Source organism: Nocardia sp. NPDC057440 (assembly GCF_042802915.1).
In the GTDB taxonomy this organism is placed as follows: Bacteria; Actinomycetota; Actinomycetes; order Mycobacteriales; family Mycobacteriaceae; genus Nocardia.
On the sequence record NZ_JBHVDF010000025.1, the window covers coordinates 18,223 to 75,893 of the forward strand.

The 57,671-nt window shown below is 64.8% G+C and carries 35 protein-coding genes and 3 pseudogenes (1 of these 38 running past the window's edge); 17 read left to right on the plus strand and 21 right to left on the minus strand.

Features of this window, described 5'->3' with window-relative positions; translation table 11 throughout:
• Positions 1-138: 138 nt before the first annotated feature.
• From ACFU4Z_RS33665 to ACFU4Z_RS33675, 3 genes are all read right to left on the minus strand, one after another.
• Entirely contained in the window at positions 139-1,509 is a 1,371-nt protein-coding gene (locus ACFU4Z_RS33665) for an ice-binding family protein (protein ID WP_379071560.1), read from the minus strand.
• A 2,374-nt stretch (positions 1,510-3,883) separates the two neighbouring features.
• A complete protein-coding gene (locus ACFU4Z_RS33670; protein WP_379071564.1) occupies positions 3,884-5,503 on the minus strand; it encodes a NaeI family type II restriction endonuclease in 1,620 nt (539 codons plus the stop codon).
• Positions 5,504-6,525: 1,022 nt separating this feature from the next.
• The gene (locus ACFU4Z_RS33675; protein ID WP_379071659.1) at positions 6,526-7,503 is read right to left on the minus strand and encodes a tyrosine-type recombinase/integrase; all 978 of its coding nucleotides are present in this window, start codon (positions 7,501-7,503) and stop codon (positions 6,526-6,528) included.
• A 95-nt stretch (positions 7,504-7,598) separates the two neighbouring features.
• On the opposite strand from ACFU4Z_RS33675, the gene ACFU4Z_RS33680 reads away from it, so the two are divergent.
• On the plus strand, positions 7,599-8,024 hold the full coding sequence (locus tag ACFU4Z_RS33680; protein ID WP_379071568.1) for a DNA-directed RNA polymerase subunit alpha C-terminal domain-containing protein: 426 nt from the start codon (positions 7,599-7,601) through the stop codon (positions 8,022-8,024).
• Between the two features lie 99 nt (positions 8,025-8,123).
• Entirely contained in the window at positions 8,124-8,417 is a 294-nt protein-coding gene (locus ACFU4Z_RS33685) for a hypothetical protein (protein WP_379071571.1), read from the plus strand.
• A gap of 16 nt (positions 8,418-8,433) precedes the next feature.
• Here the strand turns inward: ACFU4Z_RS33685 and ACFU4Z_RS33690 are convergent, their stop codons facing one another.
• Positions 8,434-8,916, minus strand: coding sequence for a hypothetical protein (locus ACFU4Z_RS33690; protein ID WP_379071667.1), 483 nt, complete (start codon positions 8,914-8,916; stop codon positions 8,434-8,436).
• A gap of 139 nt (positions 8,917-9,055) precedes the next feature.
• Positions 9,056-9,319, minus strand: coding sequence for a hypothetical protein (locus ACFU4Z_RS33695; protein WP_379071574.1), 264 nt, complete (start codon positions 9,317-9,319; stop codon positions 9,056-9,058).
• On the opposite strand from ACFU4Z_RS33695, the gene ACFU4Z_RS33700 reads away from it, so the two are divergent.
• The 5 genes and pseudogenes from ACFU4Z_RS33700 to ACFU4Z_RS33720 all read left to right on the plus strand — a co-directional run.
• Entirely contained in the window at positions 9,318-10,073 is a 756-nt protein-coding gene (locus ACFU4Z_RS33700; protein WP_379071576.1) for a hypothetical protein, read from the plus strand. The two genes, ACFU4Z_RS33695 and ACFU4Z_RS33700, sit on opposite strands and share 2 nt — an antisense overlap.
• 19 nt (positions 10,074-10,092) lie before the next feature.
• The gene (locus tag ACFU4Z_RS33705) at positions 10,093-11,031 is read left to right on the plus strand and encodes a LysR family transcriptional regulator (RefSeq protein ID WP_379071579.1); all 939 of its coding nucleotides are present in this window, start codon (positions 10,093-10,095) and stop codon (positions 11,029-11,031) included.
• Positions 11,032-11,063: 32 nt separating this feature from the next.
• Complete coding sequence (locus ACFU4Z_RS33710) at positions 11,064-11,366, plus strand: DUF6506 family protein (protein ID WP_067838848.1); 303 nt, start codon at positions 11,064-11,066, stop codon at positions 11,364-11,366.
• Positions 11,367-12,039: 673 nt separating this feature from the next.
• Positions 12,040-13,071, plus strand: a complete 1,032-nt coding sequence (locus ACFU4Z_RS33715; RefSeq protein ID WP_379071582.1) for an immunity 49 family protein — start codon at positions 12,040-12,042, stop codon at positions 13,069-13,071.
• A gap of 189 nt (positions 13,072-13,260) precedes the next feature.
• Positions 13,261-13,544 (plus strand): annotated as a pseudogene (locus tag ACFU4Z_RS33720) (helix-turn-helix domain-containing protein); the annotation flags it as partial.
• A 930-nt stretch (positions 13,545-14,474) separates the two neighbouring features.
• Here the strand turns inward: ACFU4Z_RS33720 and ACFU4Z_RS33725 are convergent.
• From ACFU4Z_RS33725 to ACFU4Z_RS33750, 6 genes and pseudogenes are all read right to left on the minus strand, one after another.
• A pseudogene (locus ACFU4Z_RS33725) lies at positions 14,475-14,876 on the minus strand (TniQ family protein); the annotation flags it as partial.
• 50 nt (positions 14,877-14,926) lie between these two features.
• A complete protein-coding gene (locus ACFU4Z_RS33730; protein ID WP_379071585.1) occupies positions 14,927-15,844 on the minus strand; it encodes a TniB family NTP-binding protein in 918 nt (305 codons plus the stop codon).
• Positions 15,838-16,356 carry a Mu transposase C-terminal domain-containing protein gene (locus ACFU4Z_RS33735; protein WP_379071589.1) on the minus strand — a complete coding sequence of 173 codons (519 nt, stop codon included), beginning with the start codon at positions 16,354-16,356 and terminating at the stop codon, positions 15,838-15,840. Before ACFU4Z_RS33735 ends, ACFU4Z_RS33730 begins: the two co-directional genes overlap by 7 nt.
• Positions 16,353-17,432, minus strand: coding sequence for a transposase family protein (locus ACFU4Z_RS33740; RefSeq protein WP_379071592.1), 1,080 nt, complete (start codon positions 17,430-17,432; stop codon positions 16,353-16,355). Before ACFU4Z_RS33740 ends, ACFU4Z_RS33735 begins: the two co-directional genes overlap by 4 nt.
• 451 nt (positions 17,433-17,883) lie before the next feature.
• The gene (locus ACFU4Z_RS33745) at positions 17,884-18,345 is read right to left on the minus strand and encodes an SLATT domain-containing protein (RefSeq protein WP_379071594.1); all 462 of its coding nucleotides are present in this window, start codon (positions 18,343-18,345) and stop codon (positions 17,884-17,886) included.
• A gap of 409 nt (positions 18,346-18,754) precedes the next feature.
• Entirely contained in the window at positions 18,755-19,591 is an 837-nt protein-coding gene (locus ACFU4Z_RS33750) for a bifunctional DNA primase/polymerase (protein WP_379071597.1), read from the minus strand.
• Here ACFU4Z_RS33750 and ACFU4Z_RS33755 point away from each other — a divergent pair.
• Positions 19,579-21,321, plus strand: a complete 1,743-nt coding sequence (locus ACFU4Z_RS33755; protein WP_379071599.1) for a dipeptidase — start codon at positions 19,579-19,581, stop codon at positions 21,319-21,321. The two genes, ACFU4Z_RS33750 and ACFU4Z_RS33755, sit on opposite strands and share 13 nt — an antisense overlap.
• 734 nt (positions 21,322-22,055) lie before the next feature.
• Positions 22,056-22,373 carry an Imm21 family immunity protein gene (locus tag ACFU4Z_RS33760; RefSeq protein ID WP_379071602.1) on the plus strand — a complete coding sequence of 106 codons (318 nt, stop codon included), beginning with the start codon at positions 22,056-22,058 and terminating at the stop codon, positions 22,371-22,373.
• A 239-nt stretch (positions 22,374-22,612) separates the two neighbouring features.
• Here ACFU4Z_RS33760 and ACFU4Z_RS33765 read toward each other — a convergent pair whose 3' ends face one another.
• From ACFU4Z_RS33765 to ACFU4Z_RS33775, 3 genes are all read right to left on the minus strand, one after another.
• Positions 22,613-23,848, minus strand: a complete 1,236-nt coding sequence (locus ACFU4Z_RS33765; protein WP_379071604.1) for an amidohydrolase — start codon at positions 23,846-23,848, stop codon at positions 22,613-22,615.
• 11 nt (positions 23,849-23,859) lie between these two features.
• Positions 23,860-25,797 (minus strand): alpha/beta fold hydrolase, encoded by a 1,938-nt coding sequence (locus ACFU4Z_RS33770; protein ID WP_379071607.1) that lies wholly within the window; start codon positions 25,795-25,797, stop codon positions 23,860-23,862.
• Between the two features lie 69 nt (positions 25,798-25,866).
• Positions 25,867-26,409, minus strand: coding sequence for a TetR/AcrR family transcriptional regulator (locus ACFU4Z_RS33775; RefSeq protein ID WP_379071610.1), 543 nt, complete (start codon positions 26,407-26,409; stop codon positions 25,867-25,869).
• Between the two features lie 257 nt (positions 26,410-26,666).
• Here ACFU4Z_RS33775 and ACFU4Z_RS33780 point away from each other — a divergent pair, with 257 nt between their 5' ends.
• Positions 26,667-26,915: a hypothetical protein gene (locus ACFU4Z_RS33780; protein WP_379071612.1), complete on the plus strand. Its 249-nt coding sequence runs from the start codon at positions 26,667-26,669 to the stop codon at positions 26,913-26,915.
• On the plus strand, positions 26,915-27,148 hold the full coding sequence (locus ACFU4Z_RS33785) for a CDGSH iron-sulfur domain-containing protein (RefSeq protein ID WP_379071662.1): 234 nt from the start codon (positions 26,915-26,917) through the stop codon (positions 27,146-27,148). The genes ACFU4Z_RS33780 and ACFU4Z_RS33785 overlap by 1 nt, the downstream gene beginning before the upstream one ends.
• Here ACFU4Z_RS33785 and ACFU4Z_RS33790 read toward each other — a convergent pair.
• On the minus strand, positions 27,136-28,149 hold the full coding sequence (locus tag ACFU4Z_RS33790; RefSeq protein WP_379071615.1) for an iron-containing redox enzyme family protein: 1,014 nt from the start codon (positions 28,147-28,149) through the stop codon (positions 27,136-27,138). The genes ACFU4Z_RS33785 and ACFU4Z_RS33790 overlap by 13 nt on opposite strands.
• Before the next feature lie 49 nt (positions 28,150-28,198).
• Complete coding sequence (locus ACFU4Z_RS33795) at positions 28,199-28,660, minus strand: SRPBCC family protein (RefSeq protein ID WP_379071618.1); 462 nt, start codon at positions 28,658-28,660, stop codon at positions 28,199-28,201.
• A gap of 782 nt (positions 28,661-29,442) precedes the next feature.
• Between ACFU4Z_RS33795 and ACFU4Z_RS33800 the strand changes: the two genes are divergently transcribed.
• A complete protein-coding gene (locus tag ACFU4Z_RS33800; protein WP_379071621.1) occupies positions 29,443-29,616 on the plus strand; it encodes a CsbD family protein in 174 nt (57 codons plus the stop codon).
• Positions 29,617-29,772: 156 nt separating this feature from the next.
• Here the strand turns inward: ACFU4Z_RS33800 and ACFU4Z_RS33805 are convergent.
• From ACFU4Z_RS33805 to ACFU4Z_RS33815, 3 genes and pseudogenes are all read right to left on the minus strand, one after another.
• Positions 29,773-30,012, minus strand: a pseudogene (locus ACFU4Z_RS33805) (AI-2E family transporter); the annotation flags it as partial.
• Between the two features lie 31 nt (positions 30,013-30,043).
• Complete coding sequence (locus tag ACFU4Z_RS33810; RefSeq protein WP_379071624.1) at positions 30,044-30,577, minus strand: hypothetical protein; 534 nt, start codon at positions 30,575-30,577, stop codon at positions 30,044-30,046.
• 621 nt (positions 30,578-31,198) lie between these two features.
• Positions 31,199-31,588, minus strand: a complete 390-nt coding sequence (locus ACFU4Z_RS33815; protein WP_379071627.1) for a hypothetical protein — start codon at positions 31,586-31,588, stop codon at positions 31,199-31,201.
• Positions 31,589-32,032: 444 nt separating this feature from the next.
• Here ACFU4Z_RS33815 and ACFU4Z_RS33820 point away from each other — a divergent pair, with 444 nt between their 5' ends.
• Positions 32,033-32,695 carry a hypothetical protein gene (locus tag ACFU4Z_RS33820; RefSeq protein ID WP_379071630.1) on the plus strand — a complete coding sequence of 221 codons (663 nt, stop codon included), beginning with the start codon at positions 32,033-32,035 and terminating at the stop codon, positions 32,693-32,695.
• Positions 32,696-32,960: 265 nt separating this feature from the next.
• Complete coding sequence (locus tag ACFU4Z_RS33825; RefSeq protein ID WP_379071633.1) at positions 32,961-33,632, plus strand: hypothetical protein; 672 nt, start codon at positions 32,961-32,963, stop codon at positions 33,630-33,632.
• A 44-nt stretch (positions 33,633-33,676) separates the two neighbouring features.
• Here the strand turns inward: ACFU4Z_RS33825 and ACFU4Z_RS33830 are convergent, their stop codons facing one another.
• Positions 33,677-33,847 carry an NAD-dependent epimerase/dehydratase family protein gene (locus ACFU4Z_RS33830; RefSeq protein ID WP_379071636.1) on the minus strand — a complete coding sequence of 57 codons (171 nt, stop codon included), beginning with the start codon at positions 33,845-33,847 and terminating at the stop codon, positions 33,677-33,679.
• 184 nt (positions 33,848-34,031) lie between these two features.
• Here ACFU4Z_RS33830 and ACFU4Z_RS33835 point away from each other — a divergent pair, with 184 nt between their 5' ends.
• Together ACFU4Z_RS33835 and ACFU4Z_RS33840 are read left to right on the plus strand one after the other, a co-directional pair.
• Complete coding sequence (locus ACFU4Z_RS33835) at positions 34,032-34,934, plus strand: hypothetical protein (RefSeq protein WP_379071639.1); 903 nt, start codon at positions 34,032-34,034, stop codon at positions 34,932-34,934.
• A gap of 256 nt (positions 34,935-35,190) precedes the next feature.
• On the plus strand, positions 35,191-35,982 hold the full coding sequence (locus ACFU4Z_RS33840) for a hypothetical protein (RefSeq protein ID WP_379071642.1): 792 nt from the start codon (positions 35,191-35,193) through the stop codon (positions 35,980-35,982).
• Positions 35,983-36,183: 201 nt separating this feature from the next.
• Here ACFU4Z_RS33840 and ACFU4Z_RS33845 read toward each other — a convergent pair whose 3' ends face one another.
• The gene (locus ACFU4Z_RS33845) at positions 36,184-37,533 is read right to left on the minus strand and encodes a family 1 glycosylhydrolase (RefSeq protein ID WP_379071645.1); all 1,350 of its coding nucleotides are present in this window, start codon (positions 37,531-37,533) and stop codon (positions 36,184-36,186) included.
• Positions 37,534-39,381: 1,848 nt separating this feature from the next.
• On the opposite strand from ACFU4Z_RS33845, the gene ACFU4Z_RS33850 reads away from it, so the two are divergent.
• Positions 39,382-57,671 carry the 5' portion of a non-ribosomal peptide synthase/polyketide synthase gene (locus ACFU4Z_RS33850; RefSeq protein WP_379071648.1) on the plus strand. Its footprint extends 6,151 nt past the window's final position, so the window shows 18,290 of its 24,441 coding nt (coding positions 1-18,290); its start codon is at positions 39,382-39,384; its stop codon lies off the right edge, out of view.

Sequence of the window (57,671 nt, forward strand, 5' to 3'; positions counted from 1 at the left end):
CAACTCTCTCACCCCCACACACCACCACCAACCCCCCAGACACACCACCACCCACACACCCCACCCCCCCCCCCACCCCCCACCACCACCCCCACCCCCCCCGCGACTGGGGTCGATACCCTTTCGGTGGATCGAGGCTCAGGGTGCCGTGATGGTGTTGGTGTCCAGGGTGACCGCGCCGTTGAGGGCCAGGATGTCCCCGTTCGAGGTGGTGCCGGTTGTCACCGTGACCGAGGTGAAAGCAAGGATGTTTCCGGCGAAGTTGGTGTTGGTGCCCAGTGTGGCCGAGCTACCGACTTGCCAGAACACCTTGCTTGCGGTGGCGCCGTTGATGAGGCTGACCACACTGTTCGCCCCTGTGATCAGTGTCGACCCGGCCTGGAAGATAAACACCGCATTCGGATTGCCTTGCCCGTCCAGGGTGACGGTGCCGTTGAGGCCGATCCCGGCAACTGCGTGGTACACCCCGGAGGTCAGGGTTTGTCCCGCGAGATCAGCGGTCACGAAAGCGGTAGGCGTCCGGCCCACCGCGTCGATGTAGGCAGCCTGCAAATCGGTGTGTGCCTGCGCCGCGACCAGGTCCCCGGCATGGATCGCTCCGCCGGTCACCGTTCCCGGCGGGAATCCGGTCACCGCGGTGCCCGGGCTGACACCCAGGTTACCGGTGATGGCCGTGGCTCCGGTGTTGGTGACTGTCGCGGCACCCAGCACCGCGAACGACGCGGCTGTCCCTAAATTCACCGGCGCCAGACCTGAAACGTAGGTGTAGGCGACACCGTTGCTGGTTCCGCCGACGGTGGTGACAGTGACCGACACCGTCCCAGCTGAATGGGCTGGGGCGAGGGCGGTGATCTGCGTCGACGAGTTGACAACGAACAGGGTCGATGGGGTGGCACCGAAATTCACTGCGGTGGCTCCGGTCAGGCCGGTCCCGGTGAGCACAACCACTGTCCCACCGCTTGGCGGCCCCGAGCTTGGAGTGATGCTGGTGAGGGTGGGCACCGCGATATAGGTGAACGCGACACTGTTGCTGGTTCCGCCGGCGGTGGTGACAGTGACCGACACCGTCCCAGCCGAATGGGCTGGGGTCACCGCCGTGATCTGCGTCGAGGAGTTGACCGTGAACGAAGTTGCCGGTGTCCCACCGAAACTCACTGCGGTGGCTCCGGTCAAGTTCGTCCCGGTGAGCACGACCGCCGTTCCGCCGGCCGCCGACCCCGAACCCGGACTGATGCTGGTCAAGGTAGGAGCAGGCACACCATAGGTGTAGGGCAGCGGGTTGCTCGTGCCGTCCAGCAGTACCTGTACGGTGACGTTCACCGTGCCGGTTCCCGGCGGGACGATGGCCGTGAGCTGGGTATTGGAATCGATGGTGAATGTCGTTGCCGTCGTGCCGAACCGGACAGCCAAGGGACCGACATTGCTGAATCCGGAGCCGGCGATGATTACAGAGTTGAAACCCGCTGGAGGGCCGAAAGAGGGTGTCAGCGAGGTGATAACAGGTGCCATTTTCTTACCTTCTATCTGTGAACGTGAAAAGGGTTCCCCCGCAGCAGCACAGGCCTGGCCGTTAGTTGCGCTGCCTATACCCAGTAACCCTCCAGTTGCGACATTTTGGCAATGTATCCCCGGTGCGGTCTTGTCCGTTTTTCGGGTTCGGCCGATAGCTATTGGGAAACTGGGCACCAGGCGTGACCTTGTCGCCCGACTTCGAGAGGCGCCGCCATCCAGTTCGGGCGCCTGGGCTTTGTTCGCGAATTCTGTTGCCGGTTGTTCGCGAATTCTGTTGCCGGTTGTTCGCGAATTCTGGTGTCGTTGTTCGCGAATTCTGTTGCCGGTTGATAGCGGATTTGGGCATCGGTTGGGCTGGGTGATTCCCGATCCCGGTCGCGAAAATTGGCATCACCTGAGTTGGTGTGTCGGATTGACGTGTCGTGCTGTGAGGGGTCAGCGGTGGGTTGCTCGGGCGTGGGCGGGTCTGTAGGAGTCGGTGATGGCGGCGTCCGCGGCCGGACAGAGGCGCAGATCCTGTAATGACAAGGGAGAAGATGTCGATGTCTGACCTGGATTTGTATGTCCACTTCGCCACGCGTGGCGAAGTGTTGGGGGCCGGATTCGACACAAATCCTGCCGAGTGGGAAGCGAAGCTGGGCTGGACTATCTCGACGACAGGGCAGGGACCTCATGCGGCGGGACTACTGACTCGTGGAGCTTTCGTTCCAGGCGGACGAGGGTTCGGTATCAGCGCGCAGGCGCACCGTCTGGGCGGGGGTGACGTGTCCACCGTGCCAGTGCCCCTGCCGAACGAGTACGGCGAGTTCACACCTCGGGTGAAGTTCGACGAATTAGCTACCCTCATCACCAGTTTGGGCTATCGCATCGAACCGGACAACGACGCGACGACACGGACATTCGCCGGTACCGGGTCCCGAGTCCGGTGTGCGGGTCTTCGTTGTCGCCGACGCTCATCCTTGTGGATACGCCGACGTGGGTGCGGAAGGCTCTGCCGCGCACAGGGTGGGCGATGTGTGGTCCATCGTCCTGTCCCCTGTTGGGTGGTCGGCGCGAGGTCTGAGCGAGGACCTGCCACCACAACGGTGTCGAAATTCGCGATCACAAAAATCCCACTCCACCAAGTGATGTCGAGATTCGCGACCAACTGCTGCCCAGAGTCGCGATCAGAACCAGGTGCCGGCAAGAACCGTGTCATCTGGCATATGAAGCGCAACTGCCTGGTAACGGTGGTGGCGGGTGTAGTTTGCCGCGTGATGAGGGGGCTTGACAAGGATGAGCTGATCGATCAGTGGATGCTTGGCGGCGAGGAGTTGGGGCTGGTCGCGTCCAAGCGTGGTGCGGCGAAGCTCGGGTTCGGGTTATGTTGCGGTTCTACAATGGGCCGAGAGGGGTGCGGATCTGTCATTCGATCCGTCCCACCAAAATCTCACACTTTTGATGGGATTTGCCGAGATCTGATGGGACATGATGGGCAGGTGCTGACGTGCAGATATGGGATTGACCAGGTGTGATGGGGTCTTCTGGGATGCGTTCAGGAGATTTGAACTGGGGGCAAGTGGTCGCAGGTTCAAATCCTGTCATCCCGACCAGGTCAGAGGTAGTTTTTCGCTCTCTGTTCGACATTTTCCAACCCTCCAGCGTGCCTAGAAGGTGCAAGCGGGCTCTTTCCGGAAGAGTGGAGCGCCCTCCTTCTCCGAGGAAATCTTCGGGTGAGGGCTGCTGTGAATGCTGGGTCTGAGGGCACGGTGGGTCGTTGCCAGGCTGTGGCTATGGCAAGCGAAAAGGCGTATTCCTTGTGCCCACGTTCCTGATCCGCGGATGTGGCAGCCTCGATACTCATCCAGACGGCAGCCTCACCCGAACTGTCAACGGTCAAGTCCTTCCGTTCGACGCCTTCATCACCGATCAGGCATGACCGCGACGGCCCTGATGCGTCTACTCGTGGCCGAACTGGTCACGACAACCAACTTCTGCTGGTTCGATGAGCCTCTCGAACACCGCGACCCCGACGTACGCCGGAAAGTAGCCAGCCTGTTGTCGCGAGTCACGTCCGGGGAGGGCTCCATCAAACAAGTGTCGCCACCACCAATGAAGAGCGCCTTGCTCGACGTCTCATCGCGCGAGACGAACACCACGTCCAGATCGTCGACGTACGCCGAGCATGAGGGGGCATCGGTTCGGCCGATGCTGCCGCAGCCCTGTCTAGCGTCAGCTACGGCACCACGGGATGGGTTGTGGTACTGATGGCGGCGAGCTTCTACAGCGGTCTTGCCTTGCTACCCAATGCCTTACAGGTCTATGTAGATACCACGGCGCGGCTGCGCGTGCTTGCACGGACGGGTGGCGCGTATGCCAGCTGGATAGCGTGTCATCGAACTACGCTCGGCGCGGCGGCTATGGGGTCGTGCGGCATAGCGAGAACCCACCGCTGCCCCTCCGCCTCGAAGTGTGGCGTGTTCTCGTCTACGTCCCGCAACGCGGTGATTCGGGCACTCACCCACTCACCCACGCCGGGAATTGGTAGGTCCAACCGGCGCGCTATGTCCTGGCCATCTGGCGAACCTCGCAGAATGATGATGCCTTCTTCTGTCAGCGGGCCCTGTGCCTCTCGTATCCTCCGCTCGTACTGGTCGTTCAATGCAACAGTTGCCGCCACAGTGCGGGAGATAGGTTGATGCTGGGCTCTCCGGAACAGTTCCACCATTCTGGATATAGAAGACCGTGGCGTGAAGATCGCGTCTATGTCCGCCTGCGGGAGGTGGATCAGTGCGTTGTTCGGTAGCGTGGCGTCCTGGTGCAGCCAGCGAATTGCCGAGCGACCCAGTGCGTTGAGAGTTGTGCTCCCGCTGCGATTGTGCGTCGAATTCAGTAGCTCGGGATCAGCCCGGACGAGCCCAACGCTCCAGCTTGACGTTTGGTCGTCAGCAGTGATCAGAAGGCAGATCTTTCCATGCGCTTCGGGCGGGATCGACCATCGACCCGCGGACATCGCGTACCTGCAGTCGAACTCGATGTCATTGAATTTGAAGTCGAGCTGTCCACCGGGATCAAATCCGAATGCTCGGCGCAACTCGATCTCGACTCGTGTGCCGAGGGTAGTCTTCTCAGTCTTTGAGAGCTGATCCCATCGGAAGCGTCCTGTATGGCTGCCATCCAACGGGAAATCCAGCGCTCGTCGTAGCACGGCAGCCATTCTGTTACCGTCCGGGTCGCGGCTCCGGAGCCCACGTTCGAGCGTTTCTAGTTCGGCATTGGTTGCTCGCTGCAAGGGGGCGGGCGTTGTCGGTTCGGTTTGGTTCTCCGGTCTGGTCGGCGCACCGGCCTCCGGCTGGCTCGAAAGCTGCGATTCGAGATCTTGAATCCTGCGGGTGGCTGCCACGAGTGCACTCTTGGTCGCGTCGCGCTCCTTTTCGATGCGGAGCAGGCGCCGCTGAAGGTCAGCGACAGTGGCATCTGCTGACCCAGGTTGCTCCTGATCGCGTGTCGCGTGCAGAGACCCGAGCAACCACATCATGGTGAGGGAAAGCCCGGGCGATGCATCTGAGCGTTGTCGACGTTCGGCGTGCAGCTCACGCTGGGTTGCGATGTGTTGACGTTGCAGTATGCCGAGCTGAGCGCGCAGTTCGCTCGTTTCGGCGCCCGAGTCTGCTCCGACGGGGTTGCGCGGCGGCGAAATCGCGGCCTTACGGAGCAGTTCCATGGCGTGTTTTTGGACCGACTGCACCTCGGCTGCAGGTGTGCAGATGGTGATGATCGCGTTGATCAACGGCCGTGCGGTTGCCAGGTTCTCGCCGCTGAGGCGGCGCTGCACCGTTGCGTGCGAGGGGATCGAACAGCCCTCCTGAAAGTGGCTCTCGTCAAAGGCCTTACACAGATCCCGCACCGACATCCGGGCTTGTCGCAACTGGTCCTGCAGCAGCAGGGCAAGCTCGTTGATCGCGTCGCTGTTCCCGCGAAGCCCACTGCGGGGTCGACCTGAGCGCGTCACTGATCACCTCACTTGTCTCGCAACAATTCTCATTGTCTCTGAGACATCTTTACGTACTCGATCGCGCTGGTCAAAGTTGAGACATCCAGGTGGGCATACGGCTCGCCTCTAGGTACCACCAGGAGAAACGGTTGACCGTGTGTCTCTATCGCATCGTGAGCGGCTTGATACCGTGTCGATAGGCGCTCTCTTGCCTGGGCTGACACCAAACCAGGTTCTGTGCATAGTGATTGCGGGCTGCGCTCTGGCGGCCTTGCGCTACATCCTCGATTACCTCGCCAGGAAACACGACGTCGACGCCGTCAGCACTCGCCTCGACAAGGCGCTGCAGGGCGTATCCGATTCTCAACGTGCGGACATCATCCGGGCGCAAGCGCTACTCGAGGCGACACGACGACCAGGCCAGCCACCCCAGCCAGCGGACCGGCCGAGGCAAGGCGACGATCGACCGGACGAGAGCGATGTAGCTACGATCCGCGAATTCTTTCGTTGACCCCGGTTGAACACCCACGCACGCAGCGACCCGCACCCCCGATCGCCTTGGCAGATCTCACCAATCGGCATGGGCCGTCGGCTGGCAAACGACACGTACTCACCATGGCGTTGATGCGTTGGGGGCGACGCCGATGGGTACCTGCACCTTAAAAGTGCGTTGGCAGCTGTTCGGGGAGCTGGACGCGGCGAGCGCGATCGGATTGGTCGCGAGCGCCCGGTGCTGTACGGCGACGGATCGCAATAAATGGCAGGTGAGAGACGATATCCAGCGTGCCTAGAACGTGCCAAGACAGGCCGATCCGAGGCGGACGGGGTAAGACGAGCCGGACGTTGAAATGCCTTTGACCTGGAGGGACCGCACCAGCCGTACACCCCAGGACGATTACCAGTTCCCGCTGAACCAGCCGGTCGTCATGTTTACCGCTGTCATTCCAGCCAGGTCAGAGGCTATCTCGGCTCTCCGCGAAACGACTTCCAGCAGGCCAACTTGCCAAGAACTTGCCAACGCGCGGAGAGCGCTCATCAGGTCACCCGAACAGTGCAGCGCCGGCGGCGCGCAAATCCTCGGGTTGTGCCTCACTGTAGATGGACAGCGACACCGCCGGATCGTGGCCGTGCCAGGCCGCGACTATGTGCAAGGGGATGCCCGACTTCAGCATCAGCGACACTGAGGTATTCCGCAGTCCCTTCAACGGGATTCGCCGCAGGCCTGCGCGTTCCCTGAGCCGCTGGAACATGTCCGAGTAGTGCTCTGGCCGGATCGGGGTGCCGTCCTCGTGTACCGCGATGAGGCGGTCGTCAGACCACCCGATGCCCAGTGCGAGGCATTCGGACTTCTGCACGATCTTCAACAGGTTGAGCGCTGCCGCCAGGTCAGCGGGCAGTGGAAGGTCGCGACGGCTTCTTCTGGACTTGGGTAGGTTTTCCTCGGTTTCCTTGCCGATGGCGACCCGCCCTCGGCGCACCTTCAGCACGGACTCATCGAACCGTGTCCACCGCACGCCGAGTACTTCGCTGCGTCGCGCTCCGTAGCAACTCAGCAGCCAGCAGGCATAGAGCCGCTCTTCCCGCACCGAATCACGGAAACTCTGAACCTCTGTAACCGTCCACGATTTCGTCTCTTCGTCGTCATCGTCACCGATCTCATCGGCAGGTCGTTCCACGAGCGCGATCACGTTGCGCGGCAACGCACCCTGATCAGCGAACGACTTCACGACCATGGTGAAGGTGGTCAAGGTGGCGCGAACCGTCACCGGCTTGACACCACTCGCTGCCCGGGCGACCCCGGTGCTCTCGGTCGGGACACACACCGCACGCCGTGGCCTTGTGACACGCCCGGACCGAGCAAGCGCCGACAGGCAACTCTGGACATCCTTGCCCGGGAACTCTGCCTTGACCTTCGCCGCCGAGACGCCCTCGGGGTGCAGCGCGATGAAGTCGGCGACCTGGGAGGAGAGGCTGTTGGGCCGGTAGTTCCGGGGATCTACGCGGGCCTCGGTCAGCATCCATTCCACGAGCGCGTCTCCATCCGCTTTGGTGACGATGAGCTCCGCCGCCTGACTGCGATAAGGCCCGCATCGCAGTGGTTACGGTGGAGCGCATGAGCGAAACGAGCGCACCACGGGATCCGGCGACGACCCGGTTGCGCACGATGTTGAGCCCTCGTGTCGCGAACATGCTCGGGCGGGAGGGGATCGACACTCTCGCCGATCTCATGGACTACACCCGGTCCGACCTGGAGGGCCTTCGCAGTTTCGGCACGCTGACGATGGCCGAGATCGACGACGCGCTGGCCGCACGTGGACTCTGCCTGGCAGGCCGCGACCCCGAGCGAGGTTCCACTCTCGCCGAGGAGTTCCGTATGGTGCTCGACCAACGCAACCAGCTCTTGGCGCTGATCGAGCGAATCACCGATGCAGTCGGCACATCCGAGGTACTCCGCGACATCACCACGACGCTGGACGGCATGGACCTCACGCCCACCATGCGCCAGACCGCGGCCACTCACCACCGCACCGTCCGCTGACCCGGTACCTCGCCCCGGCCCGAGATCCCGCTTGGCCCTGCGGCTTTCGGCCCGGCAAACATCCGGATAGGTGTCGGTGCGTGAGCGCATCCTGGATCCATGAGCGACTACGACTCCGTGAACGCCGCCAACGCTGAGGCTGCCCGGGCGGCGGGCTGGCCGGACCTCACAGGTGCACCCAAGCAGATCCCGTGGGGGATCACCTGCCGCGCGGACAAGATGCGCGAGATGGAAGCCTCGGACCTGCCCGAGACGGAGAAGACCCGGTGGTGCGAGGCGATGCTGCGTGAAGCCCGCGCCGGCGCATGGATCGACTACCGTAACCAGCCCTGGCCCGTAGCTGGCCTGGCGAACTTCACCGAGGAGGAGCGGGTCGCCCGATTCGGCTCCTGACTCCGACAAGGGGCGCCTACTTCGCGTTCTTCGGAGGTTGGATCGGAATGTATTCGCGGAGTTTGCCTTTGACAGGTAGGCGCCACTCGCCGAGCTGCAGGTGCGGGCCGAACATGGCGGCGATCTCGACCTCGGACATGGGTGGTCCGACTGGGACGTCCCAATATCCGCGGTCATCGGCCTGCCAGCGGCCGTCGGGGTCGACAGCGCGGACTCGTTTGAGGTAGCCGTCGACGTAGTAGGCGATCGCTTTGAGGTGTCGTCGGCGGGCGTCGGCGATCGGCCACCATTTACGGTCGGCTTCGAGCTGCACTTTCTCCGAGGCGTTGGTCTCGCCGTAGCGGCGGTTACCGTCCGGGTCGACCTTCGTCTTGCTGTTGCGATAGATGATCAGCGCACACGCGGTGTACGGGCAGCGTATCGACGACGAGGTCCTGGCCCACATCTCCCCGGCGCACAGCGCCAACATCAACTTCTTCGGCGCGATCGAGGTCGACATCGAAGGCGAACTCGCCCAGCTCGGGCCGACCGGCTACGGCCGTTGCGCGTGCGCGACACCTTGTTCTGAGTCGGTGTGCCCGCGCCCGCCCGCGCGGGTCGGGGAGGGCGCGGGGTTCCGGATTGGTGAGGTCGCGTATTCAACTGTCGACTTGTCTATTCGCAGCGGTTCGTGGAGGAGTCCAGCCGGCGGGTGAGCGGAACCGCGGGGCAGTGACATACCGGCTCCAGTTCGTCGCCGCCTCGGCCGCCAGCCTCGTCGTGGTGACGTGGTGATAGCCGAGTGCGTCAGCGACGACCGAGGCCGCAAGCTGCTGGACGTACTGACGCATGGCGGAAGTTCGGGCGGCGACGTTGTCGACGCCGAGCGCTCTGAGCAGCCCGCCGAGAGTGTCTGTGTACATGCGCTGTCCAGCTCGCCGACCAGGAAACTACCAGAGCGAGTCGCGGTTCGGCGTGGTGCTGGTGCTCGGCTCCGGTCTCGGCCTGATCGCGGTGTACGACAGCGGGGACGAACCGGTCGTAGCGGCCTTCGCGGCGGCGTTCGGCGTCGGCGCCGCACTGGTGCTCGACGAGTTCACGCTCATCTACTACCTGCGCGACGTCTACAGGGAGGAGCAGGGCCGCACCTCCGTCGACGCGGTTTTCGTCGCGCTCGCCGTCACCGGCCAGCTGCTGCTCGGTTTCCACCCGCTCTCGATCCTCGAGATCGGCGATGTCCGCAGCTCCATCGGCACCGACGCCAAGGCCGTCGCCACCGTGACCGCCCTGTCGAATCTGCTGCTGGCCGCCGTCGTCATCGCCAAGGGCAAGATCTGGACCGGCCTGTTCGGCATGTTCTTCCCGCCGCTGCTGTGGATCGGCGCGCTGCGCCTGAGCCGCCCCGGCGCGCCCTGGGCGCGCTGGCGTTATTCCGAACGCCGTCGCCTGATGTATCGCGCGATCGTCCGCGAGCGGCGCTATCGGCGGCCGGTCATCCGCGTCAAGATCTTCATCCAGGACCTGATCGCCGGAAAGCCGGATGTCGAACACGTCCGCAGTGCCGCCGAGGCGGAATTGGCGCGCAAGGTCGTGCCCGCCCCACCGGCCCCGCATCCGCATCCGCTGTTCTTCCCGGAGCATTCGCTGTTCACGCCGGAGCACAAGTCCGACCGCTGAAGTGCGTTAGCGTCGTCGGGTGGAGTTGCGACAGTTGCGGTATTTCCTCGCGGTGGCCGAGGAGCGCAATCTCACCAGGGCCGCCGACCTGGTCGGGATCCGGCCAACCTCGCTGAGCCAGCAGATCATCGCGCTGGAACGCGAGCTCGGTGCCGCACTGTTCGTGCGCACCGCGGCGGGAATGTCGGTGACACCAGCCGGTCTGCGACTGGTGCCGCACGCGCAGGCAGCGGTGGACGCTACGCGCCGGGCACAGCGTGCGGTGCGGGAGAGCCACGCTCTTCGTGTCGCTGTGACGCCCGGAGCGCCGCCCCAGTTCGCGGCGGCGATCTGGCAGGCCGCGGGTGATCCGGTCGCCGAGATCACCGATATGCAGACCGCGGAACAGCTTTCGGCGCTGCGGGCGGGAACCCTCGACGCCGGGGTGCTCCTGCTGCCCGCCGACCTGGCTGGACTGGAGCATGCGGTCGTCGCCGATGTCGAGCTCGGTGTAGTGGTAGCGGACGGGCATCGGCTGGCACAGCAGCAGGCACTGCGATGGACCGACCTCGAGGGCAGCGCACTGCTGTGGTTCGCGCGTTCGGCGGCGCCGGGCTACCACGACGCCGTCCGCGAATCCTGGACGCGCGCGGGCTGGCAGCCCGCGGCGATTCGCGAGAGTTCGCCGCGCCGAGCGTTGTTCACCGCCGAACTCGGTTTCGGAGGCGATGTCCTCGCTCTCCGACCGGCCTGGGATGTCCGCCCCGGCGACGGGTTGTCGTGGATTCCGTTTGCCGCCGAGGCAGCCCGCATCCGCTACGCCCTCGTCTGGAACACAGCGGATTCCGCCGCTGCCCGCTACCGCGAGATAGCGGCTGACCTGGCGTGTGCGGTTCCGCCACAGGCTCATCCGGTGCCGCCTCGTGGACAGGACGCCCGGCGATCGGCTCAGCTGGAGAGCGATCGGGTCGCGCCCTAGCGCGGCCGAACCGCACTTCGAGAGGTACCGAGATGGCGCTCACCGCATGGGGATTCATCTACACCGCGTCCGGCAGTGATCCGGCTCGGGAAACGGTCGTCGAAACTCCCGGCTGCCGCTCGGTATTCGTCGGAGTGAACGATCCGAGCCAGGTGGTCGACGTGGCGCGGCGACTGGTCGACGGCGGCGCGCAGTTGATCGAACTGTGCGGTGGTTTCGGCCCCGTCTGGACCGCCCGGGTGATCGAGGCGGTCCAGGGAGCGGTTCCGGTGGGCGCCGTGGCCTACGGCACCGAAGCCGTCGACCAGGTGCACGCGCTGTTCGCCGACCACTGACCGGTCAGCATTTGTCCCGGCCGGAAGCGGTGACTTGCACGCGGCGCATCGGCGACGCATACGCCCACCTTGCACCACGCCAATCAGGCCATCAACCCACTCACATGGACGACCGTTCGGACCCGCGTCACCGTGACGGTTTCGCGAATGCTCACCAGATCACGTTCGTCCCGCAGTTGGCCTTCTACCTGCGAAAACGAAGGGTTTCAAAAACACCCTCTCAGCGTGACTTTTCTCGCGGATGTTCCAAGCGCCGCCAATTGCATCGGATGCGAATTCGCAGCGCAACAGAATCTGGAATTCGGGTCGCGAAACCTCCCGGACGCTGTTTCATAGGTGATCACCCATGGAACAGCCCGAGATCGGTTGGCCGTCCAGGACATTCGATGTTTCATAGGACGGTGCATAGGTCTGGCGTGTTGAAACATAACCCTGAAACACTTTTCGGGTGAGCGACGACGATTTCCTCCTGTCGATGTTCGAAGTCGAGTGCTCAGCTTTTCGAACTGATCTGCATTGGCCGTGCCGATGCCTGATAACCGCTTCGCAGCGGCATCGCCGTCCTTACCGGATGTTGGGTCGTTAGTGCAGGTTTCGCAGAGGACCAGGGGGTTCCCGTCGATGGGTGGTTCGCGCGGCCGAAACGTCCATGCGGAAGCTAAGGTCCGGTCCTGTGACATCCGAGATCTACACCCCGGTGGGTGAACATATCCACCGGCACGATACCGACCCGCCGGACGGTGACCTGTCCGACGACGACATCAGTAGGATCCTGCACGAACAAGTCACTGCCTCACAGGTGACAGTCCGTACCAGCCTGGCCGAGTACGCCGACTTGCGCACGGTTTCGATGGTCGAGGATCCGCTCGCCGGTCTGCAGCGAGCCGCCACCGGGAACCTCTCGATCGCGGGGTATTTCAGCCTCGCCGATTTCGGTGACGATTCGACAGGTATCCGCAGGTGTACCGAGGACGCCGCCAACGTACTGGTCGCACGACTGCAGTCGGTTCGTCAGGTCGACAGGCGGTTTATCTACCTAATAGTCCGAGACGACTGGTACTTCATGCCTGCCACCGCTGGCATGCTGCCGGACCTGCCTGCAGCTGATTACCTCAACGCCCTATGGCTCAGCACCGTCACACGTCACCCCCGGCTGCTGACTTTTCTGCTCGGGAGTCAGCAGCACCCCGCCTACCCGCTCCCGGTGGCAGATGACGACTACACGAGCCTGTGGGGGCTGGCATGGCAACAGCTACACCACGACGACCCAGCCGCCCACGAAACACTGCGCGCAGCGCAGACCGCCGCCGAGGCCAGTGGCGAGGACTACGCCATCCTCAGCGCGTCACCGGCGATCGAAGCGCTGCGGCATGCTACCCACGGTGCGGCAGTCGAATTCAATCGCGCGCTTGCCGCGGCCCTCCGTGGCCACCGCACCTACTGCGGGTCGGAATCGCGCCAGTTCGACCTGGGTGGATTCATCGCCTGGCCCCTGCTCGCGCTCGCCTGCTATGCAGTCGATCGAGGAATCGAACTCACCGTCACGTCGGACTACCTGCCGTCTGCCCTCGTCGATCGCGCATGGACACTGCCCCTCGCCAAGGACTTCGTGATGATCCCGAAAACATCGCACGACGACGATGGCTTGCCGCTGCTACCGATGCGCCTCGGCATCGACGGAACCTGGGAACTGCTGCCGGATTGACCCGAACGCCGATCAGGCATGGGGCCGGGGGCGATCAGCCCGACCGTCCATCAGGAGGTCCTGGCCATTGATTGCACCGCAATCAGCCCTTACCACCGGTCCGGTCCGGCGTCACTGCTCCAATGCACTGACCATTGTCAACACTGCCCGGCGACGGCTCCTGCACAGCGCGGAACGCCCCTGCGGTGTGGTGTTGGGGCGCCGATGGCGACGCTGCTGCTGTCGGTGATGGGGGCCTTCGCCGAGTTCGAGCGTGCCCTGATCCTGGAGCGCCAGCGCCAGCGCGAGGGCATCGCCGCGGCCCAGGCCCGCGGCGTCTACACCGGACGCAAACCCGCGCTCACCGATGAGCAGCCGAGCAGTTGCGTGAGCGCGCCGCCGCCGGCGAACAGAAAGCGGCGCTCGCCAGGGAATTCGGCATCAGCCGCGAGACCGTCTACACCTACTTGCGGGCCGAGGCCGTCACAAGCTGAGCCGGGCCCGCAGTTGCCCGAGATCGTCTTCGGTGATGTACCCCTCGCTGGTGGCGTCGTCATCATCGTCGAACGACGCAGCGGGGCCTCCGCGAGAAATTCGCCGATAGCCTGCTGAGCCTCGGAGGGTTCGAATCCTTCCCGGACCAGAATCACCGTGGCCTCGCTGGCGGTGACCGAGCGTCCCCACAGTGGTTGCGGGTCCAGCTGCAGGAATTCCGGCGGAATTCCGTGGCGGATCAAGTATTCGCGCTCTCTGACGACCTTTTCCGGGGCGGTGTCGTACCAGGTGAGCATCTGGAGCATCTGCCCGGCGGGACCGGGCTGCGTGCGGGCGGCGCACAGCCACTCCTGCGCGGCCGCGGCGAAATCGCGTGCAGGCCGGGCGAACTCGGTGGAAACGGTCGGCGGGCGGTAGGGGGCGTCGCCGTCGTAGACCGGTTCATGGGGTGTCGGGGCCAGCAGCGGGCCGAGGGTTCCCCGTGCGATGATCCGGCCTTCGGCCACCAGAACGAGGGCGGCCGCCGCGCCGGTCAGCAGCTTCTCCTGCGTCTCCCACGGCAGCTGCTCGTACGGCCGCCATACCGAAATCCCGGCTCGCATAGGCAGTCCGGCGGCATCCCAGATCTGTTCGACGGTGCGTCTATTGTTTTGTCCCACGGTGGCGATCGCGAGGCTGAGTTCGTCGAGCATGCTGCGCAGCAGCCGGAACCAGACTCCCGCGTGTACGGTTCGGCCCGGCAGGTCCACCGTGCCGGAGGTCAGTGCCTGGCGGGTGTAGTCATCCAGCACCGCCAGGGGATCGGGGATCGGAATCGGTTCGGGTTCTTGGCCTTTGACCTCGAGCGCGAAGGTGTCGGCAAAGAATTGCAGTCGACACCGGTGCTCGATACAGCCGACCATGAGCGGCAGGTCCCACAGCAGCCCCCGCTGCCCGGTGTCGGCGACGCATACCGGGCAGACCCGGTGCAGCGGCTTGGTGGGCAGCCATGGGCCGCGCCACACGTGACGCGCGAGCGTGGGGCGCAGCTTGGATGTGCTGGGTTGCCACAGCACCGTATCGCCGCGAACGTAGTTGCCGAACACCGCGTCGGTGTCGTGCGCGGGGATCGGGTAGGTGTCGAACAGCCACGGTGCCCAGCCGGGCAGGGTCATCAGTCGTAGTCGCCCGACCTCGAGTCCGGTCCGTTCGGCCAGCGCGGTCAGGATCTGCGGCGCCACGCCGTCGTCGACCGGGTCCGGGATGCTGACGTGTACTCCGGCGGCCGAGCCCAGCAGATCGGCGACCTTCACCCGGTACAGGTGAGCCAGCCGTTCCAGCCACGACGACATAGCCTCCGACGGTCCCGGCGGCGGGTGCAGCGGCCACCGCGCGGGTGCTCTCACGCGAGTTCGCGTTCGAACATCCGGCGCCGTTCGGTCGGTCCCTCGTAGGAGGCCAGCAGCAGGGTGCGCTGGTTGATGGATTCTTCGCCGGATTCGATGGCCGCTATCGCGGTGTCGGTCAGCAGGGTGGTCAGCTCGCCGATGGTGCCTTCGCTGCGGGTGAGCAGGTAGGCGGCCATGTCCTCGGTCGCGATCGGCGAGGGCCGGCGCAGCGGGAACGACGCGGCGAAACTCGCCAGCAGTGCGCACGTCTCCGCATCGGGTTCCCAGCGGGGCAGGGTGAACGGCGCGAACCGGTTCTCCAGCTGCGGATCCGAGCGGATCGCCAGATACGCATCCCGGGTGCCGACTCCGACCAGCGGGATGCGCAGCTCGTTGCCCAGGAACCGCAGCAGGTTCAGAAATTCCCGCCGCGCACCGCTCTCGCGGCCGCCCAGGACATTGTGCAGCTCGTCGATCACCAGCATGCGCACGCCGGTCGCGCGCAACAGACGCAGCACCAGCTGCTCGAGTTCGGCCAGCCGTGGCGCTCGCGCCCGCAGCGGCGCACCCAGTGCCGCCAGCACCGCGGTGTAGAAGCGGACCACCGCCGGGTCGGACGGCATCTGCACCGTGAGCACCGCAATCTCCTCCCGATCCGGATGCGACACCGGCGGATGGGTGCGGCGAAACTTCTCGATGATAATCGACTTGCCGTTGTTGGTCGGCCCGATGAGCAACAGGTTCGGCATCCTTTGCTTGCCGGGTGTAGCCAACAGCGTCTCGAGCCTGGTCAGCGCATCACCGGCGCGGGTATAGCCGATCCAACGGTCCGCGCGCACGTACCGGACCCGTTCCTCGGCGGGCAGCAGCGCGATCCGCTGCGCCGAGGAATGCAGGTGCGACAAGTCCACCGGGTCACCGACACTCACCATTGCTCGGTCACCTCGAACGGTTTCACCGACCTGGACACTGTGTCGGCGGGCGGGAGCGGCACCACCGGATACGGGCTCGGCCGAGGTGGGGTGTTGTTGCGGCGGCGCTGGCCGTCGCGGCGGGCCTTGCGGCTGGACTTGGTTGCGGTGTCGGTGATGTGGCGCATCTGCTCCACCATCGCGAACAACGCGTCCTCGTCGACCTCGCAGCGGCCCTGCTCCCGCAACCGGGCCACCGCCGCGGTCTGCTCCCACACACTGATCGCCGGCCGTGACCACGTCCGGTACGGCACCTGCATGTACTCCCCGGAATCGGGGTCCAGGACCCAGATCCGGGAAATGTCTCGCGGGTCGCGGCGCAACACGAACCGTTCCAGCTGCTCACGCCGACCGATGAACGGTTTGAGCGCGTCACCGTAGTACTGCACGTGATCGACCTGGAACCCGGTGCGGGTCAACGATCTCCGGATCACCGGCAGGAAATCGACCAGGAACGCGGTCTCATCGGTCACCGTCCGCGGGGATCCCTGCTCGGCGGCCTTGTCCGCCCACATCCCCGCAGGGGTGCGCCCGTCCAGCCCGTCATGCGGTTCGCGTGGTAACAGGCCGCCGCTAAGGCCATCCATTGCTGCAATTCGGCCAGGGTAAGAACAGCTTTCGCGTCACTGTCGTAGTCGCCGCGTTCGCGCGGATTGGAGAACGTCGTGCCTGGCAATTCGTGCAGCAACCGCATCATCGTCCCGACCAGGCGCTCCACGACGCCGCCATAATGCGGAGCACCCGGCGGCCGGTACCCGACCCGGATGCCGTGCTGTTCGCAGCCGCGCCGCAGGGCCTCGCTCTTGAACTCCGCCGCGTTGTCCACATACAGCTCGAGAGGTTTGCCGCTCATCGGCCACACTGCCTCCACACCGAGCCGCTCCAGCCACGGGCGCTTGTCGATCACCATGTGCGCCAGGCACAACCCGACCGAGGTCGCCGACGGTACCTCCAAGGTGATCACCAGTCCCGGAACGCATTTCGTCACCTCATCGATCGCCGCGGTCACATACGGGCGGCCGATCGGCAGGCGGTGACGCTCATCGACCACGATCACATCCGCTGGAGTGTGATCGATCTGCACCCGCTCCAACAGACCCGCCACCGGCGGCGTCGTGCCGCCAGCCGAGCGCCGCGCACGAGCCGCGTCCCGGCCTTCCCGCGCGGCCGTCGATTTAACCTGGTCCAGGCGGGCGATCCGGCGCTGCACCGCCGACCGCGACGGCGGCCGTAAACCCTTCGCCCGGCATTCGTGGGCGATTTCGCGGCAGATCACCGCCACCGAACGACGCTGCCGCGCCAGATACCGGGTCCGCAGCACTCTGCGGACCACCACCTCCACCTCGCTCGACAGCCGCTCACCACCCCGCCCACCGGCCGAGACGCCGGGCAACAAATCCGAGACCAGGCCTTCACCGGCCCGCCACCGCTTGACCAGCAAATACACCTGCCGCCGGGAAATCCCCAGCTCCTCGGCCACCCGGTCGGCGGCCAACCAACCGACCCGATCCAAGGCCGCGAGCGGGCCGATCACTTCTGCCCACACCACGCTCAGCTACCACCGAATCCTCGGCCATCACGAACTCCCGGCGTGCACACGACTACGAGCCAAAAGCACGGTAGTGCAGACGAGTTCGAGACACGCCGACGTTCGAAGACCCCTGCACGCGCGCCGAAATCTACAGGTCACCCGTGCACACGACTTCGAACATTCACAATTCCGGCGTCGGGGGCGAGTGTTCAAGAACCGAACGGTTATTGAACACCTCCCCAGGGAGGCCGGAATCGCCCGACCAGTCCTGCCAGAGCGCTGCGACGGGCATCCCGCCCAACCAACGTCCGCACACGCCTGCGGGTTCAGGCGGTCATCGCAAGCGTTGCGATGACCGCCTGAACCCGCACCGATGTGAGAACGTTCCGTGCCGCCATCGATCGAACGATGACACGACGCGCGGTAGTAGCCGATGAGCGCTCTGCCGGAACGGCGAGACCGATGAGTCTCAGCGGTCGGAGTGGTCGCGGAGTCTGATCCAGCTGGTACCCAACTTCTCCCAGATTCGCTGGTACTCATCGAAGGTCTCGCGGACTCGCTGGAGATCAAGTTGGTCGGAGGCGGTTGTGGCGACGTAGAACGCTAACTCATCCCTGAGACGATTGAATCGATACGAAGCTTCCTCCATGGCAACCCACAGGGGTCGCCATGCAAAGAATGGCTCAAGGGCGCTGAAAGCCGTGACAACGGCCACCAGTGAGAACGCGGTGCCGGTCCACGGATCGAGGTTTTGCAGCCCGAGGATGATTGTCGACGCGGCAGAGAAGGTAACCAAGGCTACGCGCAGCATAACGGCTCGCCACCGGAATCCGTGCTTGCGGCGCCGAGCGTATGCGTGACCAGCGTCGATCTGAGCGCGGACATAGGTAGCAAGTTCTAAAGGTGTTAAGCCAGAAGGCAAGTCGCTCACGCGTTGACAATAGCGGGCAGTGCCTGACCAAGCTTGCCGCATTCGGACACGCGGTTGCCCGTGGTTCGGGCCCGTCTCGGCGAGGCCGCTCCGACATCCGCACGTGCCGCATATCAAGCGTTCGGCAGCTTTGCCCGAGCGATCTGTTTTGCAGCGTCACTTGCCGGGTCCCGCGAATGCGTCGCTGATCTCCAGCGTGCCGAATTGCGGCACAGTTGCATTTGGGGAGCGGGTGGCCACGACGCGCCGGGCGGGTTATGGCTGGCGTGGGCCGGTGAGGTCCATGTGGTCGGGCAGTATGCGCAGCACCTCGTCGAGTCCGTAACTGCTGTAGCGATCGGCGTCGTCGGTGTCGAGGTGACCGATACGGACCGGTGTCGGGCTCTGGATCTGTTGGGCCGTAACCCAATCAATGTCGCCGGTATGTAAGCCCGTCGCTGATGGTGCGATCCGCTTCGGCCTGGGTGAACCCGTCGACCCCGACATGGATCTCTGCGGCACTGAGTAGTACCCCGTACGCGTGGTCGTGATCGAGGAGCCCGGCACCGACGAGACGGCCGAGGCTGTTGGCGGCCAACAGCACCGCGCGGTGCCGGGTGCCGGTCCGCGCGGCGCGGACCCGAGCGCTTTGATTCGACAACGCCGCCGCGGTGTAGGCATCTGGATGACTGATCGGGGTGAACCGGCGCGGGATCAGTGGTGACGGCGTCGGAGCCAGCATCCGTGTCAGCCAGCGGGGCAGCAGGATCGGTGCATGCTCGTCGGCTACGCGGTAGATGCCGTCGGGTAGTTCGGACTGCGCGGCGACGACGTACCCGCCGCTGCCGCGGCTGTCGATGCGCCAGCCTAGCCGTGCGATGGTGTTGCGCAGCGGTGGTTTTCGCGGTGCGCGGTAATAGAGGTGCATACCCCCGGATGGCGTCGAGACGGCATAGGTGGGGACCGGGATCGGCTGACCGACCTCGGCGGCGAGCTGGGCCAGCACGTCGCGGCCATCACGGGCGCGGCCCCACGGCGGCGGAGATGGTTGGCCGTGACTGGTGTCGAGGTCGAGCACATGCAGGCCTGACGGCCCGCAGGCCACCGCGATGTTGTCGGCGAGCCACCGACGCCACCACCGCTGGATCCGATCCAGGTCGCGGGTTGCGTCGTCTTCCCAGTGCTTGATCGTTATTGTTACCGACCTTCCGATCAGGTACTGTCCCCCCCATCGTCTGTAAGGGGGTGCCCACAATGGGTGTTTCACTGAAGCAACTAGCCGTCGCTACCGTGGTCGTAGCCAGCCTTTCGTCGTGCACTACCGCGCCAGCATCCACCAATATCACCCCGCAACAGAGCACGGCGATTCTCAAGATTTTCAGTAACACCGCCGTCACCGATTTCCGCCAGTTCCTCGGCGATCTGATTAAGGGCGACCTGGCAAAGGGCGACGATCTCGTTCCGGCCATCAGCGACTTTCTCGCCAACAAGGAATTGTCTGCTGAGCGGCAAAACGAGATCCATCGCCTGCTGGGCATCTATGCGCGGGTGAAATACGGCAAGATGGGCACTGAAACCCTACGCGAGCTGGTGGAAATCCCAACCTTCGCTGTTGAAGGCGTGGCGCAGCATGACAATCCGGAATTCGTGAAGATTGCCGAGAAGATCAGGAATCTGGCCCAAGAATTCAACCTGAACTTCCGCAACATCGACAATCGCGTCTATGAAATCTCCCTGGAAGGCAGCGGCGACGAAGTCGTTGGCATTCACGCCCACGCCGACGTGGTGCCGGTGACGCCGGAGAATTGGACGCTGAAAGACGGCACCAAGCTCGATCCGTTCAAGGTCACGCTGATCGACGGCCGTATGTACGGCCGTGGTACTGAGGATGACAAGAACGGCATCGTGGTTGCGCTGTACGCGATGAAAGTGATCAAGGAAGAGAAGTTGCCGTTGGCGCGCAATTTCAAGTTGCTGGTGGATACCACCGAAGAAACCTCTGGCGATGCCATCCCATATTACTTCCAACACAACCCGGTACCGCAGTACAACCTGGCGCTAGATGGCAGTTATCCGGTGGTGATTGCCGAAAAAGGTTATGGCACCGTGATGGCCAGTTTTGCCAAACATGCGGGGGAAGGCGAAGGCGCGGAAATTGTTTCGATGACCGGCGGCATGGCCACCAATCAGATTCCATCGACGTCGGTTGCCACTATATTGAGTGACAATCCCAATGAATTGGCTTCCAGCCTGCAGGAGGCTGGTGCTGAATATGTCAAGACCAATGGTGGCAACTTCGCGGTGAGCGCCATGGTAGTTGGTAAGGACGTGACGCTGACGGTCACCGGTGTGTCCGCTCACTCCTCCGAACCTGAATCAGGTGTGAATCCAGTGGCGCGGATGTTGGACTTTGTCAACAACCTCGACGGGAAAATCTCATTAAAACATAACCACATCACTGAGGCCGCCCGTTATGCCGCCGACAACTGGGGCCTGGATTATCTAGGTGGCAAATTGGGCGTCGGCTTCTCGGATGACTTCATGGGGCCGCTGACCGCTTCGCCGACTTATGTCGGCATGGATGACAAGGCATTCAAACTCGCGGTTAACCTACGGGTGCCGAAGGGCAAGTCGCCGGAATTGCTCAAGATGGAAATCGCCAGCAAACTGTCCGCCTGGAGCGCAAAGGTACACATTGCGCCTACCTTTGACTACTCCATCGGTGAGCCGATGTATCGCAATCCCGAAGGTGAATGGGTCAAGGCGCTGCTGGCAGTCGCCACTGAAAACCTGGGAATGGAACACAAGTTTGGCACCTCGGCGGGTGCCACATCAGTCCATGAGCTGCCCAATGGCGTGCAATTCGGCCTGGCCCGTCCTGAACTGAAGTACACCGGGCACACTGACAATGAGTTCAAGACGGTCGACCAATTCTTGCTGGACCTGCAGATCGTCACCGAGATGATGGGGCGCATCGGCCAGCTGCCGAAGCTCTGAGTGCTGTTCGGATCCGTTGTGACGGCAGGTCCGCTTCACTGGCTGGCAGTGGTTCGGGACACCCAGTGGTCTCTGGCGCGGCTGGGTGTTCGTCAGGCGCTTAACGCCGTGCGAGCCTGCGCGCACTGTCGCGGGGACTGCACCAGCCACGCCGTGGTGCGGCGGTGTGCGGTGTCCTCAAGAGTAGCGAGGGGCGGGGCGGCATAGGCGGTGCGCATCGCGGCGAGTTCGTCGAGCTCGGCCGCTGCTCAACAACCAGCAGTCCTCGGAGATGTCCGCTCTGATAAAACAGGTGGAACCCACATTCTTCTGATGTCTGCCCTCGAAGAGCGCTGTGGCTCGCGATGTTTGCCGCCGGCGATCGCGATCTGGGCCTGCTTTTGGGGTGTCATCTCAGGGTCCTCGACGAGAAGCACCCCGAGGTGACAGTCTTCGACGGCGGCGATCCCTGCCGATATGGCTCAACGCTGAAACCGCTCTCAGTGATCGACAGGGTGACTAGGATTTGCCCAACCGCGCCCGGCGTCGGATTCGTCGCGAATGTGTTCCTGCTATGGCCGGGTTGTGGCTTCCCGCCAAATGATGCTCCTATAGATGTCAAGCGGCTGGAACGACGTTCTCGGGCTGCGTGTTTAATGCGGTGAGCGTGCGGTAGACCGCTCGCGCGATGAATCTCTTGAGGCGCCGCACAGTCTCTTTGCGGGACAGCCCTTCCTTCGTGCGGCGATCGACGGATGTTGCTGAGATGGGCAGCGGCCGACTCCGAAGACGAACTCGTCGCCGCAGCGCGGCAAGCATTACAAGAACACATCACATGGGATCAAGACGAAGACCTCGTCTGGGAAATACGAGAGCCCGTCATGCTTTTCGACTCGGCCTGGCCGGGAGCTGGGATCGAACTGGGCAACCAGCTCCGCATCGCCCTGGACCCACGGAGCTACCGAGTTCGAGCAACCTACATCGAGGACCCGGACAACTGGATAATCCTCGTGCAGCTCCGGCCAACCGCCGGCCAGCACCTCAACGACGCCACCCCGACGGAGGCCGCCTGAAACTCACCGATCCAGTGTGCCAAGAACGTGCCAACGGCGGAGAGCACTTCAGATCACCCGAACAGTGAGCGCTGCCGCCAGATCAGTGGGCAGTGGAAGGTCGCGACGGCTTCTTTGGAATGTCGCGATCTCGGCCACTGTCCACGAGTTGCTTGGACGGCATCGTCGTGTTCGGCGATATCGTCGGGTGGTCGTTGCGTGCTTTCGCATCCGTCAGTCTGCGGATGCCCATCAGGCCATCACAACTCGCGCTGCTTCGTGCACTCGAGTTCAGCCCGTGCCGCAGCCATGAGGGCCGCAACCGCCGGAGGCAATGACTTCCCGGGGTCAGGGGCGAAGCGTGGCGAGTGGTTGGCGGGCATTCGCGACGGCAGCCTTCCCTCACCGAGCAGCAGTTCCTGGTCTTCCGATGTGAATCGGCTGGGGTCGACGCCACCGATATGCCAAAACACCGACGGGCAGCCCGCCGCCGAACCGAGAACACCGAAATCTTCGCTGCCGGTGATAGGTCTGGGCATCGGGAACACCGTCAGACCACAGGCGGTGAGCTCAGCCATGACGCGCTCGGTGTCGGCAGGGGTGTTGACGGTCAATGGGAAGCTGTCGAAAATCTCCACCGTCGGTGCAGACCGGGCACCAGCCGCTGTGGCTTCCGCCGCCGCAATCCGATCGATCGCTTCCAACATCTCCCGACGCGACCCGGGAGTGAACGTCCGCAAGCTCAGCAGTAATTCGGCGCTTTCGGCGATGATGTTGGCGCGTTTTCCAGCATGGAGTGCCGCGGCCGTGAGAACCGGCGCTGTCGGCAGGGAAGCCTGTCGGGCGGTCAACGCCTGTAACCGAAGCACGAGCGAGGCCGCCATCGCGAGCGAATCGACTGCCATGTGCGGAGTCGAGGCATGCCCACCCTCGCCGGTCAGTGACACGCGCACCGAATCCGCGGCGGCCATCAACGGACCGCCCCGAGTGAAAATCAGCCCTGCAGGCAATGGGCTCACATGCTGCCCGAGGCAGATAGAGGGCGACGGAACCTTTTCCAGTAGACCGTCATCGAGCATCGCCTTGGCGCCGGAACCGGTTTCCTCGGCCGGCTGGAAGATCGCGACGACTGTGCCGGGCACACCGTTGTCGGCTGCCAGCGCGGCGCAGGCACTCAGCAGCGCGGCGACATGGAAGTCGTGGCCACACGCATGCATGACCCCGGGCACAGTCGAAGCGTATTCGAGATCGGTCTCCTCTTGCACCGGCAGCGCATCCATGTCGGCGCGCAGCCAGATCACTGGTCCGGGTGCTCCCCGGAGAACACCCACCACTCCGGTGCCGCCGACACCGACGGTCACGTCCCAGCCTGGCAGTGACCGCAATTCCTGGGCCACCAAGTCCGCGGTGGCGTGTTCACTCCCCGACAACTCGGGATGCGCATGCAAGTGCCGGTAGACCTGCTGCCAGTGTTCTTCCGCTACAACTGTTGCCATGCCGATCAGCCCTACGGTTCGACGGAGATGGACGTGGGCGAACCAGATGCCCCGCCATCGGCTTTGCGGATCCAGCCGTCGGCAATGCTTCGCATCGTCGCGACTATTTCCGAAGGGTGCGTAAGCTGCGGGTAATGCCCGGTGCCGGCGACCGTCGTAACAGTGGCCGTGCCTGGATCACCGATCAGCGGATCCCGTTCTCCGGCAATGATGTGAACTGGGACGGGGAACGGCTCGGCTTCACCCAGCAGCGCTTGCAGAGCAGCGCGCTCGGCGGGTTTGTGCGCGGCCGCCAGCCAGTTGGCAGTACGGCGGGCGACACCCGGTCGCTGTAGTTGCGTGACGGCGCTGTCGACCGCCCGACGAACATCATCCGAGGAAACGGCAACGCCGTCGCCGAGCAGCGTGCTAGCCAGACGGTCGGTCGACATCCGTTTCAGGAGCGGGGCCGAGAGCGCCGGCGTGCGAAGAAGCCAATGGGGCACTGCTTGGAGGAAATAGGGAGAAATGAGGAGCACAGCCGTGACGCGATCGGGGTGAGCGGCGGCGTAGCGTAGCGCTGGTGCGGCGGCCGCGGAGTGGGCGACGATGATGGGACGGGTTCGAACGGGCGCCAACAGATCGGTTAACCATTCCAGCGGGCTGGCGACCGTAGGGGCCGAACGGCCGAGCCCGGGCAGGTCGGCTACCAGGGCGGGCTCATCATCCAGTTCGTTCAGAACCCCCTGCCACGACTCACTGTCAACGGGAATTCCGTGCAGGAGGACGAAATCGGGCGAGGTTCTGTCTCCGGCGACATAGGTCCGGGATCCGCTGACTCCATGGAAGCCTCCGGGAAACTCTGCTGGCGCAGCCCCGAACGCGTCCGCTACCAACCGATCGGCCCAGTGGCGCAGCACTGTCTCGGCTGCAGGCTGCTGAAGCCCAGCGACCTGAGCGACCTTGTCAGCCGAGGCCGTGTCGTAACGATCCTCGACCAGGAACGTCAGGGACTCAGGATCGGCTCCGGTCAGCGCGGTCGGCAGACGGCGGATCAACCCCACCGGCACAAGGGTCTTCGGCGCACGCACGCCCAGATGGCCGGCAAGCAACTGGACCAAATCTGGCAGGTTGGGTGTGGCCACATCAAGCACCCAGTGCAGGCCGCCCGGCTTCGGATCGCAATTCGGAATCGCGGCCATGAACTTCGCGAAATGATCCACGGCGACGACCGGCACGAATGTATCGGCGGTTCCCGGCAACGCAGGAAGCTTTCCCAACCACAGATCGCGGACCAGGTCAGCCAGCCCCAGGTATTGACCGACTTCTCCGGTCTCCGAGTGGCCGATCACGCTACTGGGATTGACCACGGTCAGTGGCACACCCAATTGCGCCGCGACGACTCGCATGGCGGCGTCCGCTTCGGTCTTGGAACCCTCATAGGCTCCCATGCTCCGGTAGAGCTTCGCTGATTCCTCTTCAGGGAGCGGATACCGCGGCCGCGGGTCCATCCCGACTCGATATCCCGACACGTGGATCAGCCGACGTAGACCAGGACGAGTCGCTGCCCAGTACAACGCGTTAAGGGCACCGTCGACATTGACGGCTGTAGCCTCCTCGCGTTGCAAACCGAACCGGTAGATTCCAGCGACGTTGAAAACATCTCGCACGCCCGCGAGGCGGTCGTCGTCTGTCGAGCTCAATCCAAGATCTGAACCATTTGTGAAATCGCCGGGCACGACCACGAGCCGTTCACCAGCCTCGCCATGGTCGCGCAGCCACGCGCGCAACTCGTCTTCCCGGCTAGCGATGAGCTCGCCCGCGGCATTCTTGCGCCTCCGAGCAGGATCGCGAATAACGGCGGCGACTACGCGCCCCTGATCCAGCAGATGCAACACCGTCCATTTGCCAATAAACCCGGTAGCACCGAATACGACTGCGTCTGCAGTACTAGTCGATGTTTCTTCCATGTCATAACCCTCTCTAGACTGGTCTACATAATTTGCGCAAAAAGACGCGCTCGGAATCCCGTGCGCTGGTTAGTCCGCGGCGAGCAGCCTCGCGATACGTCGGCCAACCTGCTCGATGGGGGTTCGACTGCGGCTGGCACGGGCCAGTAAGAGCGCACCCTCGATCAGGGCAAGCGCCGTCGTCGCGAGCTCGTTCGCTTCGGCCAGGTCATGGCCATCGACGACGAGAGCATCGGCCAGCGTACGCTGCCAGCCCGAGTAGATACCGCCACAGACAGACTGCAGGTCGTCATTGTTCGCGGCGACCTCTAGCGCCACCGTGGCCACTGGGCAACCTTTGCCGTAATCGGCTGCCACCATTCTGTCCGCCAGTCTTTCCAGTACGGCCAGCACGAGCGCCTGGGGGGTAGGCGCAGATACGGCTACCTCCCGGACGATGCCATCGACCTCCCCGCCCGCCGCCGTAAGCGCCTCGCTCACCAGTTCATCCTTGCCGCCAGGAAAGTGGTGATAAAGCGAACCCCGAGGAGCTTCGGCCATCGTGAGCACCTGTGTGAGTCCGGTGCCGTGGTAGCCGTTCGCCTCGACAAGCGCCCGAGCCGCTTCAATCATCCGCTCACGTGTCCCAACGCGGTTTACTCTCACGGTCAGAAGATAGACCGGTCTGCATATTACTGTCAATCATGGCAGTGATGGCGAGCATCCGCAGGTTCTGGGTGAGCATCTTGTGGCTGATCCCCTCGACCGCGCCGAGTTACAGGCTCGGCACGGATCAGCGCTACATCACCGACATCGGCGGGATTCGACGAACTGCCTGTTTGTTTCGGCAGCGGCCGGGAATGCGGAGGTGAGGAGAAAGGCGGAAAGCTATGGTGATCGCCAACGGAGTGCGTCTGGTCCGGACCGAGGGACCCGGCCACCGCAAAATCGTGCAGGTGACGGTCGTTCGGCATGGCCCGGTGCCGTCTGCCGAAATCGAGCCGATCGGTGGCGGGCGGCGGGCCGCGGCGCTGTTGACGGATCTGGCATGGGACTTCCGACTGGCTTCCGACGTTCTCAACACTGAGCACATGGCTCACAAGATCAAGGGCCCCGGGAAGAACATGGCGGCGCGATGATGAACTCGACTTCGGCGGCCTCCGAAGGATCTGCCGAGTGCCGCAAGATAACACTGACGCGTAACGGCCCGGCCCTGATAGAGGGACCTGTCGAGTTGGTGACCGGCGACGGAACTTCGGTGTACTCCGACAGGTTCCTCGTCGCGATGTGCACCTGTCGCCGCTCGAAGAACTTTCCGCTCTGCGACGCCAGCCATCGCAGGCGCCGGCGAAGCAAACCTCAGAAGGACTGAATCGCGGCCTCGGACAAGGAGCTGCGCCCGGCGCGCCAGGCGCCGAGCACTTCCTCGGTGAATCGCTCCTCCAAGAGACCGGTGGCTTGGATGCCGAAGACAACCGATGCGGTCAATGTCGGTTCGCGGGAGAGTAGATCGCCGATCACCTCACGCCGCAGCACCTGCTCGTGAACCGCGTCCGCCTCCACATGTTCGGTGAAGAAGCGCACACAATCCGGGTGCGCCTGCAGCCGCTCGAGCGCGTCGGCGATGCGGCGCGCGCTGGGTGAGGTGGTGATTTCGGTCGCCGCGAAATGCCCGACCAGGGCCCCGCGCAATGCCCGATGCAGACCGAACAGCGACATCATGTTCACCACCGCGAGCATCGCGGCCGGTACCGCATCCACGTAATGCAGGTAGCTGGAATTCAGGCCGGCCCCTTCGAGTAGGTCGACATACAGCTGTGAGTGCATCCGGTCGGCGTGTCCGCCGCCGTACTCGTCGTACTCGACCGCGACCAGGGCCGCTTTCGCCGGTCCGTTCAGTCGTGGAATGACCCACGCGTGCGGGTCGGCTTCTTTGTGGTGGTAAATGGACCGATGCACGAAATACTCGCGCATGTGCCACCATTCGCCGTCCTCGAGTAGATGTCGGCTGATGCCGGAGCCGTCGGCCGGCTCGACGAGCAGTGCATCGAGTTCGCGGTGCAGGGCTCTGCCACCTGCCACGTCGCTACGCATGGCGTCGAGGAACTGCTGCTCCAGGTGGCTGCGGAATCGCAGCAGGTCGGTTTGCCATTCCCACTCCGGATCGACGCCGTCGAACCCTCGGTAGTGCAGCTCATAACAGGTGTGCAGGGCCAGCTGCAGGTCGATGCCGTAGGGATCGTCGCCTTCGGGCTCCGGGAATGCGACGACCCGCCCACGGTCGCCGCGCAACGCGGTGGCGACCGCCTCCGACAATGTGCCGCGAGGTACGGGAACAGCGGATGCCGCTGCGCCGATCCTAGGAAGGTTCATTGGCAGCGAATACCCGCTGTCGCCCGGCTATCACCGACCTGGGATGCGATCAGGCATCCGGGCGCGGAATGTCACCACGCCATGCGCCTGTTTCGTGGTGCTGCGCTTCGATGAAATGCTTGAAGCGCTGCATATCGCCGTTGACACGGTGTTTCAGCACGCCGAGCTTGTCGGCGGCGTTCTCCACGAATCCCTCCGGATCGACCTCCATTTGCGCGGTGATCCTGGTGTGAGTGTCGTCCAGACGGTGGAAGGTGATCACGCCCGCGTGGTTGGGACCGCTGTCGGACTTCCACGCGACGCGTTCGTCGGGATGCTGCTCGGTGATGGTCGCGTCGAATTCCCGGGCCGAGGGGCCGACCTGGATGCGCCAGCGGGTGTGCCTGTCGTCGAGTTGGTCTACCGCCTCCACACCCACCATGAACTGTGGAAATGTCTCGAACTGTGTCCACTGGTTATAGGCGGTGCGTACCGGAACCTCGACATCGACGGTGGCGGCCAGAGTGCTCATCTGCGCTTCCTTTCGTTGCCCGTCCGCAGCCTTCCAGGATGGGCAATCAATCGGTCGACAGCCGCTCGTGTGAAGCGACTCGGGTCTAGCGCCGCATACCCGGGCCGATCTGAAGCAAACGCTGCCTCGGGATATGTCTTCACGCGAAGATCCGGCGTGATCACTCCGGTCGACACTGGTCGGTCGAGGAAACGTGACCGATGTCGTGTGACGAGCAACTCGCATCGCAGGCCTCGGAAACCGAAGCCATCGACGAGGGTGTCGAAGGTGGCCATCACAGCGGGTACGCAGAGCCAGGACCAGCATCGCGAACCTGGGCCGCGATGACATCGCGTTCGACGACGGCGAATACCTGATCGCTCGACTCGTCATCGGTCCGAACGACCGTGAGTCGGGCAACCACGTCCCGATGGCTTGACGCCTGCCACTCGATCGGCGTACAAGGCCGCCATCTGACGGGCGGGGCAGGGCATACAAATCCGACACCTTCAGATGCCGCCCCGAGTGGTTGCGATTGCATCAGGTGCTCGTGTTCCCGAGCCCCCGACAGCCGGAGAAACCTCGAGATCAATATCAGGGGCTGTGCCGACATTCTGAGTTTTTGGGCTATCGATGATTACTCCCTCTACTCCAGGTGATACCTGCTTTCTCGAGTGCCAGCGGTACGCAGAATCATTGGGTCGCCGCTCCGGCACCTGTTTGGTGGCGCAAATCCGGGCTATCCGCAACAAGACCGGCTGGAAAACGCAGGCCGGGCACCTTCGAAGAAAGGGGCTCGCACCATGAGCGGTGTAGACAAGGCGAAGAACAAAGCCGAGAAACTCGCCGGTAAGGCCAAGGAAAAATTCGGCGAGGCCACCGACGACAAGGGCAAGCAGAACGAGGGCAAAGCCGATCAGGCCAAGTCCGACTTGAAGGATGCGGGCGAGAAGGTCAAGGACGCCTTCCGCAACTGACTCGACGCTCGCCAGCGTCGAACGCGAGCGGGTGACCTACGAGGTCATCCGCTCGTCGCGCGCCGATTCCCGCTGTCTGCCACCGTATTTCATCGAGCGAGGTTTGATCGAGGCCGCATCGACCGCAGTCGCGTTGGTTCTGCACCCGCTGCGCCCTCATTGAGCCGATTCCGAATAGCTAGGCTCGTCCAGAGATGGCAACACCGTTTCATCGACGATCAGCAGCACCGCGACAGCGACCGGGATGGCGAGCAGCGCACCGACAATCCCGAGCACGCGCCACCAAGCAGAACCGACACCACCGTCACGATCGGAGGCACCCCGCGCCGTTCTACCGATGATTCTGGGCACGAGTACGTAGTCCTCGAACAACCGCAGAATAATGAGGAAGACCACCACCCGGCCGCCGAAACATGAGTACGCGGCGCTAGTTTTCGGCGTGCGGTCGGAAGAAAATCATCGGCGACGAACCGCGCAACTCCCGCGAATGGGCGTGTCGGCGTTGCCGATCTTGTGTTGCCAGCAAGTCGCTCGAGCGCGCTGGACTTTTGCTCCCGGTCAATGTGAAGAAGACGTGCCTCGTGACCCGCACCGACAGCACGACTGGGTCGAGCATCGCCAGGGTGCTTTCTCGAACGATGTCACCGAGTGGTTCCACGAAGGCGGCGCGCAGCAGGGCTATCGCCTCGTCACGGTCGAGGCGAGGCCGCAGCGCGCGATACGCGACCACCAGCGCGAGTGTCATCCGCAGGTTGTATCGGGCGGGCTCGTCAACGACGCGGTCCGCGTTTGCCGCTTCCAATTCCATTAGCCGCGTACGCATCTCGACGATCAGGCTATCCGGGAGGTCGGGCAGGCCCGCGGCGATGTGGTCGAAGAAGCCGTCGACGATGGCCATCGAGTCATTTTCGGGATCGGGCGTGTAGTCGTCTCCGGCAAGGCCGAATTGGTCGGTGTGCATGATCTGTCCTTTCGAGACGGAGTCCGGTCCCGAAGTACAGCTACGCCCCTACATGATGGGCGGGCCGTGCTCGAAACCGAACGAGCACGCCAGCACGCTCCACCGACCTACCTGGCGCTGACGATATTTGGTTGAAATTGACCACCACAGGATGCCACCACATCCGGCTGTTCGACAACCGTTTCGTGCTCGCGTCAGTTGGTGTGGTCTGGACCGTCACCAGGTCCGCCCAGCACCGGCGGGCGCGGCCCGGTGCGTGGCATAAATAAGCCCGTCGCTGATGGTGCGATCCGCTTCGGCCCGGGTGAACCCGTCGACCCCGACATGGATCTGTGCGGTGCTGAGCAGGACCCGTACGCGTGGTCGTGATCGAGGAGCCCGGCACCGACGAGACGGCCGGTGCTGTTGGCGGCCAACAGCACCGCGCGGAGAGCTCTCATCGCATCACCCGAACAGTGCCAGCCGCCGTCGGATGTGGTAGCCGCTGGTCGAATGCTGCTCGGCCGCCGCCGAATCGGCACCTACCGAGCGTTCGGCGACGATTCGTTCTTGACGCCTACGGGAGTTGCTCGAATCCGTCGGGGGTGTACAGACGTACGGCTCGAACCGCGGCGGCGACCGCTACGAGCGGGGGTATGCGATGGCGATGGCCGTGTCCGCCGCCCGCCGACCATGCGAGGCCGAGCCCCGAAACGGGGGCAGGGGCAATACGGCGCGGCCGACGTGGAGCACCGCCCCGCAGTGTTGGAGGTACTCGATAGCCCGATCGGCTTTGCTGATGCCGGTGACGAGCCGGATATGGCGCCCGACCGGGCCGCTGATAGCGATGGTGGGTCCCGACAGGCCATTGTCCTGAAAAAACAACTCCACCCCGATTCGCAGCGGAGCGGGTAGCTCGATTCCGGCGCGTTCCACTCCGAACGTCACCACGAGCGTGTCGTCGGCGTGGCTGATCGACCAATCGAACCGGTTGGCCGTGGTGGCGGGTTCGGCGGCGGCCGTGCATGTCATTGGGTTCGCCGGTGTCGCAATCAGTGTGTACTCCCTTTCGAGCATCGACAGAGGTCGCGGAACGCACATATGCCCAGACGTCGGTGGTGGGACGCCATATCGTTACGCCGGCCGATCGGTTGGGGGAGGGCATCGGGCATTCGCCTTGCCCAAGGTCTGCTATCTGGGGTCCAGGTTTTTTCGAGCGGATTTAGTGGACCGGACGACCGTTTCGGCTGATGTCCTCGAAATCGAGCAAAGATAGCTACGAACCAACTACTGGGCAGATGGCTAATATTTAGTTATCAAGGAAGAAATTTACTTAAGATCGATCCGGTAAATCTGTGAACTGGGGGTACATCGTCGCTATAGTCCTTGGCCATGACTGATGTGCAAGTAAGCGGCGAGGGATATGTGTTTGCACGCGATATGTGGGCAACTGAGAGGTTATGGCTGTCACGGTCCGTGCGGACTATCCTTCTCGGGCTCGCCGGCCAACTGAGCGGGCTCGGACCACAGGCGTGGACTCGCTATGAAGACGGTGAGCTGGAATTCGTGGAGGCGCGTGAGTTCCAACTAGCCCTGCTGCGAGTGCACAGTGTGCTCGCGAACGAGATCGACGCCGGGATGTTGGAAGCCGCAGCCGCCGCCCTCGACCATACGGCCGGGCTGGGTGACGTCGCCGCCGTCACGGGCCTGGACCGGGCGCATGCCTATCAGCGCTGGGGCGCCCTCACCGCGGTCGGTGAACGTATTGCGCTCATCATCTCGCAGCCGTGGCCGGATGGCGGGCCGTCCGCCCTCCGGTCCCCTGAAGCGCTCTACGAGCGAGATCGGCGATGGTGGCGGGTGAGCAGCGCCGCGAGACGCAACGCCCGTTACGCCGTCGTCGTCGTCGATCGACTCGTCGCGCGGGTATACGGGCTCGACCAGAACGGTTGGCAGTCGGATCCCACGGGAACACGGTGGGAGTTCCGGGCACTCGGGTCTGAACCGCTGTCGCAGATCCACGTGGATCGCGCATACCGAAGGGGGCACCTACCGGTCCGATTGGGCGACCCCTACCCCGCCCGGCTGGATCGCGCGTGCGTCCCCAGTTACTTCTCGGATGGGCACGATGGCGACTGAGGCGCGGACATCGATGCCATCCCCTATCACAATCCGATGTCAGCGAACGCTGGCAAGGAAGCGTACTTTCGGTATGCGCGTCGCCTGATTTCCCGACAATTGCTCGTACCCATCACCTATTTCTCGGGGTGAAGCTGGTCAGGACATTGCGGCTGTGGTTTTATGTCGACTCATCGCTACCGGTCTGCGGTCGCGCACATTCAGCAGGTCTGTCTCGCTTGCCTGGTTCATGAAATAGATTCCATGAAATAGAAAAGGACATTTCGTGATCGAAACCTCACGCATCGCGGCGATCGGTATCGCATGCGTTGCAGTAATCGCGCCGGTAACCGCCCGCGCGGAAGCGCCCGCCGAACATGACATCGAATACAAGGTCACTTTGGTGGAACGTGTTGTGACAACCACCCTATCGGGAGGGACCTTCGTGCTCGACCACGATCACAGCTCGTTCACGATTCGCGATGAGAGCGGCGCACCCGTGATGGTCGTGCCAACGCGATTCGCCGTTGGCGACAAGGTGCTCACAGTCGACTCCGCACTCAGCAAAGATGCGAAGGAGCTGCGGTTGACACCCGGTGAGCTGCGGCCCGCCGTCGCGCAGGCCGCGACACCGGTCGCATCGCCCCTCGAGAACCAGGCCGCGATGTCGGCGTTCTCGACCCGATTGCGGCTCGCCGCCACGATCGGCACATTCGTCGGCACCGCGATCGGTCTGGTCGTCGGAGGCATTACCGGATGCATTATGGGTTTGCCGCTGTTCGGGGTGGGCTGCATACCTGCCGCGATCGCCGGTGCCGGGGTCGGCGGCATTCTGGGGACAATCGCCGCCGGGGGACCGGTCCTGGTGCTTTCGGCCGTGGAGCTGATCAACACGCTCAACGCGCCCGACGGTACGAGTAAATGGGCGCAGAACTCTTCGCTGAAACCTACGAATTAGGTGATCAGCTACGCGATGTCATCAGGCGATATAGCACCGGCGCCCTAGTTCTGCGGGCGGACTTCGGTAGTTTCGTCGAACGCGACGGTGCGGTCGCCGACATACATCGAGCCGGTGGAAGAGAAGACCAGGCGCGGCACGTTCGCCGCCGGGATCGCACGCAGCGGCGCCAGGCTACCTTCGATGTTGTTGGGCCAGTACTTCTCTGGGTTCATGACCGATTCTGCGACTTCGATCGAGGCCGCGAAGTGCAGAACGCGGCGTCGGGGGTGAGGGCGTCGGCGACCTGACGTGCCGACATCTCATTGCACGGTGCGGCCCGATTGCACCCGTACCACTACGATCAGGGTTCGAGTCGACGGTTTGGCGGGGGAGGCCCGTTCGAGACCGGAGGGGCCTATGAGCATGACCGATTCCCAGCACGAACCCGGCGATAACCCGAACGCGGGCACCGCTGAACCCGCACCGCCGCCATTCAACCCACCCAGCGGCCAGGATAGTTCCACTGCAGGCGCCGACCTTGTGTTCTTCGGGCCCACTGCGGCGGGCCCGACTGCGGACCCGCCTTGGTACGGCCAATCTGGTCAGGGGTACCGGCCGCCACTGCCGTATCCGCCGCCGTCGACCGGTAGCGGCAAAACGGGTCTGATCGTCGCCGGCGTTCTCGGGCTGATGGTGGTGCTGGGTATCGGTGTGGCGATCGGTATGTTCGTGGGTGGTGGCGGTGGCAGTGAGTCCGCCGGTGCCTCGGCCACTGCCCGGCAGGGATCGGGGCCGGGGACCTATTCGATGAACGGGATCACCAATGCGTGTGACCTGGTCGACCCCACCGCGTTGATCAAGTGGTCGTCCACGCCGAAAGACACTCCCAACCATCGGGAAACCCAGCCGTCCACCCACGACAGCGGCAGCCTGAAGTGCGATGTCGGCTACACCAGTTCGACCGGCGACAAGTTCTCCATGAACAGAGCCCGGATGAGCGTCGAGGCCGAGTTCACCGACGGGACAGCTCCGCCCTTCTACGACCATTGGAAACACGCCGACATCGCCACCGCTGGACCCGGGTCGGTCTCCGGCGAGGTCACCGGAATCGGCAGCCAGGGGTATTGGCATTCCGAAGTGACCGGCAACCTCGTCGCGGAAATGGCCTACGTCGTGTGTGTGCAGGACGGCAATGTCTCGGTGCGGGTAAAGATCGCGCTCACGCGTGAGAAGGGTTCTCCTGCGGTGAGCCTGGACGAACTCGATTCGATCGCCAGGCCCCAAGTCCGCAGTGCGCTGGACGGTTTGAGGGAGAAGTAGAGGCCGTCGACTAGAGCGGGCCGGTGGGGATGGCGCGGATGACTGCTCGACGTCGGCAGGAATAGGATCGGTTCAGAGTTGAGTGGTCGACGGGGGGAGCCCGTTGCAGAAACGGAGGGCCACGGGGATGATCTACCCCCAGCGCGGACCTGACGATCAGCCGACGCCGGGAAGCGCCGATCCCGCTGTGCGGCAACATAATCTGCCGGTTGGCGACTCGCTTGGCCCCGACTCGGGCACCTACACGCCTGTGCCTGTGCCTGTGCCTGCGTTTGCTCCCGGTCAGCCTGTTTTCGGATACGGCCGACCTCGTCAGGGCTACGGGCCGCCGCCGTCGAGCCGTAGCGGCAAAACGGGTCTGATCGTTGCCGGCGTTCTCGGGCTGGTAGTGGTGCTGGGTATCGGTGTGGTGATCGGCATCTTCGTCAGTGGCGACGACAGTGGCGGCAATTCCGCCGCTGCCGCTGCCCCTTCCAGCGCCGCCCCGACCACGACGACGTCGCGCCGGGAAGCCGCGCCGGGGATCTATTCGATGAGCGCGATCACCAATGCCTGCGACCTTGTCGATCCGACGCCGTTGCACAGGTGGTCGTCCACGCCCAGGGAAGACCCCCGACATCGGGAATTCCCGCCGAATACCTCCGACGGCGGCAACCTGCACTGCGCGATCCGCTACACCAGCCCCTCGACGATCGACGACGACGCCACCGTCGACGAAGCCGGAATCAGCCTGCAGGCCCAGTTCACCGGTGCCGAGTCCGCCCCCGCCTACGACCGTTGGAAACAGACCGACACCGCCGCCACCGGAGCAGGGCTGGCCTCCGGCGAGGTCACCGGAATCGGCGCCCAGGGCTACTGGCACATCGCGACCACCGACACCAGCAACGGAATGACCTACATCGTGGGCGTGCACGACAGCAACATCTCGGTGCGAGTAGAAGTCGCCGTCCTGCGCGCAAAAGGCGAACCCCCGGTGAATCGGGACGATCTCGACACGATCGCCACAAACCAAGCCCGGCAAGCTCTGAATGGACTGAAGACGGAATAGGCGCCACCAGCCATACGCGACGGTGTCCAAGCTTCGGGCGTGGGTTGGTTGAAGCCTTCCTGCATTCAGGGTCCATCGGGCTGTCGTCGCCCCGGATACGGCGCACGCTAGTGGCTCGCCGCCCACCACCGACACGACGAAGTCGCGGTCGCGTTGGAACCCGTACGGCGACTCTGGCCGCCACTAGCATTGGGGACGCGGCTACGGGACCGCGACCAGGGTCAGGCAGCTGGCCGGTGGATCGACCAGGAAGCAGAAGGCCGGGCTGCGGGTGGGACGGTAATCGGTGGGGACGCCGTGTGCGGCGACGAGCTGTGTGTAGGTGCCGACCGCATCGGTGGGGCGGCGAGTGAGGGCCGGGTCAGTGCGCACGTCGACGCTGTAGAGGCCGAATCGTGGTGTGTAGCTGCCCCATTCGTAATTATCGGTGATGCTCCAGTAGTTGTAGCCGATGACGTTCATGCCGTCGGCCTTGGCGCGCTGGATCCAGTAGACGGTGTCGCGCAGATGATCGCTGCGGGAGTAGCCATCGGCCCGGGGGCGGCCGTTCTCGGTGGGCATGCCGTTCTCGACGATGTAGAGCGGCTTGTTCGGAAAACGGCGCGAATAGTGTTGCAGCGCATAGTAGATACCCTCGGTACGCAAGGGCAGATCCCAGATGTTCGTGCCTGGCAGGTTGGGAAGAGTAGATCCGGTGGCTTTGGTGATGGACCCGAGCAGCGACTGCGCTGGATCGTAGCCGAAGTAGTAGTCGACGCCGACGTAATCGAGCCGGTAGGCGACGCGATCGAGGAAGGCCCCGTTGACTTCGGCCTCCGAGCCCGCGACATAGCCGACGTTACTGGTCACCTCTGCGCCGGGCTGGATTTGGTGGATATAGTCGTAGATGGCGTTGTGCGCTTGCGCGATCCGTTCCTGCATCTCGCCGGGATCGGCGGCGCCCCTGCGGACCTCGTGCGAGATATACGCGGCCGGCTCGTTCACCGTGACCCACAGCGGATTGTCGGAGGCGTAGCGATCGACCACCGTACGCATGTTGGCCAGCCAGTCGTCGACCATGCCTGGACTGCGCCAGCCCCCGCGGTCGACTGCCCAGCCCGGGTACACCCAGTGGTCAAGGGTGATCATCGGTCGCATCCCCGCCCGCACGATGGTCGCGATGACAGCATCGTAGAAACGGTACGCATTCTCGTCCCGAATCCCCGGTGCCGGTTGCAGTCGGGCCCATTCGATCCCGATCCGGAACACCCGCACGCCAAGCGCGGCCGCCAAGTCGATGTCCGACGCAAAGCGGTCATAGAAGTCGACCGAATCGCGCAATGCGTCGTAATCGTGGTGCGCGGGAATGTACCGCGTCCAATTGCTGTCGGGCGCATGGCCTTCGGACTGGAATCCGGAGGCTGCGACACCCCAGAGAAATTCCGCGTCCAGCGGCGGTGCGGCAGCGACCGGCCGGATCGGCGGGGCCGCTGGAGCGTTCGTACACAGCAGCATGGTCGACGCGGCGGCGGCGAGCACGGCCAGGGCATACCGACGAAACCGGAATCGCATCACCTGAGGGTAAGCGGATGCGCACCGTCGACACGCGGATTGTGCGATAACTGCTTCCGTTTCCGCGAGTTCCTGCCCGCAGTGGCCAAATTTGTCAGGGACGCAGACGGTTTCGTCCTCAGCGCAGACGCGAAGGACAAGGGTCCGGCGTCGCAACTGGCGGAGTCATCCACCAACCGGTCAGCGCTGGCCCGACGATGCGCTGCTGCGCGCCAGGCTATTTACCTGCTCGGATCCGACGACCGCGGCGACTTTGCCGAGTGGTTGGCCGGCGGACTGACCCGCGCCTTGCGGTCGGTCTCGCACACCGACGTACCCAGCCGGCCGCGGCCAACAGCCCCAGTGCACCGCGCGGCCTGCCAGCCCAGCGCGGCGGCGGTAGCAAGATCAACCAGCGCCGAAGGTCGTATGCTCCGGTGTCTTTGCTGAATGACGCCGCGAGGGAATAGCAGTGGGCAGCGGTCTCGTAACCGTCGGTGTCGAACAGGGTCTCACCTGAGAGCTGCAACGCCTCAGCAGTGAGCTCGGCCAGATGTCTCCGGACATGATCATCGTTGGTTCGGCGTGCCCCATCGATGAGCAGATCGAGGTGCTCGCGGACAGTAGGAAAGGTGTCAGCCTTGGTTACCGCTTGGGAGTAACTGCGCCACAACCGCTGGTCGATGCTCGCTACGTGCTCGACCGGCAACGATGGGACACCCGCCAACAACTCCGCATCGCGATCGTCGCCTGGATCGAACGCATGGACACCGCCGCCAAACCCGACCCGGCAGATCGACCCCATCGAGTACGAGACAGTCATGACCTCAGCGACCGATCAGGCCGCATAACCAACTGTCGCCTAATCGTGCCGCAGTCCCTTTTCGGTCAATGGTTTCAAGAGCTTTGTTCGTGTTCGGCTCGTCATTCCCGAGCGCGGCGAAGGGCCGCTTGTGATTTCCCGGTACCCGCGCCCCGGTTAACACCTTGCCAACGACTAGGGGAAGACGCGCGGTGACGCCACTCCGTAGCGGTATCGTTCTTTATTTGACGACCGCACCGGAATTGCCATCCAACTCGTGAGAGGGCCCAGGATTACATCCTCATGATTTATCTGAGTTTCGGGCGGCGGGCGCGGCGGTGTTCGGTGTCGCGACCGTTGGAATCGCATCTTCGGGCCGCGAACTCATCGATTCACGTCGAGTGCGAGACATCAAAGCCGGTGTCTAGTAGCATTAGATGGGTTCGGCGCAACGGGTTTCTATATATCGCGGGAGTGGAAGGTCCCTCCGCGCAGTTGCGGCGCGTGGACGTGTGATCATCTTGTCTTGTGAAGGGCAGGGTAATGTTCGAAGCGGCAGCCGCCCCGGGCCAGGCTCGACTTTGGGGTGCGATCCCGAACCGAGGGGCGTTGGAATCATTCACTTCGACCACGCAGATCTCATTTTAATACGGGCATGTCGTACGTAGCTTGACGCGTCCGGCGAGGTCTCCATCGGCTTCGTGTGATGGGGTTTTCTGGACGTTATTCGCTTGCGGCGGTACATCATCGCGTCGCGGTTACGGCGAATTTGTTGCACAGTTGCTAGGCAAGGTCGGGGACAGGGGGTTGGTGTACCTATGGCAGGCGGCGATGTCTGAAGATTGCTTCCATTGGAGAGCGGCTACGACTTCGAGCTACCATTAGTGAAGTCATGCGCTTCGATCGGCGCATGACCGCAACGGGGATGGGGCGTTCGCTTCAACGTCGGTGAAGTGCATATGTAATTGCATTTGCAAGGAAGAATACACCTACGGGAAATTTCGGGCACAGACGGATATTTGTTGCGCGCTGCTCATGTGTCTCGGAATTCGAGGAGGGGTTAGACGATGAGTCCGAATTCAGCCACGCCAGCCGACCGAGATCCGGATCTGATTCCGCTTTCGAGGGCGCAATACGGAATGTGGCTCGCGAACAACCTGCCCGGCGGCCCGAACGTCAATATCGCACACTACGTCGAGATCGAGGGGTCTATAGACTACGACGCGTTCACCAAGGCGGTGAACGATGCCGGCCACGAGACGGAGTCTCTTGTTGTCCGGGTGGTCGAATCCGGGGGGCACCCGTATCAATTCGTCGACCGCAGCATCATCTACGACGAACCGTTGCTGGATCTCAGCGCCGAAGACGATCCGCACGCGGCGGCGATGGAATGGATGCGCCGCGACTACAACACCAAGGCTATCGATCTGGCCCGGGACCGGCTCGCCGCGACGCGGCTCATACGGCTCGGCGAAGATCGGTATCTGTGGTATGCGCGCGCCCATCATCTGGTGATCGATGGCTATGGCGCGTTCAAAGCACTGAACCGAGCGGCCGAGCATTACAACGCGCTACTCGAGGGCCGTCCGCCGGCTCGGCTGGTGGCGGCTCGGCTGGTGGACATAGTCGCGGCGGAGCGCGAATATCGGATGAGTCGCCGGTTCGACACCGACAAGGCGTACTGGCTGGAAAAGGTCGCCGATCTGCCGCCGACGACGAGTCTGTCCGGTCGCACCGCCAAGTGGAGCGAAGACGACCGCTTCGCCGGTCGGCCGCTGCCGTCGCGGTTGACCGCCGTGCTCGACCGTTTCGCCGACGATCTGCACGCGTCGCCCGCGCAGGTGGTGGTGGCCGCGTTCGCCGCGTTTCTCGCCCGCATGACCGACACCGACGACGTCGTCCTGTCGCTGCCGGTGACCGGACGGATGACGATGCGCTTGCGCAACGCCGCCGCGATGTTGGCGAACATGGTGCCGATCCGGTTCGCCGTGGACGCGACGACCACCGTGGAAGGGCTCATTCACGCGTCGGTGTCCGAGCTCGTCCTGGCGATGCGGCACCAGCTCTACCGGTTCGAGGATTTGCGCCGCGATTCCAACGCGTTGGACGCGGCCGCGACCTCGTTCGGTCCGATCCTCAACATCTTGTTCTTCGATTCCGAGATTCGGCTCGGCTCGGCGATCGGCCGCTACCGCGCACTGACGTCCGGGGCTCTGGACGACCTGCAACTCAATATGTACCGCTCCGGGGCCGACGCGCCGCTGCTCATCGAATTGCACGGCAACGCCAACCTGTACAGCCAGCACGAACTCGACGTGCACACTGGTCGATTCATCGACTTCTTGCATCGCATGATGGACTCGCCCGTCGACACCCGCCTGGTCGACATCCCGCTCGTCGATCCCGCAGAGGCGCGGCGCATGCTCGGCGAACTCGCCGGCCGCGACGGCTCGGCGAGTTCCGCGACACTCGTCGATCTGCTCACGCGACAGGCCGCGGCTACGCCGTCTGCGGTCGCCGTCACGTCGGGTACGACCGCCCTCACTTACTGTGAGCTCGACGAGCGCTCGAACCGGTTCGCCCGCAAGCTCATCGCCCTCGGTGCCGGGCCGGAATCGCTGGTGGCTATCGCGATGCCACGCGATGCCGATCTGATCATCGTCGCGCTGGCGGTGCTGAAGTCGGGTGCCGGGTATCTGCCGCTGGACCTCGCGCACCCGCTCGATCGACTCGACTATGTGCTGAACGACGCCGATCCGATCGCTGTGGTGACGAACCGGAGCATGCGCGATCAGGTGCCCGGCGATGCCGGCCCCGTGGTGCTGTTCGACGACGACCCGGGTGTGGAAACCGCTCGTCCGATCACCGATGCGGATCGCACCCGCCCGCTGCGCCTCGACAACGTCGCCTACGTCATCTACACCTCCGGATCGACGGGACGGCCGAAAGGCGTGCCGATCACCCATCGTGCGGTCGCCACCTACCTGACGAACGCGTGTACCGAAATCGGAGTCCGCGCCGGCGACGTGTGGACGTTGTTCCATTCGTTCGCGTTCGACTATTCGGTGTGGGAGATCTTCGGTGCGCTGGCTACCGGCGGCCGGGTGGTCGTGGTGGACAGTCCTACCACGCGTTCGCCGGACGACCTCGTGCGCCTGGTGGCGCGCGAGAAGGTGAGCGTCTTCAGCCAAACACCCTCGGCCTTCCATCAATTCGCGACCGCGCGACAGCGATATGCGGACGCCGGGGAGCCCGACAGTGAGCTTTCCACGAGACTCGTCGTTCTCTCGGGCGAAGCTCTCGATCCGGCGGGTTTGTCGGACTGGTACGAGCACAATCCGAACCTGCCCGTGCTGGCCAACAGCTACGGCATCACTGAAACCACCGTCTTCGTCACCTATCTCCGGTTGACACCCGACATCGCCGTGCCGGGCGCACCGAGCGCGATCGGCTCACCGCTGCCGGGCTTACGCGTGTACATCCTTGACGAACGATTGCGTCCGGTGCCGCTGGGAGCCTGGGGTCAGATCTACGTCGCGGGACCGCAACTCGCCCGCGGCTACCTCGGCCGCCCCGGATTGACCGCGGGACGCTTCGTCGCCGACCCGTTCGGCGAGCCGGGCGAGCGGCTCTATCGCAGCGGCGACGTCGCTCGCCGAAATAGTAAGGGCGAGTTGGAATATCGCGGACGCGCCGACCGGCAAGTGCAGCTACGCGGGTTCCGGATCGAACTGGACGAGATCCGCAGTGCGCTGCTGAGCCACAGCGCGGTCTCGACGGCGGTCGTCATCGTGCACCTGCCGGGCACGGAAGCGGCCCGGCTGGTCGCCTACGTCGTGCCCGCCGGCGACGCGGTCTGCGAGCCCGACGAGGTCTGCGAGCCCGAGGTGCTGCGCACGCACGTCGGGTCGATGCTGCCGGAATTCATGGTCCCGGCACACATTGTCGTTCTGCAGGCGTTGCCACTGACCGTCAACGGCAAAGTCGACTATCGGGCGCTGCCCGAGCCGGCCGTCGGTTCGGCCGCGACGTACGTAGCGCCGAGCACCTTCGTCGAGGAGACCATCGCCGACGTCTTCGTCGAGGTCCTGGGCACTCCGCAGGTCGGTGTGCTGGACAACTTCTTCGACCTGGGCGGCAATTCGCTCACCGCCACCAGCGCTTGCGTGCGGATCGCCGAGCTGACCCGGCGCGAGGTATCGGTGCACGACCTGTTCAGCAAGCCGACCGTTGCCCAACTCGCCGCCCATATCGAAGCCGGTCAGCAATCCAACCGCCCCGCCCTGCAGGCGCAGCCACGCATCGAGCCGATTCTGTTGGCGCCCGCACAGAATCGGATCTGGCTGATCAATCAGGTCGACCCGGGGTCGGCGGCGTACAACATTCCGCTGGTGCTGCAGCTGACCGGACACCTCGATGCCACGGCACTGCGCTCGGCGCTGACCGACGTGATCGAACGGCACGAAGCCCTGCGAACCGTCTATCCCGCCGTGAATGGTCAAGGGACGCAGGTGATCCTGTCGGCCGAGCAAGTCGCTGCCGATCTCGATTCGACCCCGCAGCTCACCGGCCCCGATGAACTCGACAACCGGATCCGCGAGCTGGCTTCGACCGGGACCGACGTGCGCCGACGTCCGCCGATCCGGGTCGCACTGCTCGCGTCCACTGACCAGCGGCGGCACGTCTTGGTCGTCGTCCTGCACCACATCTGCTGCGACGGATCGTCGCTGCCACCGCTCGCGGCCGATTTCGCAGCGGCCTACCGAGCGAGGTCGCAGGGACACGTCCCGGACTGGCGACCACTGACCGTGCAGTACGCCGACTACAGCATCTGGCATCGCAGTGTGCTCGGCGACGAAAACGATCCGGACTCGCTCGCGGCACGCCAATTGCAGTACTGGACAGCACAATTGGCGGATATGACTCGGCTGCCTGCACTTCCCGCCGACCGTCGGCGGCTAGCTCGCCAGTCCATGCTCGCAGACGTCGTCGACACCGTGCTCCCCGCCGAGACCTGCGCCGGGATCGAGCGGGTGGCGCACACGGCGAACGCCACAACCTTCATGGTCGTTCATGCCGCGTTGGCCATTCTGCTCGCCCGGCTGTCGGATTCGGCGGACATCACCATCGCGACGCCGGTCGCGGGCCGTGGCGAGCGCGCGCTGGAACCGCTGATCGGCATGTTCGTCAACACGGTGCCACTGCGCACCCAGGTGCGCGGCGACGAATCGTTCACGGAGTTTCTGACGCGCGTCAAAGACATCGATATCGAAGCTTTCGCCCACAGTGACCTGCCGTACGAACGCATCGTCGAAGCGGGTGATCCGATGCCGCCGGCAGCGCACGATCCGCTGTGTCAGGTGTACCTTGCCTTCGACAATATGGACCGCCCGAGTCTGGAGCTGTCCGAGCTCACCGCCGAGATCCTGGATCCGGGACCGCAACCGGCGAAGGTCGACATCATCGTCACCGTCGCCGAGAACGCCAGGACGGCAGACGATCTCGCAGTACGGATCAACTACGCGACCGACCTGTTCGATCGGGGGACGATCGAGGACTTCGCCGCGCGACTGAATCGGATCCTCGAGTCGGTCGTGTCGAATCCTCAGCAGCGAGTGGGTGCTGTCGATGTGCTGTCGACAACCGAGCGAGTCGCGTTGGTGCCCGCGTCGGGCGGCCGCGCCGAGGCGCCACGGGTGCTGGCGGAGTTGCTGACGGTCCAGGAGCCGGATGCCGTGGCGATCGTGTCGGGAGAACGCACGGTGTCGTATGGGGAGCTGGACGCCTGGTCGAATCAGCTCGCTCGGTTGCTGATCGAGTGGGAGACGGGCCCGGATGATCAGGTCGCACTGGTGATGGCGCGGTCGGTGGAACTCGTGGTGGGGATGTGGGCGGCGGCGAAGGCGGGTGCGGCATTCGTCCCGGTGGATCCGCGGAACCCGGCCGAGCGAATCGCGCTCATGGTCGCGGATGTTCGGGTGGCGTTGACGGTGGAAGCAAGCCAGGGCCTGCTGCCGCCCGCGGTCGAGCGGTTGATTCTCGACGATCCGCGCACCGAGCTCTGCGTCGCGGCGCGATCCCCGGCCGCCGTGACGGAAGCGGATCGGATCCGCGCCTGCCGTGCCTCGAACACGGCGTACGTCGTGTACACCTCGGGGTCGACGGGCGAGCCGAAGGGCGTCACTGTGACGCACGAGGGCTTGGCGAATTTCGCCGCCGAACAACGTGAACGCTATCGGATCGACAGTGCCGCGCGGGTGTTGCAGGTGGCGGCTCCTGGCTTCGATGCGGTGGTCCTGGAGTTGCTGATGGCGCACCCGAACGGTGCGGCTTTGGTGGTGTCGCCGCCGGATGTCTTCGCTGGGGATCGGTTGACGGAATTGATTCGCAAGCAACGGGTCTCGCATGCATTCATCACACCGAGCGTGCTGGCGACGATGTCACCTGTCGATGTGGATTCTTTACAGGTATTGGTCGCCGGTGGGGAGGCGGTGTCGGCGGAAACGGTCGCGGTGTGGAGTCCCGGCCGTCGGTTGTTCAACGGGTACGGGCCGACCGAGACCACGATCATGGTCGCGATCAGCGATCCGCAGTGCTTCGGTGCTCGCGTCACGATCGGTGGCCCGATCCGCGGTGTCGAGGCCCTGGTATTGGACGCGAATCTGCAGCCGGTACCGGTCGGGGTGACGGGACAGCTGTACATCGCCGGTATCCATCTCGCCCGCGGCTACCTCGACCGACCCGCGGACACCGCGTCGGCATTCGTTGCCGATCCGTTCGGTGCGGCGGGGGCACGTATGTACCGCACCGGCGACCTGGCCCGCTGGACGCCCGAGCGCACCCTCGAATACGTCGGGCGCACCGACTTCCAGGTGAAGATCCGCGGCCAGCGCATCGAACTCGGCGAAATCGAAGCCGTCCTCGCCGGGCACTCAGCGGTGGCGGCCGCGGCGACGGTCAGCGTTGCGACGCAGAGCGGACCGAGGCTTGCCGCCTATGTCACGCCGGCGACGGATGCCGTCGACGTCGCGGAGTTGACGGCCTACGCCGCGCAACGCCTGCCGTTGCATATGGTCCCGGACACGGTGACGGTGCTCGACGCACTACCACTGACATCGGTGGGCAAGATCGACCGTGCCGCGTTACCGGCACCGGTGTTCGCCGCCGAGACCACCGAGTTCGTCGCGCCACGCGACGCGGCCGAGCAGATCGTCGCCGGTGTGTGCGGCGCGGTGCTCGGCATCGATCGCGTCGGTGTCCTCGACAACTTCTTCGATCTCGGCGGCAACTCGCTATCGGCGACGCGGGTGGCCGCGCGGCTGGGCGCTGTGTTGGGCATAGATATTCCGCTGCGCACCGTGTTCGACGCGCCGACCATCGCCGCATTCGCGCAGAATCTGCGGGCCATCGACGCACCCGTTCGGGAACCGCTGATTCCGCAGGAACGCCCGGCGCGGATTCCGCTGTCGCCCGCCCAGGCCCGCATGTGGTTTCTCGATCAGTTCGACACGGGCTCGGCGCTGTACAACATCGCCCTGGTCGTGGACATGTCGGGACCCTTCGACGTGGCCGCCATGGACGCGACGATCGCCGACGTGCTCGACCGGCACGAAGCTCTGCGGACCGTTTACCCGGACAGCGACAGCGGACCGCACCAGCTGATCGTGTCGGTGCAGGCGGCACTACCCCCGCTGGAGCCGGTTGAGGTGGCGCCGACCGACGTCGAGGCGCAGATCGCTGCGGCGGCAGCGGCCGGATTCGATGTCGCCCGCGAGGTTCCGTTCCGAATCACGTTGCTGCGCAGTGCATCCGATCGACACACCCTGGTCCTCACCGTCCATCACATCAGCTTCGACGGATCCTCGCTCGCGCCGCTGGCCGCAGACCTGATGACGGCCTACAACGCCCGCATCCGGAACGAGGCGCCGAAGTGGTCGCCGTTGCCGGTGCAGTACGCGGATTACGCTCTATGGCAACGGAAATGGCTCGGCACCGAGGGCGACCCGAACTGCGCGGCCGCCACCCAGATCGAGTATTGGCGGGCTGCTCTGGCCGATTTGCCTGAAGTACTCGACCTGCCCACCGATCGTCCGCGCCCGGCGCGGCAATCGTTCCGCGGTGCGACGGTGTCGGCGACACTGCCCGCCGACCTCGGTCGTGACCTGGCCGCCCTTGCCCGCCGCCACGACGTGACGGTCTTCATGGTGCTGCACGCGGCATATGCCGCACTGCTGGCACGGCTTTCGGGAACCGGTGACATCGCTGTCGGCACGCCCATCGCCGGTCGCGGCGAACCGGGACTCGAGCGCCTGGTCGGAATGTTCGTCAACACCATGGTGCTGCGGACGCGCATCGAACCCGGCGCGTCCTTCCTCCAGGTCCTGGAGCAGGTCCGGGCTATCGATCTGGCTGCCTTCGACCATGCCGACATCCCGTTCGAGCGCCTGGTCGAAGTGCTCAATCCGCCACGCACGACGGCGCACGCGCCGTTGACGCAGGTGGGTTTCTCGTTCCACAACATCGAGATTCCCACGGTGCAGTTCGAGGAACTGACGGTGTCGGCCCGGATCGCCGATCCGGGTGTGGCCAAATATGATCTGCATCTGAATCTCGTCGACACCACAGAGCGCGACGGCGATCCAGGCGAGATGGCAGTCGAATTCAGTTACGCCACAGATCTTTTCGACGAGGCGACGATCATTTCGATGGTCGACCGGTTCGTGCTGATGCTGCGTGCGATGGTCGACGATCCCGCCCGCGCGGTCGGTGACGTCGAGCTGCTGACCGCGCACGAGGCGCGCGAGCTGGCCGCGCGCGAGACCGGGGGGACGACGCCGCCCTCGTCCGAGACGATCGCGGACCTGTTCGCCGCGCAGGTCGCGGCGACGCCGGACAGCACGGCCGTGTTCGACTCCGAAGTCAGCGCGCAATTCAGCTACCGAGAGTTCGCGGCGCGGGTGAATTCGATGGCGCGTGCGTTGATCGGACGCGGAGTCGGCCCGGACACTGTTGTGGCCGTGTCGATGCGTCGCTCCGTCGACCTGCTGATCACCCTGTATGCGATCCACGCGGCCGGCGGGGCCTACCTGCCCCTTGATCCGGATCACCCGCTTGATCGCGTGCGCGCGGTGCTCGCTACCGCGCGGCCGCGGGCGGTGCTCACCCGTCCGTTCGACGAAGCGAATCTGCCCGACGACGTCCCGGTATGGACGTTCGCGGAACTCGACGCCGAGTGCAGGGATGGGTCGCCGGTGACGGATGCCGATCGGCTCGAGCCGCTGCATCCCGAGAACCTGGCGTATGTCATCTATACCTCCGGCTCGACCGGGATACCGAAGGGTGTGGCGGTACCGCATGCCGCGGTGGTCAATCAACTCCGCTGGATGCGCGAGCACTACCGACTCGGCGATGACGTCATGCTGTTGCGGACTCCGGTCACCTTCGACTTGTCGGTATGGGAGTTGTTCTGCCCCTTGTCATGTGGTGCGAAGTTGGTTGTCGCAGGCCCCGACGGGAGTGGCGACCCGGATGCGGTTGCCCGGTTGATAGCCGAACACCACGTGACGACAGCGGATTTCGTGCCGTCGTTGCTCTCGGTGTTCCACGAGACGACCGACGGACGCCAGTTCCCGGACCTGCGGCGCGTGTTGTGCATCGGCGAGGTGCTGCCGGCCGAAACCGTTCGCCGTTTCCGAGATCTGAGCGACGCGCGCATCGATAACCTGTACGGGCCGACGGAGGCAGCGGTCAGCGTCACTGCGTATTGCGTCGACGGAATCGACGGCGCTGCGGTGCCGATCGGGGTTCCCGAGCCGAATGTCATCGTGCATGTGCTGGATTCGCGACTGCACTCCGTCCCGGTGGGGGTGACCGGTGAGTTGTATCTGGGCGGCATCCAGCTGGCCCGCGGATACCACCAACGTCCCGATCTGACGGCGGCGACGTTCGTCGCCGACCCGCTCGACGGCGCTTACGGATCTCGCCTGTACCGCACCGGCGACCTTGTTCGCTGGGACAAGGTCGGCGCCCTGCGCTATGTCGGCCGCGCCGACGATCAGGTGAAGATTCGCGGGCTGCGGATCGAATTGGGCGACATCGAGGCAGCGCTGCTCGCGCACGAACAGGTGACCGCGGCCGTGGCGCGGGTGCATTCCGGCCGCGACGGGCAACGCTTGGTCGCCTACGTAGTCGCCCCAGAGACATTGGACACCAAGCAGATTCGACGACTCCTGCTGGAGCGACTGCCGGCCTATATGGTGCCGTCCGCGATCGTCTGGATCGACGCCGTCCCGCTCACGGCGAACGGCAAGGTCGACTACCGGGCATTGCCTGCTCCGGATCCGATCGACCACGCGGAATTCCGGACGCCGCGAGGGCTCGTGGAGCAGGCCGTCGCCGAGGTTTTCGCCGAGCTGCTCGGCCTGCCGACGGTCGGCGCGGACGACGACTTCTTCGAGCTGGGTGGGAATTCGCTCATCGCCACGCGCGCGCTGAGCCGGATCGGCGCCATGGTCGACGCGACCGTGCCGGTGCGAATGATGTTCGAGGCGTCCACCGTCGCCGAGTTGGCCGAGCACATCGCACAGTTGCGGGGGGTGCCCGGTCTGCCCGCCCCGACGCCGAAACCGAGACCGGACCGGCTGCCGTTGTCGACGGCGCAGACCCGGATGTGGTTCCTCAATCAGTTCGATCCGGCTTCGCCTGGATACATTGTGCCGCTGGCATTTCGCCTCGCGGGAGTGCTCGATGTCGATGCGCTCGCAGCGGCCGTCGGGGATGTCGTCGAGCGGCACGAGAGCTTGCGCACCGTGTACCCGGCGGTCGACGGCACGCCCACGCAGGTGGTGCTGGACGCGGCCGATGTCGTCGCGGGGTGGGACCTCTGCCCGCAGCGGATCGATGAGCGCGAGTTGGCAGGTCGGCTGGCCGCGTTCTCGAACACCGGATTCGATGTGTCGAAGGGCGTGCCGGTGCGGGTCGCGCTGTACCAGCTGCCGGACACGGCCTGGGTGGTCGCGGTGGCTGTGCACCACATCAGTTGCGACGGTTATTCGGTGGCGCCGCTGGCCGCCGATATCGTGACGGCCTACCGGGCGCGGGCCGGCGGAAACCCGCCGGACTGGGCGCCGCTCACCGTCCAATTCGCCGATTACTCCCTGTGGCAGCGTGAGGTGCTCGGCTCGCCGGACGACCCGGATTCGCCCGTGTCCCGCGATATCGCTTACTGGCGAACCCGACTCGCGGACATACCCGAACTGCTCGAGCTGCCTACCGATCGACCGCGCCCGGTGGAGCAGACCCACCGCGGCGCGGCGATCCACGTCGAGATTCCGGCGGACCTGCAGAGCCGGGTGGAGTCCCTGGCCCAGCGATCCCGCGCGACGACGTTCATGGTGGTGCACGCGGTACTCGCGGTGCTGCTGTCACGGCTGTCCGGCAGCGACGACATCACTATCGGCGTGCCACACGCGGGTCGCGGCCACCGGGCACTCGACCACCTCGTCGGGATGTTCGTCAACACCTTGGTTCTGCGCACCCCCGTCACGCTCGGTCAGACCTTCACCAGCCTGCTGGATGCGGTGCGGCACAGCGACATCGAGGCCTTCGACCATGCCACCGTGCCGTTCGAGCAGCTGGTGGAAACGCTGAATCCGGCACGGTCGACAGCGCACACGCCGTTGTTCCAAGTCATGCTCGCCTACCAGAACATGGTGCGGGCGCGCGTGGAACTTCCGGGTCTCACCTTCGAGACCATCGACCCGGGCGACAGTGCCGCGATCTACGACCTGCTGCTCATGATGACGGAGGACCACGGGCCGGACAACGAGCCGACCGGCATGACGCTGCGCCTGACCTACGCCACCGACCTGTTCGACACGGACTCCGCGCAGCGTTTCGCCGACCGGTTCGTTCGCCTGCTCGACGGCGTCGCGACCGATGCCGATGCGCCGATCGGTGAGCTCGATATACTCGATGCCACCGAGCGGCAGCTGGTGCTCAAGCGTTGGAACGACACCGGCGACCCCGTATCGGTGGGCCGAACCCTGGTGGACGCCTTCGATGAACAGGTGGAACGCAGCCCGGATGCTCCGGCGATTCGGCTTCCGGACGGCGATGCGCTGACCTACCGGGATTTCGCCGCCCGCGTCAATCGGCTGGCCAGGTGGCTCATATCGCGTCAAGCGAGGTCGGAAACCATTGTGGCCGTGGCTATTCAGCGCTCGGTCGACCTAGTGACGGCGTTGTATGCGGTGCTCGAGGCGGGTGCCGCGTTCCTGCCGATCGACCCGAATCATCCGAGCGAGCGAATCGCCGGTGTGCTGGGTGCGGCGCAACCGCTGATGGTGCTCACGACATCAGCGGACGGCGACAGACTGCCCGAGGGATGCACCTCCGTTCGAGTCGATCAGCTGGATCTGGCCGGGCTGTCCGGTGCCCCGATCACGGACCTGGAACGAGGTGGGCCGCTGCGGCCGGACAACGTGGCCTACGTCCTGTTCACCTCCGGCTCCACCGGCGTTCCCAAGGGGGTGACCCTGACCCATGCCGCGACCATGAGTCAGCTGGCGTGGGCACAGCAGCAGTGGCCGCACACCGCGGCCGACTCGGTGCTGTACAAGACTCCGATTACCTTCGACATCGCCGTGTGGGAGTTGTTCTGGCCGTTGCAAATCGGCGCACACATCGTGGTGGCCGAACCCGATGGGCACCGCGACCCGGCCTACCTCGCGGACCTCATCGCGAGCCGAAACGTCAGCACCGTGCACTTCGTCCCGTCGATGCTCGATGTTCTCCTCGAAGCCGTCGGTGATACCGAATTGCCCTCGATCCGGCGGATATTCGTCGCTGGTGAAGCCCTGGCACAGCACACCGTCGACGCCGCGGTGCGCGTGTTCACCGAGGCAGTGGTGGTGAACTGGTACGGACCGGCCGAGGCGGAGGTGGTCACCGCCGCGCGCTGCCTGCCCGGTGCGACGACCCGTGCGACGGTCCCGATCGGCGCGCCCGTGTCCGGCATGCGGGTCTACGTGCTCGACAAGCGACTGCGACCGGTGCCGGTCGGTGTAGTCGGCGATCTGTATGCCTCGGGTGTGCAGTTGGCGCGCGGTTATCACGGTCGTGCCGACCTGACGTGCACAGCCTTCGTCGCGCATCCGTTCGGCGCGCCGGGGGAGCGGCTGTATCGCACCGGTGACCTGGTGCGGTGGATGAGAACTGGAGAGCTGGATTTTCTGGGCCGCAGCGATTTCCAGGTGAAGGTCCGCGGTCAGCGAGTGGAGCCGGGGGACATCGAAGCGGCGGCGTGCGCGATGCCGAAGGTTGCTCGCGCTGTTGCTGTCGCGACCTCGGAGCGAATCGTCGCCTACGTGACGCTCGCGCCAGGAGCGGTGACCGATGGTCGCGCGATTCGCGACCAGCTCGCTCGCACGCTGCCGTCATATTTGGTTCCGGTACGCGTCGAGGTGCTCGAGGAGATGCCGCTTACCCCGAACGGCAAGCTCGACCGAGCCGCGTTGCCGCAGCCGACGTTCGACGACGGCGAGGAATTCGTGCCGGCGCGCACCGAACGCGAAGTGACACTGGCCGATATCGTCGCCACGATCACGGGCAGCGACCGGGTGAGCGTGCGGGCGAACCTGTTCGAGATCGGTGTCGACTCGCTCTCGGCTGCCCGGATCGCCGCGCGCGCCGAGGCGGCGCTCGGTGTCCAGGTCGGTATCCGCGATATCTTCGAGGAGCCGACGATCGCCGGATTGGCGGAATGCCTGGCGCAGCGCACGCGGTCGTCGCTGATACCGCTCGCGCCGCGGCCGCGCCCGGCGATGATCCCGCTGGCGGCGGCGCAACGACGGTTGTGGTTCATCAACCAGTTCGATACCGCCTCGGCGGCCTACAACATCGGTTTCGCGGCCCGATTGACCGGCGCGCTGGACGTCGAGGCGTTGCGTGCGGCGTTCGAGGACGTGGTGGCCCGGCACGAGCCACTGCGGACGGTGTATCCCATGGTCGGTGGCGAACCGCGTCAGGTCGTGCGGGATGTTGCGACAGTAGTCGATGGCTTGGCGCTGGATGCGGAGCCGGTCGCCCACGAGATCGTGCTGGGCGAGCGGATCCGGCAGATCGTCGAGACGGGCTTCGACGTCGCGGCAGCGGTGCCCGTGCGGGCGCGGCTGTATCGCACCGGCTCTGACGAGCACATTCTGGTGCTGGTCGTCCATCACATCGCCGCCGACGGCTCGTCGATGGCGCCGCTGGCTCGTGACGTGTTCGCCGCCTACCGCGCGCGGGTGAAAGACGAAGCACCGCAATGGAAACCACTGCAAGTCCAGTATGCCGACTATGCGCTGTGGCAGCGGGAGATGCTCGGCGCCGAGGACGATCCGCAGTCGGTGATCGCGCGGCAGATCGCCTACTGGACCGAGGTTCTCGCTGACGCCCCAGAGCTGCTCGACCTGCCGACCGATCGACCTCGGCCTGCGACGATGTCGATGGTCGGTGGCAGTGTTCGCTTCGGCATACCGCAGCGGCTACACGATGAGGTCGTGCGGCTGGCCCGTCGAGAGGGCGTGACCGTATTCGTCGTGCTGCATTCCGCACTGGCAATCGTCTTGGCGCGCACGGCGCACACCGACGACGTGTCGGTCGGCACGCCCGTAGCGGGTCGCGGCATCCCGGCGCTGGACGATCTCGTCGGCATGTTCGTCAACACCGTGGTGCTGCGCACGCCGGTCCGCGACGACAGGTCGTTCCGGCACCTTGTCGCGGAGGTGCGCGGTGTCGACCTCGAGGCGCTCGCGCACGCGGATCTGCCCTATGAGCGACTGGTCGATCTGCTCGACCGGCCCCGGTCGACGGCGTATACGCCGCTCTATCAGGTGCTGTTCGGGTTGCAGAACACTGCGGCGGCCGGGTTCCAGCTGCCGAACGTCGATGTCGAACTGCTCGATCCCGGTATCGCCCAGGCCAAGACCGACCTCACGGTGTTGCTGACCGAACGACTCGACGGTGATCGACCTGCCGGGATCGAGGGCGAAATCGTCTATGCCACAGATATTTTCGTCGAATCTACCGCGCAATCGCTGGCCGAGCGGTTCATCCGCGTCCTCGATGCGGTGGTCTGCGATCCGACGCGGCCGGTGGGCGACATCCCGCTGATCGGCACCGAGGATGCCGTACGGCTGGTCCCGGCGCGCGGCGGTGACGCCCCCGCGCCGCGTCTGCTTCCCGATCTGCTGGCCTCGTCCGTGGCAATCACCCCGTCGGCGATCGCCCTGATCGACGGCACCCGGACTTTCACCTACATCGAACTCGACAGCCGCGCCAATCAGCTTGCGGCGCAGTTGCTTTCCTGGGGCGCAGGGCCGGGAGTATGCGCCGCGCTGGCCGTGCCACGATCGGCCGACTATCACGTCGCCATGTGGGCGATCACGAAGACCGGCGCCACCTTCGTGCCGGCGGACCTCCGCTATCCGCCGGAGCGGATCGCCTACCTGCTGCACGACTCCGGTGCCGAAGTCGGCATCACGGTCGCGGACGCGCGCACATCCCTGCCGGACGGCGTCCGCTGGCTGGTGCTCGACGACCCGCGCACGGCCGCCGACATCGCCGCACGTCCCGGCCACGCCGTCTCGGACGCACATCGCCCACGCGCACTGCAGATTCGGGATGCGGCATATGTGATCTACACGTCGGGTTCGACCGGGACGCCAAAGGGCGTGATGGTTACCCACGAGGGGCTGGCGGCCTTCGCGGCCGAGCAGCGCGAAAGCTATCGGGTGGACGGCACGTCGCGCGTGCTGCAAGCCGCGGCGCCCGCCTTCGACGCGGTCCTGCTCGAAGCGTTGATGGCGCACGCCGCCGGCGCGGCGCTGGTGGTGTCGCCGCCGGAAGTACTCGGCGGCGCAGACCTGGTCGCGCTGATCCGAGCGCATCAGGTGACGCATGCGTTTCTGACACCGAGTGTGCTGGCGACGATGTCTCCTGCCGAGGTGGATTCGATGCGGGTGTTGGCCGTCGGCGGCGAAAAGGCGGCGGAGGATTTGATTGCCGCCTGGGCTGCCGGGCGGCGATTGCATCACGTCTATGGTCCGACCGAGACGACGATCGTGATCACGATCAGCGACCCTGTGCATTCGGGTGAGGTGCTCACCATCGGCGGACCGATCCGCGGTGCGGAGGCGGTGGTGCTGGACGCGCGGCTGCGGCCGGTGCCGATCGGAGTAGCGGGGGAGCTGTACTTCTCGGGGGCCGCGCTGGCGCGCGGTTACCTGAATCGCCCTGCGACAACGGCGAGTTCGTTCGTGTCGAACCCCTACGGTCCGCCGGCTTCACGGATGTATCGCACCGGCGACATCGTCCGCTGGACCCCGCAGGGCACGCTGCAATACATCGGCCGCCTCGATTTCCAGATCAAGATTCGGGGCCAGCGTGTCGAGCTGGGCGAGATCGACGTCGCGCTGCTCACGCATCCGGCGGTCGCCACTGCGGTCACCGTGAGTCGTACGGGGCCCGGCGGGCAACCTGTGCTCGCCGCGTACATCACGGCCGAACCCACCGCGGTCGCCGATCCGAGCGCGGTACTCGATCACGTGGCGGCCGCCTTGCCCGCCCACATGGTGCCGGTGACGGTCACGGTGCTCGACCACTTGCCGCTCACCTCGACGGGCAAGGTGGATCGAGAAGCGTTGCCGGAGCCGGTCTTCGAGACCGACGAGGACGGTGCCGCCGCGGCATCGACCGAACTGGAACGCGCGATCGCCGCCGGCTTCGCGGATGTTCTGGGCGTGGCGACGGTGGGCGCGACGACCTCCTTCTTCGCGCTCGGCGGCGATTCCATCATGTCGATCCAGTTGGCCTCGCGACTGAAGTCCGCGGGCATCGGCGTGACGGCTCGAGACATCTTCGAGCGCAAGACAGTTCGCGGACTGGCACAGGTGGCTCAGGCCGCCGAGCGGGCGTCGCTCGACGAGCTGCCCGGCGGTGGTGTGGGTGAGATTCCGTTCACGCCGATCGTGTCCTGGTTTGTCGAGCGACTCGGGGCACCGGCTCGGTTCGCGCAGTCGATGCTGGTGCGCTTGCCGCGTGACGCGCGCGTCGACGACGTGCTCTCGACCGTGCGGGCGATCGTCGAACACCACGATGTGCTGCGCTCGCGGCTCGATGCCCAACGCTGGGAGGTGCTGCCACCGAGCGCTGCCGATATCGCCGGTTCGGTCTCCGTCCTGACCTTCGGTGCCGGCGAAGCTCCGGGTAGCGCCGGTTTCACTGCCGTGGTGGAGGCGGCGTCCACCAGAGCGTTCGACCGGCTCGACCCGGCCGCGGGCAGGATGGCGCACGTCGTGTGCCTGCTGCCCGAAACAGGCGTCGAGGCGGAGGCTCGTGCCCTCATCGTGATTCATCATCTGGCAGTCGATGCGGTGTCGTGGCGGATTCTGCTGCCCGACTTCGTGACTGCGTGGCAGCAGATCACCGAGCGGCGACCGGTCGAGTTGGCCGCCTCGGGCACCTCTATGCGTCGGTGGTCGGATGCGTTGATCGCCGCCGCGGCAGCGCGCACCGGCGAATTCGAGCTGTGGCATCGGATCTGTTCAGCACCCGATCCGTTGCTCGGACGTGCGGATTTGGATCCCACGCTGGACACCCAATCGACTGTGCGTCAACTGACCGTGGCACTGCCGGCCGACGTGACCTCGGCGTTACTCGACCAGGTGCCCGAAGCCGTGCGCGGCAGCGTCGACGACGCGCTGCTGGCCGCTCTCACCGTGGCCCTGACTCGTTGGCGGCGTCGTCGCGGTGTCGCGTATGCGGGCATGAATGTCCTGCTGGAGGGGCACGGTCGCGAGGAGCAGATCGCCGAGGGCGCGGATGTCTCCCGAACCGTTGGCTGGTTCACCACTCGATATCCGGCGGCGCTGGACCTGAGTGGGATCGATCCCACTGATGTGCGCGCGGCGGTGAAATCCGTGAAAGACCAGCTGCGCGACATCCCGGACAAGGGAATCGGTTACGGCCTGCTGCGCTATCTGAACACCGAGACGGCGGAGCGACTGGCGGTACTGCCGGAGCCGCAGATCAGTGTCAACAATCTCGGGCGAACCGGCGTTGATCTCACGGCATTGTCGGATCTACCGTGGGTTCCGACCGACGAAGCTTTCGACCGACGGGCCGCGTTCGATCCGGATATGCCTGCGGCGGCGGTCCTCACGATCGACGTGAACATCGTCGGCGCGGCGGCCGGACCTGAGCTGTCGGCGTACATCGGCTACGCGTCGCGGTTGCTCGACCACGATGACGTGGCCGAACTCATCGAAGAATGGGTCGATGCCCTGACCGCCATCGCGGCCGTCGCGGACCAGGACTGGGGACTGACTCGGGCAGACGTTCCGCTCGTCGACGTCACGCAGCGCGAGCTGGGGGAATTCGCCGACCGGTATGGACGATTGAGCGACGTGTGGCCGTTGGCGCCGCTGCAGGCGGGGCTGCTGTTCCACGCGGAGATCGCCGCGGGCCACCTCGATGTCTACATCGCGCAATCGGTGCTCACGCTGTCGGGCGCGGTCGACGAGCACCGGCTCGAACGCGCCGCGCGGGCCCTGCTCGCACGCCATCGCAACCTGCGGGCCGCCTTCACCCGAACCGCCGAAGGCGTCCCGGTACAAGTGATTCCGGCTGATACCGCCATCCCGTGGCGCAGCATCACGCTGTCCGACAGCACACCGGACCTGGGCGAGGTGCTCGACGCCGAGCGGGCGGCCGGGTTCGATCCGGCTGATCCGCCGCTGCTGCGGTTCGTGATCGTCACGGTGGGACCGCAAGACTTCCGGCTGATATTGACTGCCCATCACCTTCTACTCGACGGCTGGTCGCTGCCGCTGCTGTGGCGTGAACTGATCGGCTTGTACGCGGTGGACGCGCAGCCGCAGCTGTTGCCCGATGCGGTGCCCTACCGCGATTACCTGGAATGGTTGGACCGGCGCGACCGGGCGAGAAGCGTCGAGGTGTGGCGGGCCGCGCTACGCGGTGTCGCCGAGCCCACGCTGGTCGCCGATCCGCACACCGATACGACCGCGACCATCCCGATCGATCTGCCGGTCGTTCTCGATCGCGACGCGACGGCCGAGTTGGTGGAATTCGCCCGGACACACGCGGTGACGATGGCGACGATCGTCCAGTTCGCCTGGGCGGTGGTATTGAGCAACCTGCTCGGCGCCGATCGCGTGGTGTTCGGCAGCACGGTGTCCGGCCGTCCGGCCGACGTCTCCGGGGTCGAGTCGATGATCGGTCTGTTCATCAATACGATTCCGGTCGTCGTCGAGGTGCGCCCGGACCGGACCATCGAGGACGCGCTGACTCGATT

What these genes read in the sequence shown, in the direction of transcription:
- ACFU4Z_RS33665 (WP_379071560.1), bottom strand. Translation starts at nt 1,509, where the DNA reads ATGGCACCTGTTATCACCTCGCTGACACCCTCTTTCGGCCCTCCAGCG.
- ACFU4Z_RS33675 (WP_379071659.1), bottom strand. Translation starts at nt 7,503, where the DNA reads ATGCTGACCGAGGCCCGCGTAGATCCCCGGAACTACCGGCCCAACAGC.
- ACFU4Z_RS33680 (WP_379071568.1), top strand. Translation starts at nt 7,599, where the DNA reads ATGAGCGAAACGAGCGCACCACGGGATCCGGCGACGACCCGGTTGCGC.
- ACFU4Z_RS33685 (WP_379071571.1), top strand. Translation starts at nt 8,124, where the DNA reads ATGAGCGACTACGACTCCGTGAACGCCGCCAACGCTGAGGCTGCCCGG.
- ACFU4Z_RS33690 (WP_379071667.1), bottom strand. Translation starts at nt 8,916, where the DNA reads ATGTCGACCTCGATCGCGCCGAAGAAGTTGATGTTGGCGCTGTGCGCC.
- ACFU4Z_RS33700 (WP_379071576.1), top strand. Translation starts at nt 9,318, where the DNA reads ATGCGCTGTCCAGCTCGCCGACCAGGAAACTACCAGAGCGAGTCGCGG.
- ACFU4Z_RS33695 (WP_379071574.1), bottom strand. Translation starts at nt 9,319, where the DNA reads ATGTACACAGACACTCTCGGCGGGCTGCTCAGAGCGCTCGGCGTCGAC.
- ACFU4Z_RS33710 (WP_067838848.1), top strand. Translation starts at nt 11,064, where the DNA reads ATGGCGCTCACCGCATGGGGATTCATCTACACCGCGTCCGGCAGTGAT.
- ACFU4Z_RS33730 (WP_379071585.1), bottom strand. Translation starts at nt 15,844, where the DNA reads ATGGTGAGTGTCGGTGACCCGGTGGACTTGTCGCACCTGCATTCCTCG.
- ACFU4Z_RS33755 (WP_379071599.1), top strand. Translation starts at nt 19,579, where the DNA reads ATGGGTGTTTCACTGAAGCAACTAGCCGTCGCTACCGTGGTCGTAGCC.
- ACFU4Z_RS33760 (WP_379071602.1), top strand. Translation starts at nt 22,056, where the DNA reads ATGTTGCTGAGATGGGCAGCGGCCGACTCCGAAGACGAACTCGTCGCC.
- ACFU4Z_RS33765 (WP_379071604.1), bottom strand. Translation starts at nt 23,848, where the DNA reads ATGGCAACAGTTGTAGCGGAAGAACACTGGCAGCAGGTCTACCGGCAC.
- ACFU4Z_RS33770 (WP_379071607.1), bottom strand. Translation starts at nt 25,797, where the DNA reads ATGGAAGAAACATCGACTAGTACTGCAGACGCAGTCGTATTCGGTGCT.
- ACFU4Z_RS33775 (WP_379071610.1), bottom strand. Translation starts at nt 26,409, where the DNA reads ATGATTGAAGCGGCTCGGGCGCTTGTCGAGGCGAACGGCTACCACGGC.
- ACFU4Z_RS33780 (WP_379071612.1), top strand. Translation starts at nt 26,667, where the DNA reads ATGGTGATCGCCAACGGAGTGCGTCTGGTCCGGACCGAGGGACCCGGC.
- ACFU4Z_RS33785 (WP_379071662.1), top strand. Translation starts at nt 26,915, where the DNA reads ATGAACTCGACTTCGGCGGCCTCCGAAGGATCTGCCGAGTGCCGCAAG.
- ACFU4Z_RS33790 (WP_379071615.1), bottom strand. Translation starts at nt 28,149, where the DNA reads ATGAACCTTCCTAGGATCGGCGCAGCGGCATCCGCTGTTCCCGTACCT.
- ACFU4Z_RS33795 (WP_379071618.1), bottom strand. Translation starts at nt 28,660, where the DNA reads ATGAGCACTCTGGCCGCCACCGTCGATGTCGAGGTTCCGGTACGCACC.
- ACFU4Z_RS33800 (WP_379071621.1), top strand. Translation starts at nt 29,443, where the DNA reads ATGAGCGGTGTAGACAAGGCGAAGAACAAAGCCGAGAAACTCGCCGGT.
- ACFU4Z_RS33810 (WP_379071624.1), bottom strand. Translation starts at nt 30,577, where the DNA reads ATGCACACCGACCAATTCGGCCTTGCCGGAGACGACTACACGCCCGAT.
- ACFU4Z_RS33815 (WP_379071627.1), bottom strand. Translation starts at nt 31,588, where the DNA reads ATGACATGCACGGCCGCCGCCGAACCCGCCACCACGGCCAACCGGTTC.
- ACFU4Z_RS33830 (WP_379071636.1), bottom strand. Translation starts at nt 33,847, where the DNA reads ATGAACCCAGAGAAGTACTGGCCCAACAACATCGAAGGTAGCCTGGCG.
- ACFU4Z_RS33835 (WP_379071639.1), top strand. Translation starts at nt 34,032, where the DNA reads ATGAGCATGACCGATTCCCAGCACGAACCCGGCGATAACCCGAACGCG.
- ACFU4Z_RS33845 (WP_379071645.1), bottom strand. Translation starts at nt 37,533, where the DNA reads ATGCGATTCCGGTTTCGTCGGTATGCCCTGGCCGTGCTCGCCGCCGCC.